The organism is Actinomadura citrea, assembly GCF_013409045.1.
GTDB lineage: Bacteria > Actinomycetota > Actinomycetes > Streptosporangiales > Streptosporangiaceae > Spirillospora > Spirillospora citrea.
This window is the reverse complement of the sequence record NZ_JACCBT010000001.1, coordinates 1,003,145-1,058,407: the sequence shown is the minus strand read 5'-3', so window position 1 is coordinate 1,058,407 and position 55,263 is coordinate 1,003,145. Positions and strand designations below refer to the sequence as shown.

Genomic DNA, 55,263 nt, shown 5'->3' with positions numbered 1-55,263 from the left:
GGCAGCAGCGGTGGAACGAGATCTTCCGCTGACCGGCGCGCCCGCGGGCGGCGTCCCGGCCGCCACCGGGTCCGCCGAGCGCGGGCACGTCGAGATCGAGGGCCTGGCCGCCGGCTACGACGGCCACCGCGTCCTGGACCTGGGCCGGCTGTCGGTGAGGCGCGGCGAGTTCCTGTCGATCCTCGGGCCGAGCGGCTGCGGCAAGACCACGCTCCTGAACGCCATCGCCGGGTTCGTGGCGCCCGAGAGCGGTCGCATCCTCGTCGACGGCGCCGACATCACCGGCCTGCCACCTCACCGGCGAGGACTCGGCATGGTCTTCCAGAACTACGCGCTGTTCCCGCACCTGTCCGTCGCGAGCAACGTCGCCTACGGGCTGCGGGTGCACCGGGTGCCCAAGAGGGAGCGCGCGGAGCGGGTCGCCGAGGCGCTGCGCCTGGTCGGTCTCGAGGAGTTCGCCGACCGGCGCCCACGGGCGCTGTCCGGCGGCCAGCAGCAGCGGGTGGCCATCGCCCGCGCCCTGGCCACCCGCCCGGCGGTGCTGCTCCTGGATGAGCCGTTGTCGAACCTCGACGCCAAGCTGCGCCGGGAGATGCGCGTGGAGCTCCGCAAGATCCAGCGGAGTGTCGGCACGACCATGGTCTTCGTCACCCACGACCAGGAGGAGGCGCTGTCGCTGTCGGACCGCATCGCGGTGCTGAACGGCGGCAGGCTGGAGCAGCTCGACACGCCCGACGAGGTCTACCGGCGCCCCGCGAGCCGTTTCGTGGCGCAGTTCATCGGTGCCGCCAACGTGCTGGAGGGGACGGTCCGCGAGGACCTTGCCCTGGACGTCGGCGGTCTCGCGGTGCCGGTCGGCCTCCCGGATCCGGTCCCCGGGCGCAAGGCCGTCGTGGCCATCCGGCCCGAACGGATCCGCCTGGCGCCCGCCGCCGGGACGGGCGCGGCGACCGGGGTGACCGGGACCGTCGCCTACCGCTCGTTCACGGGCGGCGCCTGGCAGGTCGAGGTGCGGACGGCGGGCGGTCTCGTGCTCACCGTGCACGTCGCCGACAGCGGCGCCGGCAGCGCCGACCCGCCGGGCACCGGGACCGCCGTCACCGCGAGCTGGGACCCCGCCGACCTGATCGTCCTGGATTCTGGGACGGGGCGGTAGCGATGGCCCACACCCCGCGCGCGAGGCGGCGGACGCGGTGGCGCGGCACGGCGTACGTGGTGCCCCTGTCGGTCTTCCTCCTTGCGCTTTTCGTCGCTCCGCTCGTGCGGCTCCTCCAGCTCAGCTTCCGTCCCGTGGACGAGAGCAACGCGGCACTGCCCGGCTACACCGTCCACCAGTACGTTCGCGTGTTCACCGAGCCCTTCTTCTACGAGGCGCTCATCCGCACGCTGCTCACCGCCGTGCTGGTGACGGTGCTGTGCGTCGTGCTCGCCTACCCGGCGGCGTACACGCTCGCGCAGCGGCGGCCCGGTCTGCTCCGCACGCTGCTCTTCGTCACCGTGCTCTCCCCGCTGCTGACGAGCGTCGTGGTGCGCAGCTACGGCTGGGTCGTGCTCCTCGGCGCGAACGGACCGGTGAACCGGGCATTCGTCGCGCTGGGGGTCCTCGACCAGCCCGCGCACCTGCTGACCAGCTACTCGGCGGTCGTGGTGTCGGTGACGCACGTGCTGCTGCCCTTCGCGATCGTCCCGCTGACGACGGCCCTGGGCGGGCTCGACCGCGACGTCCTGCGAGCCTCGCGGGTCCTGGGCGCCGGACCGGTGCGGACGTTCGCGCGGGTCACCGTGCCGCTGAGCCTGCCCGGCGCCCTCAGCGGCGCGCTCGTCGTCTTCGCGCTCGCGATGGGCATCTACATCACTCCACTGCTGGTGGGCGGCGCGAACCAGCCGCTGGCCGGCATCCGCGTCTACGACCAGATCTCCACGGTCTTCGATTATCCGGTGGCCGCCGCGCTGAGCTTCGTGCTGCTGCTGATCACGGTGCTGTGCACGACCGGTCTCGGCGCCGCCTTCCGCACCTGGGAGGGCCGTCTTCATGGCTGACACCCGAAGGACCGCACGCACGCCCGCGTGGAGCACGCTCTTCCCGGACCGGCTGGCGCCCGCGGCCGGGCGCCTGCTCGCCGCACTGGTGTTCCTCTTCCTGCTCGCGCCGCTGGTGGTCCTGGTCGCCAGCTCGTTCAACACGACCGCCTCGGTGGCCTTCCCTCCACAGGGGTTCTCCACGCGGTGGTACCGGGGTGTCCTCAGCTCCCCCGACTGGCTGGTCTCCTTCCAGCTCAGCGGCCTGCTGGTGGTCCTCGTCGTGCCGACCGTCGTGTTGATCGGGACGCTCGCCGCCTACGGGCTGACGCGCGGCTCCTTCCCCGGACGCGGCGCCCTGCACGCGCTCGCGCTCTCACCGCTGATGACACCGGAGATCATCACGGCGCTCGGGCTGCTGTACTACTTCCACGGGATCGGGCTGATCGACACCATCCCCGGACTGTGGCTGGCGCACTCGCTGATCGCACTCCCCTACGCGGTCCGCGCCGTCATGGTCAGCGCCGCCGGGCTCGATCCCACGCTCGAACGCGCGGCGGCGAGCCTCGGCGCGGGCGGCGTACGGGTCTTCCTCACCGTCACGCTGCCGCTGCTGCGGCCCGGCATCGTCGCCGGCGCGCTGCTCGCGGCGGTCACCTCGCTCGGCGAGGTGGCGGTCACCGCCCTGGTGGCCGGCGCCCACACCACCACCGTCCCGCTCCGCGTCTTCTCGTCGGCGCAGTTCGAACTCGACCCGTCGGTGGCGGCGGTGTCGACCGTACTGCTCGCCGCGAGCGTGGTGGTGATGGTGGTGACCGACAAGTTCGCGAAGATATCGGAGGCACTGTGACCGGCGGCCCGGCACCCGGCGCCCGGGTGGGCATCGACGTCGGCGGGACGTTCACCGACCTCGTCCTGACCCTCCCGGCGGACGGGCGCGTCCTGCACCACAAGGAGCCGAGCACCCCGGACGACCCGTCTCGGGCCGTCGCGGACGGGCTGGCCGCGATCCTTCAGGACGCGGGGCTGCCGCCCGGCGCCCTGGCGGGCGTGACACACGGCACCACGATCGGGTTGAACGCGGTGATCCAGCGGCGCGGCGCCCGCATAGCGCTCGTCGTGACCGAGGGCTTCCGCGACGTCCTGGAGATCGGGCGGAGCCGAATGCCGTCCTCGTTCGACCTGTACGCGGGCAAGGAGGAGCCGCTCGTCCCGCGCGAGCGCATCGTCGAGATCCGCGCGCGCCTGGCCCCGGACGGCGCCGCCACCGCGACACCGGACGAGACCGAACTCGACCGGGTGGCCGCCGCACTGGCCGCCACGCGTGCCGAGGCGGCGGCGGTCGTGGTGCTGAACGGATACGCCGACCCGGCCTTCGAGGAGAACGTGACCGACCGGCTGCGCGACCGGCTGCCGGGGATGCGGCTGGCCGCCTCCGCCACCGTCTGGCCCGAGATCCGCGAGTACGAGCGGACACTGGTGGCCTGCCTCAACGCCTACATCCAGCCGCTGATGCGCGACTACTTCGACCGGCTCGTGGAACGCCTGGCCGCGCTCGGTGTCACCGCCCCCGTCTACATCGCCGCGTCCAACGGCGGTTCGCTGGGGCTGGCCGCCGCGGCCGAGCGCCCGCTGGAGACGATCCTGTCGGGACCGGCGTCCGGTGTGGCGGCGGCCGTGCGTCTCGCCGCCGCGGCGGGCCTCGACGACGTCGTCACCTTCGACATGGGAGGGACGAGCAGCGACATCGCCGTGGTGACCGGCGGCCGTCCCGAGTTCGCCACCCACACCACGGTCGGCGGGCTGCCGCTGATCCTCCCGGTGGTGGCCGTCGGCGCCATCGGGGCGGGTGGCGGCTCCGTCGTACGCGTCGACGAACAGGGCGTCCTGAAGGTCGGGCCGCAGAGCGCCGGCGCCGACCCAGGGCCCGTCGCGTACCGGCGCGGCGGCACCCGGCCGACCGTCACCGACTGCTACCTGGTCACCGGCGTCATCGATCCGGCGGCCTTTCTGGGCGGCCGGATGGCGCTGGACGCGGACGCGTCACTGAAGGCGCTCGCCGAGGTCGGCGCGCAGTTCGGCTGGAACGGCGAGGACGCCGCCGGGCGGGCCGCGGCGGCGGCCCTCCAGGTCGCGACCGCCGGGATGGCCGTCGAACTGCGCAAGACGCTCGCGCAGCGCGGGCTCGATCCCGCGCATTTCGCTCTCGTCCCGTACGGCGGGGCCGGCCCCACCCATGCCGCCGTGCTCGCGGAGGAGGTCGGGATCGCGCACATCGTCGTGCCGCCCACGGCGGCGACGTTCTGCGCGCTCGGCGCGGCGGGCGCGGATCTGCGCCGTGACCTCGCGCGCAGCATCCGGCACAGGCTCGATGACGAGGGAGCCGGCCGGTTGCGCGAAATCCTCGCCGGCCTGGCGGAGCAGGCGCACTCGTGGCTCGTCGCGCAGGGCGCCGTCACCGGTGAGCCGGAGTTGCTGTACTCGGCCGACCTGCGCTACATCGGCCAGGCCTACGAGCTGCGCGTTCCGCTCGACGGCGGCGCGCTCGACGCGCCGTCGGTCGCCGAGGCGTTCCACACCGACCACGAGCGGCTCTACGGCTTCCGCGATCCGGAGGCGCCGATCGAACTCGGCACCGCGCGCCTGGCGATCGTCGCCCCGACCGGCGGGCTTCCCCGTCCCGACCTGCAGGCGGCCGGAACCGGGCCCGTCCCGGCGGGCCACCGCTCCGTCCTGCTTCCGGCAGGCCGGTTCGACGCCGCCGTCTACGCCCGCGACGGGCTCCGGCAGGGCGAAGCCCTCGCCGGGCCGTTGATCGTCGAGCAGGACGACACGACCGTCCTCGTTCCGCCCGGCTGGTCACTGGAGGTCGGCTTGACGGGCGACCTGCACCTGCACCGGAGTTCGCGACCATGACCCTCGACCCCGTCACCCTCGAGATCGTCGGCAACAAGCTCACCGCGCTCGCCGAGGAGATGTGCCTGACACTGCAGCGCACCAGCAGGTCCCTCTACGTCAAGGAGACCGCGGACTTCTGCTGCGCGCTCGCCGGCCTCGACGGCGGCTTCGTCGCCTATCCCCGCGGCATCGGCGTCTCCGGGTTCGTCGGCCTGAACGTGCTGACCGCCGTGGAGGCGGCGGGCCCGCTGGACCCCGGCGACGTGATCATCACCAACGACCCGTACACCTCCGGCGGGCTGGCCACCCACCTGACCGACATCCAACTCATCGAGCCGTACTTCCACGAGGGACGGCTCGTCGGCTACGGATGGGCCTTCATCCACTGCTCGGACATCGGCGGGCGCGTGCCGAGCAGCCTGTCCCCGGTGAACGACGAGATCTTCCAGGAAGGGCTGCGGATTCCCCCGGTGAAGCTGGTCCGGGCCGGGGAGCCGAGCCGCGACGTGGAGGCGTTCCTGACCGCGAACACCCGCACGCCGGACGCCAACCTCGGCGACGTCCGCGCGATGCGCGCCGCGCTCGCCACCGGGCGCGATCGGCTTGCGGACGTGATGGCACAGCACGGCGCCGGCACCGTGCTGGCCGCGCAGGAGGACCTCGTCGCCCACACGGCCGAGAAGGCGCGGGCGGCGCTGGCGCGGCTGGGCGACGGCACCCACAGGTTCGTCGACTACCTCGACGACGACGTCGTCTCGCGCGTTCCCGTCCGGGTGTCGGTCACCGCCACGCTCACCGGAGGGCGGCTGCACCTGGACTTCACCGGCACCGATCCGCAGGTCCCCGCCGCGTTCAACATCGCGAGCCTCGGACGGGTCCACGCCTGGATCACCACCCGGGTGCTCGCCCTCATCTGCACGCTGGACCCGGAGATCGCGCTCAACACGGGCCTCATCGCCCCCATCGAGGTCACCGCCCCGGAGGGCTCGGTGGTGAACGCGGTGCACCCGGCCGCGGTCGGGGTCCGGCACGCGGCGGCGTCCCGTGTCAACGACGCGCTCGGCGGTGCCCTCGGGCTGGCGGCCCCCTCCGTCCTTCCGGCGGCGGGCAGCGGCCTCGTCGTCCCGGTCGTGGTCGCCGAGCACGGCCCGGACGGCGAGAACGTCCAGGTGCTCGAGCCCATGGTCGGCGGCACCGGCGCGCGGGACGGCGCGGATGGCGTGGACGGCCGCGACAGCGGTATCTCCAACCTCTCCAACAACCCGGTGGAGACCGTCGAGACAGAGATCGGTGTCGAGATCCTCCGATACGGGCTGCGGCACGACTCGGGCGGCGCGGGGCGGTGGCGCGGCGGCTGCGGGCTCGAACTGAGCTTCCGGGTGCGGGGCACCGGGACCCGGCTGCTCGCCCGCGGCCTCGAACGCATGCGCTTCCGGCCCTGGGGCGTGGCCGGCGGACGGCCCGGCCTTCCCACGCGGCTGGTCCTGAACGCTGGAACCGAGCGCGAGCGCGTCCTCGACAAGATCGACATGCTTCCGCTGGAAGACGGCGACGTGGTGACGCTGCTGACGTCGGGGGCCGGAGGGTACGGCGACCCACTTCTGCGCGCCCCGCAAGCGGTCCTGGCCGACGTTCGGCGCGGCATGGTGTCGGTCGCGGGGGCCGGTCGCGACTACGGCGTCGTGCTGACCGCCGGCGGCCTCGCCATCGACACGGACGCCACGTTGCGTGAACGCGCGTCCCGCGCCGGCGCCGCCGAGTCCGGCGCCGAGTTCGGTCCTGAGCGTGCCGCCTGGGAGTCGGTCTTCCCGACCGATCTCGTGGACCGCCTGGTCGCGGCCCTGTTCCGGCATCCCGCCGTGCACCGCTCCCGGCTCCGCTCGCAGGCGTACGCGAGCGTCCTCGCAGACCTCCCGGCGGACTTCCCGCGCGAACCGGTGGACGCCGAGCAGGCGGAGACGGGCCGAGCGCGGCTGCTCGACCAGATCGAGGGACTGGACCGGAGGGCACCGTGACGGACCTCGCCGCGCTCTACCGCGACCTGCACCGCCACCCCGAACCGCCGTTCCGCGAGGTCCGGACGGCGGGGATCGCCGCCGAGCGGCTGCGCGGCGGCGGCTTCGACGTCGCGACCGGGATCGGCGGCACCGGCGTGGCCGGTGCGCTGCGCAACGGTGACGGACCGGCCGTGCTCCTGCGCGCCGACATGGACGCCCTGCCCCTGCTGGAGAAGACCGGCCTTCCCTACGCCAGCACCGTGACCGTGGACGGCGACCGAGGCGAGCGCGTGCCGTTGATGCACGCCTGCGGCCACGACATGCATGTGGCCTGCCTGATCGGCGCGGCCGAACGGCTCGCGGAGACGCGAGCGGGATGGCGCGGCATGGTGCTCGCGGTGTTCCAGCCCGCCGAGGAGATCGCGGCCGGCGCGCGGGCGATGCTGGCCGACGGGCTCTACGAACGGTTCGGCGCTCCGGACATGGCGATCGCCCAGCACGTCTTCCCGCACCCGGCGGGGACGCTGCTCCTGCGCCCCGGGCAGGTCGTGGGCGCCACCGAGAACCTGGAGGTCACCCTGTTCGGCAGGGGCGCGCACGGCGCGCAACCCGAGCGGAGCGTGGACCCGGTCGTGCTCGCCGCCGCCACGATCATGCGGTTGCAGACGATCGTGGCGCGCGAGACCGCGCCGGCGGAGCAGGCCGTGATCACCGTGGCCCGGGTGCGGGCCGGGCACAAGGAGAACGTCATCCCGGACGAGGCCACGCTCACCCTGAACATCCGGACGCTCTCCAGTGACGTCATGCGCACGCTCCTGTCCGCCGTCGAACGTGTCGTCCAGGCCGAGGCCGCGGCGTCGGGCGCGCCCCGGGCACCGGAGATCCGTCCGATCGGCGCCTACCCCGTCCTGCGCAACGACCCGGACGCCACCGCCCGCCTGGACGAGGCGTTCACCCGGCGCTTCGGCGCCGCACGGGTCGCCGCCCTCGACCCCATGCTCGGCGGCGAGGACTTCGGCCTGTTCGGCGAGGCGGCCGGCGTCCCCTCGGTGTTCTGGGGGCTCGGTGCCGCCGACCCCGGCCGGCTCGCCGAGGGGGGCGTGCCCGGGAACCACTCCCCCGAGTTCGCCCCCGTCATCGAGCCCACGCTGTCAACGGGTGTCGAAGCCCTGACCACGGCGGCGCTCACGTTCCTCCGCACGCCGTGAGCACGTCCATCTGCGTGGTCGGCGCCGGACCGCGCGGCACCGTGCTCGTCGAGCGCATCGCGGCCAACGCCTGGCGACGACGGATCGACGTGCACGTCGTCGATCCGTACCCGCCCGGCGGTGGGCACGTCTGGCAGGCCGACCAGCCCGGCCACCTCCTGATGAACACCGTCGCGGCCGACACGACTCTGTTCACCGACGACAGCGTGCACTGCGCGGGCCCGGTCGTGCCCGGCCCCAACCTGTACGAGTGGGCGTGCTCCACCGCGCGGGAGGGCGATCCCGATCCGGTCATCCGCGACGAGGCCGTCCGGATGCTGCCCTGGTCGCACCCGACCCGCCGGTTCCACGGGCGCTATCTGGCCTGGGTCTACGGGCGCGTCAAGGAGACGGCACCGGAGTGGATCACGATTCACGAGCACCGGACGAGGGCCGTCGCGCTCACCGAGGACGCCGACGGCCGGCAGATCGTCGCGCTGGAGGACGGCACCGGCCCGCTGACCGTCGACGCGGTGATCCTGGCGCTCGGTCACACCGACCTCGAACCCCTCCCGGAGCAGCGGGCGCACGCCCGGTTCGCCGCCGACCACGGCCTTTTCTACGGCCCCCCCGCCAACCCGCTCGACGCGCCTCTGGACGCGATCCCGCCAGGCGCGCCGCTGCTGGTCCGGGGGCTCGGCATGAACTTCTTCGACCACATGTCGCTGCTGACGACGGGACGCGGCGGACGTTTCGACCACGACGGTGAACGGCTGCGCTACCGTCCGTCCGGCCGGGAGCCGGTGCTGTACGCGGGCTCCCGGCGCGGCGTGCCGTACCTTGCCCGAGGCGACTACGGGCGGATGCCGCCCGCGGTCCCGGCGCGGTACTTCGGCGACGACGCCGTGGCCCGGCTGCGGGGGGCCGGACCCGCGGACTTCCGAACCGACGTCTGGCCGCTCATCGCCAAGGAGACCACGGCCGTCTACTACGACGTCCTCCTGCGCGAAAACCCCAGTGCCTGCGCGATGCGCCCGGAACGGTTCCGTGCGAAGTTCGACGCGCTCGCCTGGGAGGACCCGGCGATGGCCGACCTCATCGCTTCGGCGTTCCCGGACCCCGCGGTCCGCCTTGATTTCTCCGCCCTGCACCGTCCGCTGGGAAGCCTCTCGCTCGACCATCACCCCGTCCACGAAACGGTGGAGGCACTGGTCCGCGCCGACCTGGCACGGGCACGCGACGCGCGCCACAGCCCGCTGAAGAACGCCATGACCGCGCTCGGCGCCACCCGGGGCCGGGTCCGTCGGCTGGTGACGCACGGCGGCCTGACCGGCGAGTCACACCGACGGGACCTGGACGGCTGGTTCCAGGGATTCGCCGCCTCGGTGGCCAGCGGCCCGCCCGCGGGCCGCGTAGAGGAACTGCTGGCCCTGGCCGATGCCGGGCTGGTGCGGTTCGTCGGCCCGGACATGACCGTGACCACGGATCCGGCCGCCGGCGCCTTCCTCGGCTCCTCGCCCCGGACCGGTTCAGCCCCGGTCAAGGCGCCCGCCTTCCTGGAGGCCCACCTGCCGCCACCCGACCTCGGCCGTACCGCCGACCCGCTCCTGCGACGGCTCCGGGACGACGGCGCCTGCCGCCCCTATCGCATCCCCACCCCCGGCGGCCCGGCCTACGAGACGCGGGGAATGGACGTCGCCGCCGAAACCTTCCGGATCATCGACGCGCGGGGGCGCGTGCATCCGCGCCGCTTCGCCCTCGGCATCCCGATCGAGTCCGTCGACTGGCTGACGGCGATGGGCGCGAAGCCCGCCTCGAACGCCGCGATGCTCGTCCAGGCCGACGCGGTGGCCAGGGCCGCACTGACCGCGCATTGATGTCGTTGGAAAGCCTCACGATGACGCGGTCATGGAGGCCGGCGCGTCACTTGCTCGGCTGGGGAACCTTGCACTGAGCGGTGGGGTTCAGACCGGTGTAGTTGAGCGGACCGGAGACCATGGTGATCCCGATCGTGGCGATTCTGGCGCAACTGCCGTCGAATTGGGTGTAGTAGTGGCGCTGTCCCGCAGCGAGCGCCCCGATGATCAGCCAGGCGACGAGCACCCACCGTCCGGACCGCATCGCTACCTCCGGTGACCGCGTCGCCGACCCTGGGGTACGACAGTAACGACAAGATCGTCCACAGTTAAGCAAGTCGGGCCAGGCGTGTCATCTCACCCCTCGGAGATCCGACCGGGCCAGAGGGCGTCGAGGTCGATCTCGGCGCAGTCTCCACGTCAAGCTCCGGCCGGCGTGATGGAGGGAGGTCCCGATCTGTTCGGGCGTCCACACCATCACCCGCGAAGGTCGCGGCAGCAACACCCAGACCCCGTTCATGGACGGCGGCCGTCGCCTCAAGGCAGTCAGAGGCGGCAGGAGGTCGGGTAGCAGTGATACAGAGCATCATCTGGGACTGTGGTCCTGCACCGCAGCGAGCGGCGGCCGGGACGTGCGCGCGATCAGCGTCTCGCCGGGCCCCATCCGCACCGGAGTCTGGACCGACCCGGACGGCTTCATCGGAAGGGTCGCGCAGGAACAAGGGGTCTCCCACGAAGACTTCGTGCAGCAGATGATGGGCTCCCTCGGCGCCAGCACCGGCCGCATCAGCACGCCCGAGGAGGTCGCCAGGCTCATCGCATTCGTAGCGTCCCCCAACAACGTCAACGGCGCCGAGTACCTGGTCGACGGCGGCATCACCAAGAACCTCTGACCCCTGCGAACCTGACCGGCGGCGCGGAGCAGGTAACCGGCGGTGCTCTCCGCGGCGGTGGGCACGCCTTCCAGGAGCCTCAGTCCCGCACCTCGGCCGGGGGCGTCACGATAGTCAGGCCTTGGCGCGCTGCTGCTTGAGGCGGAGTTCCTCTTCGCGGACTCTGGCTCGGACGGCTTGCTCGCGTTCCAGCCAGTCGGGGTTCTCGGCCTTCAGGTTCTCGATCTCGGCTGTGGTGAGGGGGCCCGTGATGCCGGCGCGGGCCAGACCTGAGGCGGAGACACGGAGCTTGGCGGCGACGACCTGGCGGGGGTGGGGGCCCTCGCGGCGAAGGTCGGCGAGCCAAGAGGGCGGGTCAGCCTGGAGCGCGTTCAACTCGTCCCGGGAGACAGGGCCTTCCTGGAACTCGGCGGGTGCTGCCGACAGCAGGATCCCCAGCTTCTTGGCCGCGGTCGCGGACTTCATGGTCTGCGGGGTCTTCGCCTTGGACGTGCTCATGAACTCAAGGGTAGCCAGCGGAAGGGGGCCGCCTGGACGTGACTAGGCTGAGGGAGTGACCAATGGTGAGTTTCGGCTGGCCTACGTGCCGGGGGTGACGCCCGGGAAGTGGGCCGGGGTGTGGGCCGAGCGGGTGCGGGATGTGCCGCTTCGGCTGATGCAGTTCCCCGCCGCCGAAGTCGTCCCCCTGCTGTGGAAGGGGGATGTGGACGCGGCGTTCGTGCGCCTGCCCGTCGACCGCGAGGCCCTCCATGTGATCCCGCTGTACCTGGAAACGACCGTCGTGGTGGTGCCCAAGGATCACGCGGTGGCCGCGATGGAGGAGGTGGAGCTTGCCGATCTCGCCGACGAGGACGTGTTCGAGCCGCTCGACGAGGTCTTGACCTGGGGCGACCGCCCCGGGCAGCCCGCCTTCACCCGTCCTGAGGACACCGCTGATGCGATCGGGTTGGTGGCGTCGGGGGCCGGCACCCTCCTGCTCCCGCAGTCTTTGGCCCGCCTCCACCACCGCAGAGACCTCACCTACCGCACCGTGACCGACGCTCCTCAATCCCAGATCGGCCTGGCCTGGCTTGAGGCCGTGACGACCGACCTCATGGAGGAACTGATCGGCATCGTCCGCGGCCGCACCCCCAACAGCTCCCGCGGCCGCAACGCCCAACAACAGCCCACCCGTAAGAAGCCGCCGCGCCAGCGCTCCGCCCCCAAGCCCCGCCGCCAAAAGCGCCGCCGGACGTGAAGAGAGTCATTGTGGGTGCCGGAGATCCTGTCACCAGCACCCGGTGATCCTGAGTTTCGACGCCCACATCGACGCCGACGGGAATATCGAGTTCCTCGAACTCGAAAAGGCTGCCGGCCTTGGCGCGTGCCGCGGCGACCGCATCCAGCGTGCCCGAGCGCGCAGCGCCAGGCACTTCCATCGAGCTGCCTCAAAGTGACGGCCGAACCTCAAAACTCCAGCCTGTGAACCTTGGGCCGTGCCGGGCTGTCCGCGAGCGATCGGTGACGCCGAATGGCGTCCGCTGGTCACTGCCGACACAAAGCATACGAGTGGCGCGCTCCAACGTCTATTGTTATGCCCTCCCCCCTTTTGATGGCGTTCAACCGTCCTGCAGTTGCCGGAAGCCACCACGCTCGTTACAATTTCTATTCAGTGACGCGGTCACCGAAAAATGCCCAACGAAAAGAAGAGGGGAAGAGCGACATGAAGTACGTGCGCTTGTCGGCGGCAGCCGCCCGAGAGGTCGCGGCCGATGCCGACGTCAGTCCGTCCGATGCCGCGGTGCTCGACGGGCTCGACCAGTACAGCCGTGACCCTGCCATCACCGCGATGGCGAGGGGAGCCTCCGGCGTGGAAGCCGTGGACGCTCTCACCCGGGGTGTCGACATGGCCCGGTACAGCGAACAGGTCGGCTACGGTCGACCGCACGAGGAGGCCATCAGCAGGTCGCAGTACTGACCTGAAGGAGATCAAGATGATGGTCGACGCGGTTCCGACCGCAGAAGCGATCATCGTGAGCGCCGCCTTCTGACAACGGGGCGATCGCCCCGACCCGGCCTCCCCATCCTCCGATGCGGAGGCCGGACCTCTTCCCGGACCCGTTCGGCCGGTCCGCGGCGAGCCAACGGCCGCCCGGGGTTTGCAAGCCCTTCCGGCGGGGTGGGCGGTCAGGCCTACACCCGCCGTACAGCGCGTAGCCCGCGGCGCCGGCAACTCCGTGCCTCCAACGGTGCCGGCAGCCGAAGCGACGTTCCGTCCGCCGCGCCGGCCGCGGCCACCGAGAGCACACCGAGTCGATGACCACGATCACCCGGTACGCGGCGGCATCGGGCAGCACGGGAGTGAGGCTTCATGCGGACAGGTCAGCACAGAGTGATACCGAGAGCACTACTCTGACACGACGGCCCCGGACTTTTCATCCGTAGGTTGTGGGTTCGAGTCCCACGCCCCCGCGCAGCTGACCAGGGCAAACACAACAACGTCCAATGCCGCCGCGTGGTTCGCCCCTCCGTCCCCATTTTGCCTACGATTGCGCAGATGCGTGTTCTCAACGCCGTGCGCGTGGCTCCGTCGGCGCCTTTGGCGGACGGAGAAGTCGGGCTGTCGTACACGGCCGGCCCGGAGGGCGTGATCGGTGTTCTCGCGACCAGCGAGCCTGGTCAGGCCCGAGGCTTCGTCCGCGGGCCGAACCACAATTCGATGCCGTTCTACCGGCCGCCGCGATCCTGTCCGGTGGTGCTCTACACCCACGAGGCACATGGGTGGCATCGGCTGGACCTGCCCTACCTTCCCGTGTCCTACCCGATGATCGCCCTGCTGCCGCGCAGTGAACTGCTGGTCGCCTCTCCCTGTCTCCCGTGGATCGACGGCCACTGGGAATCCCGTAACGCGCACGTGTTCGGCTCGGACGGAACACATCGGCGCACCTTCGCACTGGGCGATGACATCGAACGGATCGCCTCGGACGATTCCGGCACCATCTGGACCACGCACGGCGAGCAAGGCTGGCCCGAATCGTTCAGCCTGGTCCGCCGGGACCTCCATGGCACATGGCTGTGGGACTCGGGGATCGCATGTCTTGACGACGCCGTCAACAGCCACGCGGGAGTCACCTGGGCCTACCGGGGCGGCCCGCTGATCCGGATACAGGCCGGCCGCACGGCCGAATACGCATGTCCGGTGGACGACGTTCGCGCCCTCGCCTTTGCCGGCGACCACCTGTTGCTCGCCGGACCCGACGATCGGCTTTCGTGGTGCGCGCTGATCGACGGTGTGATCCGATGGCTGGACGCCGCGGAAATCGTCGGACCGGAGGGGAAGCCTTTGCAGGACTGGCAGGTTCTCGACGCCCACGGCCCTCACCTGTACTTCCACGACCATGGCGATGGATACCTCCGCCTGGACATCGCGGACGCAGCACACGTTCACCCCAATGGGCAGATGCCCGGTCGATGACCGACGCCGGCGGAGCCGCCGCGTGATGAGGCGCGCGCGTAGGTCTCGGTCGAGCGGCCGGGCGCTGGGAGGAGCGCCGGCCCGGTCCTCACACGCCTGCTGCCACCGCGGCGCCCAGGCCCAGCAGGACGACGCCGGTGGTCACGCTGAGTCCCCGCAGGACGGTCGGCCGCGATACCAGGGCGCGCCCGCGGCCGACGGCCCAGGTGAGCAACATGTACCAGGAGGCGCTGACGAGCGCCCACAGGGCTCCCAGGGCGACGGTCGACAGGAACACCGGGCCTTCCGCGGTCACGAACTGGGGCAGCACCGAGATGGCGAACACGCCCGCCTTGGGGTTGCCGAGGTTGGTGATCAGGCCGGTGAGGTATCCGCCCGCGAAGCCGGTGCGCCCGCCCTCGTGGGGCGGGCGGGTGGAGGCCGTGGTGAGCGCGGTCCGCAGCGTCTTCACCCCGAGGATCATCAGCACGACGCCGCCCGCGATCCGGAGCACCGCGTACGCGGTGGGGCTGGCCAGCAGGACGGCGGACAGCCCGGCCGCGGCGGCCGTTGACCACAGCAGGAAGCCGCTGGCATTGCCCGCGAGCGTGCCCCGGAGCGTCCGTTGGCCGCCTTCCAGGACCTGCCGGATCATCAGGGCTTGACTCGCGCCTGGCAGCATCGCCAGCAGCAAGGTGGTGGCGATGAAAACGGGCACATGCGTGGGCATGGGAAAGAGCCCCTTCCGGGGATCGGTGCCGATGGGAGTACCACCAGGCTTCCTGCCTCGTGCTCCTAAGAGAAGTTAAAAGAGAAGGGTGCAGCGTTAGGATTAGTGAATGCTGGTGGATCCGGGGCAGCTGCGGCTTCTCGCGTTGATCGAGCGGCACGGCTCCCTGACGGCGGCGGCTCACGCGCTCCAGCTCACGCCCGCGGCGGTCACCCAGCAGGTGGCCAAGGCCGAGCGCGACTGGCAGGTGCCCCTGGTCATCCGGGGTCCTCGCGGAGCGACGCTCACCGCGGCCGGTGCGCTGCTCGCCTCCCACGGTCGAACCGTGGAGGAGGCATCGGACAGGGCCGAGGCGGAACTGGCCGCACTGCTCGGCCACCTCTCGCTGCGTCTGCGCATCGGTACGTTCCAGGCGGCCGCCCTGCACCTGCTGCCGCCGGCCCTGACGGCTCTGCGACACCGCCATCCGGACGCCGACGTCTCCGTCATGGACGTGGTGTCCGGACGCGGAGCGGACGAGATCAGCGCGGGCCGCCTGGACGTCGCCATCGTCGCGTCCTGGGACGCGCCGCTCGCGCCGCCGCCACACCTACGGGCCCACTCGCTCCTGTTGGACCCGATGGTCGTGGTTCTCCCCGATGACCATCCACTGGCCGCCGGGCAGCCCGCGGACACCGAACTTCACCTGGAACGACTGCGCGGCGAATCGTGGGTCTCCATCCTGGCCGGCCATGCCGCCCGCGAACAGTTCCACGACGCTGCCCGCGAGGCCGGCTTCACTCCCACCGTGCGGTTCGAGACCGAGTCCTACGACGTCGCCCAGGCCCTCGTCGGCACAGGCATCGCAGTGGCGCTGGTCTCGCGCCTGGCCCTGACCCATGCGCCCGGCACCACCCATCGCGAACTGGCCCACCCCAGGCCCTACCGCCACCTCTACGCCGTGACCAGAACCGACGCCAGCCTCACACCACTCGCAGACATGCTCATCGACCTCCTACGTGACGTCGCCCGCGACATCACCGCCACCTGGGAGGCTCCCCTGCAAGAAGAACAACGCTCATCGAACTCACCGCATGGGGCCTGACAGGCCCCCGGTTCTGAATCGGCTGAGTGTCGCACGGTTCGCCTACGGTGATCGGCCATGGACGATCACTTCCCCCCGGCCGAGGACGTCCTGGTCCTCTCCGAGCCCCTGCGCCGAGATCTGCACCCCCGGCGGGGCGGAGCGCTCCCCGCGGAACCGGGCGTCAGCGACCGGGCGCTGGGCGAGGTCGCGCCCGGCGACACCGTCGACCCCGGCGCCGCGGACGTGGCGGCGAAGCTGACCGAGGAGCACCGCGGCCACATCGAGGCGGTGCTGTCGGCGGCTGCGAGCGACCCGGCCCTGGTCGCGCACGCGCGGGCGTACCTCAGCGGGGCCGACGACCCCGCCGGGGCGGCGGCGATCGCGTCGATCGTCGACCGCGCAGAGAACGGGAACGAGACGCCGCGAACCTTCACCGACGGCTGGATCGCCTCCCGCGGGCCGGCCTTCGCCGCCTGCGCGCTCGCCGAACTGAGCGGCATCGCCTCCTCGACGCGAGACCTGCGCCCGCTGGACTCCCTTCGGCAGGTCGACTCGGTGAGCCTGCGCCGGGTCCGGGGCCTGCTGGCCTTCTGCCCCGAGGACGAGTACCGGCGGGCGGTGGAACGGCTGGCCGCGCACCGCGGCACCCGCTCCCGGCGGCTCGTCGTCTCCTACCTGGTGCCCACCCGGCACGACTGGGTGGACGAGTGCTGCGCCGACCCGCCGTCCGCCGAGTGGGGGTCGAACGCCTTCTACCGCGAACGGCTGTGGGCGTCGGTGGGTACGCCGCGGCACCTCGAACTGCTCGGCTGGCGGCTGGAGGAGTCCGACTTCGACGCGTTCACGTTCGGGGTGCGCGCCACGATGGCCGACGGCGTGGGCCCGGAGGTCGCCCCGGTCCTGGTCGACGCCTGGGACCGGATCAGGATCTACAAGCCGTGGCGGGAGCGGTTCGTCGAGCTGATCTCACTGCTGCCGAGCGATGAGGCGTTCGAGCTCCTGCTGGAGCGGTACGAGCGGGAGTTCGCGCGTGAGTACCTGCTCGCAGCGATGGAGCGCTTCCCCGTACGGGCGGTACGGGTGCTGTCCACGGTGGCCGCGAGCGACTCGACGTCGGCGCTCCTCGCCGCCGGACTGCTCCGCATGCACCTCAGGGCGCATCCCGAACTGCCCGGGCCGGACCCGGCGCCGCGGGTCCCGGACGCGCCCGGCGAGGACCTTCCGGCGGTGCTGACCGCGCCGGGCCGGGCGCCCCGGCCGCCCGCGTACGCCGATCCCGATCTCCTGCCGCAGGTGCTGCTCAAGGGCGGCGGCCGGGCACTGCCCGCCGCCGCGACCAGGAGGCTCGTCGCGCTGGCCAGGAAGCCGGACGAGCGGCTGGACGCGGTCCGCGACGCCTGCGACCGGCGCTCGCTGGCCGACCTGGGCTGGGCGCTGTTCCTGCACGGCGACGCCTGGGCGCTGCCCGCGCTGGGATGGCTCGGCGACGGCCGGACGGCCCGCGACCTGGCCGCCCTGATCCCCGGCTGGGTGGCGCGGGGCACCAGGGCCCGCGCGGTCAAGGCGGTCGACGCCATCGCCCGGATCGGCACCGCGGAGGCGCTGGAGGTGCTGGACGAGCTGGCGGAGACGGGCCCGGACCACGCGGTCCGGGACGCCGCGGCGAGGGCACGCCCGTAACCACGCAAGACGTCCTAAAAATGATCAAGATTGGCGTGCCATGGGATGGATCGGGATCGCGACGGGCCACGAGGTCACCGTCGAGGGGACACGGCGGCCGGTGCTCGCCTGCCGGACGGCCGCGGGCGGCGTGCCGGCCAAGGTGCCCGCCGGCGTCAGGAAGGATCCGACCGCGGTACGGCTCGCCGCCCTCTGCGACCGGCTCGGCGAGCACGCGCGGACGGTGCACGACCGGGTCGAGTCCTGGATGGTGCGGTCCTCGCCCGTCCCGGCCGCGGTGTTCGCGGCCGTCTGGGATGACCCGGTGTGGCGCGAGACGCTCACCGACCTGGTCATCGCCCCGATCGTCGGCGGCGCGCCCGACCTCGGGCGCTGCGCGCTGCTGCGCGAGGGTGCGTGGACGGGCGCGGACGCCTTCGCCATCCCGCACCCGCTGCTGCTCGGCGACGAGCTGCCCGTCTGGCGGGGACGGAACCTCACGCAGGTCGTCGAGCAGGTGCGCCGCGAGGTGTGGACGCGTCCCGCGAGCATGGACCGTACGTTCGGCGTGGTCGACACCTTCGGATACCTGGACGCCTGGTACGAGAGCGGGGCCGCGTTCGAGCGCCGCGTGCACAAGCTGGGCGGGCGTATCAAGGGGGGCAGGGCGCGGTTCACCGTGCACGCGCCCGAGCCGCTCGGCGTCGAGATCGACCTGGACTGGAGCGGGCCGATGAGCCCGGCCTACATGGCGTCCCTGAGCTTCACCGCGGGCGGCAGGGAGATCGGCGACATCACCTGGTCCGAGGGCGTCCGCATTCTCATGGCTCTGTACGCGGACCGCACCGTGGACGAGACGGTACCGGTGGTGGAGGCGGCCGAGGCGTACTCCCACTACTGCGACGCCCACCAGGGCGAGCCCGGCACCGTGGTGCCCTCCGGCATCACCGCCCCGACGCGCGAGGTGCTGCTGCGCGCCGGGGCGGTGCTGCCGGGGGCGCCCGCCGGCTCCGACGAGGACACGTGCGTCGCCGTCCGCTACGAGCACTCCGTCCTGGACGAGCCGGTCGTCGAACTCGTTCGGCTCGCGGCCGTCGACGGTGACAAGGCCGAGAAGTCCCTGTACGGCCTGGCCCCGGTGGCGGCGACCGGCGTCGGCACGGTGCTCGCGGGCCCGCTCGGCTTTCTCGCGTCCGCCCTGTACCGGTATCCGGCGCACCGGGCCCGGATCCTGGCCGCGCACACCGACCTGCGGGCCGCCCGCGGCCTGGCCTCCCGCAAGCCCGGCCTCGCGCGCACCGCGCTCACCCGTACCGGCGACGACCTGGAGACGCACGCGCCCGAGCTGCTGCCACCGTTCTACGAGGAGTGCGCGCGGATCCTGGCCGCCGCGGGCAGCGCCCGCTTCGCCGCCGCCTTCTTCGAGAAGGCCCGCGCCGCCGAGGACGCGCACGCGCTGCCGGTCGACGAGGCCGCGCTCGTCGCGGCGCACCTCGCCGCGGGACCGGACGCCGCCGGAACGGCCACGCTCAGGAAGCACGGCAAGCGCCTCGCCGCCCGCCATCCCGCCCTCGGCGCGTACCGCTGGCACCGCAGCCTGCTCACCGAGTGGTGCGAGGAGGTCCCGGACGGCGCGGACGGCGCGCTGGCCCTGGCCGACGGCTGGGCAGCGCTGGCCAAGGCCGGCGGGCCCGCGCTCGGCGGGCCCGAGGACGAACGCGCCGTGCGGGCCTTGCTGGGGAGCGGCTGCATGGAGTCGGCACCGCGAGCCCTCTGGAAGTTCGTCCTTCCGTTGCTCGGCCCGATGGCACGGGCGGACGCGGGAATCGGCCGCGCGCTCCTCGGCATCCTGCCGCTGCCCGCCAAGGACACCCCCAAGGCGAAGAGCGCGGCGGTGTCGCTCCTCCTCGGCAACCTCGCGGGCGCGGGCCTGACCGCCCCGTTCACCACGTCCCCCGGGCTGGCGGGGCCGGCGGCGAAGGACTGGCTCGGCCGCTTCCTGAGGCTGTACGCGGGCCTCGTTCTCCCCGTCTCCGGTCTCGGTGACCTCCTGCACGACGCAGGTGCGCGGCTGCGCGCGGAGGGCCTCACCTGCGACGACCATGAGGCGGTACTGGGAGTGGACGAGGACGAGGTCAACCGCTGGGAGGAGACCGCCGCCGACCTCCCGCTCCTCGATCTCCTCCTGGACCTCGGCGTCCCGCTCGCGCGGCCCCGGCTGCTGCACACGTTCAAGCTTCACGACCGGCTCGCCTCCGGAGCGGGCACCGACCTGGCCGCCGTCGCCGCCGACCTGGACTGGGCTCCGCTGCTGCGCGACGCGATCGTGGGCAACGTGACCAACCAGCTCAACGTCACCGAGCCCGCCGTCCCGAAGCAGACCGCCCCCGAGACCGTCCGGGCCCTGACCACGACACCGGGAACGGCGCGGATCGTCGCCGCCATCCTGGCCGAGCATGCCGAGCGGGTCCCAGACCAAGGGCTTCCGGAGGCCCACGCCGCCCTGTGCGACGCCGAACGGTTCACCATCGCCGGAGTCCCCGGCCCCTTCCTGGACAGCGTCCGGACGATCGCGACCGGGACGGATCCGGCCCGCGCCCTCGCCACCACGCTGAGCGGCGGCGCCCTCGACGAACTGGAGTTGCCCGCCTTCGTCCCCGGCCACGTCAACACCATCAGCGACTACCTGGAAGAGAGCGGCACCGACCTGCTCCTGATCGAGTCAGGCCGGCTCTGGGAGCACAAGTTCCGCGCCTCCGTCGTCACGCCGGATGGTGTCGGCCCGTCCCACGGCTTCGGCACGTACGAGAGCGTCTCCAGCCGGTCCCACGAACGGACCGAGGCGCGCGACCTCGACGACCGCTGCCTGATCGCCGTGAACGGCCGGGTGACCGTGCTGGACCACGGGGGCCCGCACTGCCCGCACGGCGGCGCGCACCCCGCCGCCCGCAGCGTCGTACCGGCCGACGGCGAACGGGTCGCCTTCCCCGGCGGCGCCGAGGCCACCGTGTGGCGTGGCCGGGGCCGGATCATCGAGCTGCGGGACCCGGCCGGGCGGACCATCGGCCGGTACGTCCGCGGCTGGGGCAGGGTGCCCGAGCACGACGGCGCCGAGAACATCAGCACGGTCGAGCACCACCGCTACGCGGCCGGGACCCGCCTGGTCGCGCCTCCCGGCCGGTGGTCGGCGATGCGGCCGCGCGACCCCGAAGGATCCAGGGCGCTGCGCGCCGTCGACGAGAAGAAGGCGCAGGCCCTGATCGACGTCGCCGACGCCGCGCTCGCCGCCGACCTCATGCGGGTGCTGGATCCCGAGGGCGGCTACCCGGAGAAGAACGCCGCCCGCGACGAGCTGGCGGGACGGCTCCGCCCGCTCCTGCCGGAGATCACCGACGAGTCGCTCTGGAAGGGCGTCACGTTCCTGGTGTGGACGGCCGTCGAATGCCGCGAGCGCGGGTTCGCCCTGCTGGAACGGCTGGCGCCGGCCCCGCCGCCCCACCTGCGCCCGGCGCCCGCCTCCGCGGCGCCCGCCGTCCTGTCCGAGAAGTCCCCCGAGCCGGACGATCCGGGGCCCGAGTCCGCGTACGAGAGGATCGCCCACTTCACCCGGGCCGCCGTCGACGTGCCGTACGACAAGAAGATCGCGACATTCAACGCCCCCGCCGTCCAGGGGGTCGAGAACACGCTGGGCCGCCTCGGCGCCGCCGTCCTCAACGCCGCGTGGGACGACGACGGGCGCGCGCGACTTCTGAGACTGGCCGCCGTCCCCGAGCTCCTCCGTACCGACGGCACCTGGCACATCGCCCGGCTGCGCCCGGAGTACGAGCTCGGGGAGATCCGCTCGGGCCGCGGCCCCATCTCGGCCGCCGCCGTCGCCGACCACGAGCAGGTGGAGCATGGGTACGCGGTCACGGCGCTCCTCTACACCCCGGACGGCCCCGACCCGCTGCTGTTCACCCGCAACCGCGCCGTCGAGCTGCGGACCTGCCGCGGCTGGGGCGACCCGGACCGGCTCCGCCGGGCGCTCGACCTGATCGCCGAGAACGGCCCGCCGCCCGTGGGCCGGGAGGCGACCGTACGGGCGTTCGCCGAGGCCACCGGCCTGTCACCGGCCCAGTGCCTGATCCTGCTGTCCACCTCGGCCCGCACGCTCTCCTGGCCGGACGGCTGGGCACGGGGCCGCGTCGCCGCCTTTCGCGGGGGCGACGCCGCCCGCGCCCGCGAACTCGACCTGACCGAGATCGAACTGCGCATCGCCGCGCTCTCCCTGGAGGCGCTCACCACCACCGACGAGGCCGTCGAAGTCGTCGAGCTGCTCATGCCCGACGACCCCGCCGACCTCTGGCGTACGGGCCCCGACCTGGACCGGGCGGTCGCGTACTGGACGGAACGCCACCCGAGGCTCACCCCGCTCACCACCGAGCAGTGGGCCGGCCTCGCCTCCGGCGCCGAGGACGCACTGGAGGCGCTGACCGGCCTGCTCGGCGAGCGTCCGTCCGTACCACCGCTGGGTCACGTCGCCCGCGCCGCGAGGCTCCTGGACGAACGCCTGCCCAACGACCACCCCGCCCGTACGACCGCCGCCGCCCGCCTGCGTGACCTGCACGAACACGTCACCGGCCCGGACACGACCCTGCCCATCGCCGCCGGGATCACCTCGGTCGCCGCCCTGGAACGAGCCGCCGGAGCGACCGCGGCCCACCTCCCGGAGAGCAGGCTCGCCATCGGCGAAGCCCTCACCCTGGAGCCCGCTGGAGACGGCTACCGCGTCCACCTTCGCCCGTCCCGCTGGTCCGACCTGGACGCGCTGGCCCCGGCCCTCCGCCGCGGCGGCGCCACCGATGCCGCCCTGGTCATGGAGGACCTGCGCTACCTCCGTTCGTCCGAGCCGCTGGAGGCCGCGGCCCGGCTGGAGTGACGTTCCCGGAGTGGTGCTGGTCCGGGCGGGCAACCGCCTCCGGGGCTCCTCGTCCGCGCAGCGGGTGGAACTGCTCAGCCAGTGCCGAGGGGCTCCTTGGTGAGGCGGATGGTTCCGTCCTCGCCGGGGAGGGCGGCGGGGTGGTATCCCTCGCTCCGGTAGAGCGCGATGTTGTTCCGGCTGCCTGCTCCAGTGGACAGCACGATGCGGCGGCAGGCCGGGTCGGCGGCGGCCTCCGCCGTATGGAGCAGCCGGCGGCCAAGGCCGCGCCCCCGCAGGTCCGGGACGACGCCGAGCCGTCCCACGTGCCACTCGGCGTCGACGCGGCGGGTCCGCACCATGCCGAGGAGCCGGCCGTCCCGCCACAGCCCGATCGCGTGCCAGGCCGCGAGCCAGTCACGCACCTGTTCCACGGACTCGTGCAGCGCGGGGACGGTCAGGGGATCGTTGGCGAGGGCCTCGTCCACCCAGCAGCACCGCTGCAGGACGGTCACCTCGGGGGCGTCGTCAGGCGTCAATCGCCGCAGGTAGGAGCCCGGTTCGGGGCCGGCCACCGATGCGGGCCGCGCCCGCTCGCGCATCGGCCGGAGCGCGTGCGCGACCCGGACCAGCTCGTCCAGGACATCGATCGCGGCCTCGCCGGCGGCGGCGCCCGGCCGCACTTCCCCGTCGCGCACGGCGTCGGCGATGCGGAGCGCGACCGTGGACCCCAGCGGCACCAGGCGCAGCGTGGTCACCACCTGCTTGGCGTGCTGCACGGCCCTGGTGCCCGCCGAGGTGTTGCCGTAGCTGACGAACCCGACCGGCTTCCACGCCCACTCGCGGGAGAGGTAGTCCAGCGCGTTCTTCAGGGACGCAGGCATCCCGTAGTTGTACTCCGGCGTCACGACGACGATGCCGTCCGCCGCGTCCACGATCGCGCTCCACCTTCGCGTGTGCTCGTTCCGGTACACGCCCGACGACGGATGGTCCTCCTCGTCGAGGAACGGGAGGCCGAGGTCGGCCAGGGCCAGCGGCACCAGTTCGGCGCCGAGTTCGGCGGCACGGGCCGTGATCGTCTCGGTCAGCCATGCGCCCACCGCGGGGCCGAGGGCGCCGGGGCGGGTGCTGCACACCAGCACGAGGACGCGCACCTTTTTCGTTGACATGTAAATGAAACTAGGGGATAGGTTGTTTACATGTCAAAGAAACCGTCGGACGAGCCCGTGCGCTGGCTGGGCGCGGACGAGGAACGGGCGTGGCGGGCCTTCCGCCGCATGGTGGTCGCCGTCCAGACCGGCACCGCGCGCGACCTCTCCCGGGTCGGCCTCTCCGAGCCCGACTACGAGGTGCTCAGCACGCTGTCGGAACGCCCGGACCACGCCGGCACCCTGCACGAGCAGGCCGCGAAGATGGGCTGGTCACGCAGCCGGCTCTCCCGGCACGCCACCCGCATGGAGGCGCGCGGCCTCATCCGGCGCGCCCCCGACCCGGCCGACGGAAGGGGCTGCCTCCTCGTCCTCACCGAACACGGCCTGGACACTCTGGTGGACGCCGCCCCCGCGCACCTGGAATCGGTGCGCCGCCACTTCATCGACCGCCTCGCACCGGAAGACCTCACCACCCTGGAGCACATCGCCTGGAAGGTGGAGGCCCCAGACGAGGCACACCGGCCACCCCGTCCCTGAACCGCCGGCGGCTCCGGCCACTCCGAAACAGCGTGTCAGGTCACCGCCAAGGCCTCCGTGGGTGCCAGGCGGGCTGCGCGGATCGCCGGGTACAGGCCCGCGATCGCACCGATCAGCACGGTCGCGCCGATGCCGCCGGCGAGGACCCACAGCGGCATGACCGTGGGCCACGTCCGCGCCGTGGCGTAGGTCCCGGTCACCAGATAGCCGAGCAGCGCTCCGCCCGCGCCGCCGAGCAGCGACAGGAGTAGCGACTCTGCGAGGAACTGCGTACGGACCTGGCCCTTCGTGGCGCCCAGCGATCTGCGCAGGCCGATCTCCGTGCGTCTTTCCAGCACCGAGATCACCATCGTGTTGGCGACGCCGATCCCGCCCACGAGCAGCGCGACCGCGCCCAATCCGATCAGCAGTGCGGTGAAGGTCGCGTTGGTGGCGCGGCGCGCGGCAAGCGCGTCGGACGGCTTCGACACCTGTACCTCGTTCGGCGCCGACGGATTGGCCGTAGGTGCGAGCACCGCACGCACCGCCTCCACCTGCGATTCCACCGACCGCGTGTAGACCGTCGTCGGGTGCCCGTTGAAGCCCAGGTACGTCGTGGCCGCGGGCCAGCCCATGAGTACCGCCGAGTCGAGTTCCGGTGCGAGCGGCGCCTTCCGCAGCACCCCGACCACGACCCACCACCGGCCGCCGATGTAGACGGCGGGCACGTTCCCGAGCCGCTCGGCCGCCGTCGCACCGAGCACCACCGCCGGATACCGGTCGGTCGCCGCGTTGAGCCAGGAACCGTGGTCGAGTGCGGCGCCGACCGTCGTGAGCAGGTCGAGCCTGGCCGCGAGCACGGACAGGCCGCTGGACTGCGCCGCCGGGACCCGGTCGGTGCGGTAGACGTAGGTCTCACTGAGCACGCCGGTCGTGGTGGCCGACCGCACCGGGCCGATCCGTTTGATCATCGCAACCGACTCGTCGGGCAGCGTGGCCTGCTCGCCGAGCATCGTGTTGCCGGGCGACACGGTCAGCATGTCGGTGCCGAGCTCCGCGAGTCGCCGGTCCAGATCGGCGCCGCTGGAGGCGGAGATGCCGACCACCGCGGTCATCGCCGCGATGCCGATCGCGATGCCCAGCGCCGACAGCACCGCACGCAGCGGGCGCGAGCGCAGGCCGTATCCGCCGAGCCGGGCCAGGTCCGACGGGTGCAGCCGCGCGGGCCGCGGCGACATCTCAGATCACCCGCCCGTCGCGCATCGGCACCTGCCGCGGCAGGCCGCCGGCGACCTCGCGGTCGTGCGTGATGACCAAGATCGTCGTACCCGCCTCGTTCAGCTCGCGCAGCAATGCCACCACCCCGGCTCCGGAGACCGAGTCGAGGTTTCCCGTCGGCTCGTCCGCGAGCAGCAGCGGCGGGTCGCCCGCGACCGCGCGGGCGATGGCCACGCGCTGGCGCTCGCCGCCGGAGAGCTGGTGGGGCCGGTGGGTGAGCCGGTCGCCCAGGCCGACCCGCACCAGCGCGGCCTCGGCGCTCCGCTCGCGTTCCGGTCTGCCGACGCCGGTGTAGAGCAGGCCGTCGGCGACGTTGCCCAACGCGTCCCGCCCCGGCGCGAGGTGGAACTGCTGGAAGACGAAGCCGATACGCCGGGCGCGCAGCGCGGACAGCTGCCGATCGGGCAGCGACGCCACGTCGTGGCCGTCGATCCGCACGGTGCCCCGCGACGCCCGGTCCAGCGTGCCGATCAGGTTCAGCATCGTGGACTTGCCGGACCCCGACGGCCCGACGATCGCCAGCAACTCGCCGTAGTCGACGACCAGGTCGACCGAGCGCAGTGCGAAGACCCCGCCCGGGTAGGTCTTGGTGACGCCGGCGAGCTCGATCACCGGGCGGCCGGCGGAGGCGTCCGGGGTGGTCGCGGCGCTTTCGGGGGGATTCACGACGGCATCGCCACCTTCATGCCGGCCCGCAGCCCGTTCCCCGTGATCTCCACCCTGCCGTCGGCGAAGAGCCCGGTCTCCACCGCCACGATCCGCGTCGCGCCTGCGTCGACGATCTGCACCCCGTAGCCGCCCTCGGCGAGCGCTAGCAGCGCGGCCACCGGAACGGCCAGGACGTTCGGCCGCTCACCCGCGGTGAAGGCGACGGTGACGGCGGCCGTGCCCATGCTCCTGACCACCGACGTGAAACGGATCGTCACCTGGATCTTCGTGGTGTCCGCCTCACCGTTCTCGCCTGGGCTCACGACCGCGACGGCCTTGATGATCTTGCCTGGGGCGACCTTCCCGTCGGGGAGCGTGACCCGCACCCCGGTACCCCGCTTGGCGAGCCGACCCGAATTCGTGTCGAGCCCGACCGTGGCCAGCGGAGAGGTGCCGGTGACCCTCTCCACGGCGGTGCCGGGCCCGACCATGGCCCCCACCTGCGTACTCAGTGCGTCCACACGCACCGCGCCGGCGGCGTACACGATCTGGCCGGGATCGACCGAGCCCGTCTCGGTGAGGTCAAGGTCCTCCTGCCAGTCCCTGACCGCGGCAGCGGTCGAGGAGCCGAAGGTGGTGTCGACGGTGAAGCCCCGGTAGCCGAGCGCCCGGAGGTTCCGCTCGAACTGCTCGACGTCCGCGCCCTTGACGCCCGTTGAGAGCCTGCGATAGGCGGGGAGCGGGCCATAAAGCAGGGTGACCGGCCTGTCGTCGAGGTGGAAGATCGCCTTTCCGCGGGTGACCGTCGCACCTTCGGCGGGCAACCCGGTCACGGTGCCCCTGCCGCGTGAGGAGACCGTTGTGGCGTCGCCGTGGCCGAGCGTGCCGTCGTGGTTCTCCCGGTCGATCAGCGTCTGCCGGGTGATGTCGGCGGTGGACACCGGCGTCCTGTCGACGGGCGTGGGGCCGTCCTCGGCGCCCGCCAGGTTGAAGGCCGTGATCGCGGCGGCCACGGCGCCGACCGCGAGCACGCCGGCGGCCACGCCCGCAGTGCGTCGTGCATCCATCAGGCGGCGCCCTCGCCCTTCCGCGGCGGCAGGTACTTCCGGCATTCCTTCATCGCCTTCTGGAATGCCGGGTCGCCGGGCTCCACACCGAGCGTTCTCTGGTCGACCCGTATGCCGCCCTTCGGGTCGGGGTCGGGGTACTTCGGAAATCCGCGGTCCCGAATGCACTGCGACATCCGCCGAATCTTGTTGAGGTCGTCCGCGCTGATCTTGCCATTCTGGTTCGCGCCGGGAGCGTACGCCTTGCACGCCTCCTGCGCCTTGGCGAGTTTGTTCTCGTCGGTGCCGCTGGGGACGCGTACCCCCAAGCTTCCGTCGGGCCCCGGGTCGGGGAACCACGGGAGACCCTGCTCGCGCATGCACTGCGAGTACTTCAGTTCGGAGTCAGGGCCACCGGCCGTCGCGCCCTCGCCGGCCTTGGGCGCGCCGGAGCCGGCGGTCGCCACCTTCGGGTCGTCATGACCGGCGCAGCCCGCCGTTCCCACGGTGAGCACCAGAGCGATCGCAGAAATGGTCCGCAGCATCGTTTTCATCGACATGCGTCATTTCTACGCTTCGACCGGTCACACGACGGGCACAGAAATCGTCTGACCGCTCTTGCTCGGCATTTCTTCAGCCGGAAAGAGCACCCTGATCGCGAGACCGCCGTCCGGCCGGGCACGCACGGTAAGGTCCGCCGAGTGGACCGCGGCGATCGACTGGACGATGGACAACCCGAGGCCGTGGTGACCGTCGTCGGCCGTTCGGTCGAGCCGCTGGAACGGGCTGAGCAGCCGGTCCACCATCTCCGCCGGGACGGGCGGCCCGGTGTTGGTCACCGACAGGAAGGAGCGCGCGCCCTCCGTGCCCGTCGCCACGTCCACCCGCCCGCCGGGGACGTTGTAACTCATCGCGTTGTCGACCAGATTGGCCACCAGACGCTCGACGAGGATGGGATCGCCGGTGACCCGCACGGGCCGGACCTCCGCCGCGACGACCAGGTCCCGTCGTCGCGCCTCCGGCTCGGCGGCCCGCAGCACGTCGCCGGTCAGCCCGGACAGGTCGACGTTCTCCGGACGGTCCAAACCGCGCTCGCTGGTCGCGAGCACGAGCAGCGACTCCAGGAGCCGGGCCTGCTGCTCGTTGACGACCATCAGTTCCTCGAACTGCGCCCGGAACGACTCCACCGTCGTGTCCGGGTCGATGACGGCCTCTTCCAGCAGGGCATGCTCCAGCGTCAGCGGAGTGCGCAACTCGTGCGCGGCGTTGGCGACGAATCTCTTGTGCGAGTCGAGCGCGGCGTCCAACCGGCCGAGCAGACCGTCGACGGTGTCCGCGAGATTCTTGAGCTCATCGCGCGGTCCGGCGACGGCCAGCCGCTCGTGCAGGTTTCGCGCCGAGATGGATTGGATGCTGTCGGTCATGGTCTGCAGCGGCCGCAGCACCCGCCCGGCCACCAGCCAGCCGAGCGCGGCCGCAATGATCGACATGAGGGCGAGCGCCACGCAGGACTGCACGAGCAGCTGGTGCATGATCGCCTCCTGCTGCTGGACGGCCTGCTCCTGGACCGCCTCCGTGATGCGACGCTCCGCCTCGGGCATCCGGACGTCCGCGGGCAAGGTCTTCCCCAGGAAGACGCTGACGCTCTGCTGCCCACCGAACCGCGACGTGCTGTGCGTCGACATCGCGACGTTCGTCCTGCTGTGCGCCACCAGGAGATAGGTGATGGCCAGCAGGACGGCGCCGGAGAGCAGGAAGAGCACGCCGTACACAAGGGTGAGCCGCAGCCGGACTCGCATGCCGGAGATCTGGGACAGCAGGCCCACGGGAATTCCCCTCTTCGGCTCAGATCCGGTACCCGGTCCGGGGAACGGTCTCGATCACGGGCGGCTCACCGAGCTTCGACCGGAGCCGGTTCATGGTGGCCTTCACCGTCGTCGTGAACGGATCGGTGGCCCGGTCCCAGACCCGTTCCAGGAGCTCCTCGGCGGAGACCACCCGGCCCTGCGCGGCGAGCAGGTATTCCAGGACGGCCAGCTCCTTGGGGTTGAGCACCAGCCGCGTCCCAGCCCGCGTGACGACCCGCTGGGCCGGGTCCAATGCCAGGTCACCGCGCACCAGCACCGGCGGCACGGCGGGTTGGGAACGCCGGCCGAGCGCCCGGATGCGCGCCACCAGCTCCGGATAGGCGAACGGCTTCGGCAGGTAGTCGTCCGCGCCGATGGTGAGACCCTGCACCCGGTCGGCGAGGGTCCCGGCCGCGGTCAACATGAGCACCCGCGTGCGCGTCGGTTCCCGCCTCAGCCGACGGCACACCTCGTCGCCGGGCGCACCCGGCAGATCCCGGTCGAGGACCACGACGTCATAGTCGACCTCGCCGGTCAGATCGAGCGCCGCCGTCCCGTCGTACGCCACGTCGACGGCCATGCCCTCGCGTCGCAGAACCCGCGCCACCGAATCGGCGAGCCGCACCTGATCCTCGACCACCAGGACCCTCATCACTCTCCCGACAGCCTGCGTCCGCCCCCGATCCAGAACGCCAGCGTACGGCGCGACAGGTCACACGGCCGTCACACCATTCCCCCGAGGCGGCGCACGCAATCCCTCGGCGGCAGGCCACCCCGTCACCCCGACCGGCACCAAGATCATGACCGAGGACGACTAGCGGCGGCTCAGTTCGCCGCCGAGGCGGGTGATCTGATGGATGACCTTGTTGCCGTGCCGGCTGCCGGTGATCAGCCCGGCGCGGTGCAGCACCTGGGCGTGTGCGCTGGCGGTCGACATGGAGGTGCCGGTCCGGCGGGCGAGTTCGCTGGTGGTGCAGGCGGCGGCGATGCAGCGCGGGAGCCTGGCCCTGGTGGAGCCGAGCAGGTCGGGCAGTGCGCCGTCCGGGCCGCGGGCAAGGTCGCGGCGGGGCGCGGGGAAGATCAGGACGGCGGCAGCGCGGGGTCGGCCAGCGCGACGGGTGTGGGCCGCCGACGACCTGGCCGGCGTCCCGCCCGAGCGTCATGTAGGGGTCCGGGCCGTAGGGACCCGCGTCGAACCTGCCCTGCGGGCCGGCGGCGCCCGGCTGGGTCAGTCCGTGATGATGTGGTCTGCGTCGGTTGACCTGCTGTTCCGGCTCCTACGGGCCGGATAATGGGACGGATGAACGGTAACGACTGGCTGGCCGACCGGTTCGCCGAACACCGGCCGCATCTGCGCTCAGTGGCCTACCGGATGCTCGGCTCGCTGAGCGAGGCCGATGACGCGCTGCAGGACGCCTGGCTGCGCGCCAGCCGGGCCGATACCAGTGAAGTGCAGAACCTCGCGGGGTGGCTCACCACGGTGGTGGCGCGGGTGTGCCTGAACATGCTGCGCTCCCGTGAGCACCGCAGGGAGGAGCCACTGGACGTCCAGGGGGCCGAGCCGGTGCCGGATTCCGCCTCGGTCGCGGGCCCCGAGCAGGAAGCGGTCATGGCCGACTCGGTCGGGGTCGCGCTGCTGGTGGTGCTGGACACTCTGACACCCGCCGAACGGCTCGCGTTCGTCCTGCACGACATGTTCGCGGTGCCGTTCGAGCAGATCGCCGCCATGCTGGACCGCTCGACGGACGCGACGCGGCAGCTGGCCAGCCGCGCGCGCCGCCGGGTCCGGGGCGCCCCGGCGCCCGGCGCGGATCTGGACCGGCAGCGCCGGATCGTCGAGGCGTTCCTGGCGGCCACCCGGAGCGGAGACTTCGAGGGGCTGGTCACCCTGCTCCACCCCGATGTGGTGCTCCGCGCCGACAAGGCCGTCATCCCCACTCCCGAGCCCGTCACGGTCTCCGGAGCCGAACCCGTGGCCAGGGGCGCGATGGCCGCCGTCCAGCGGGCCCGGTTCACCGGCACCGCCCTCATCGACGGGGCGGTGGGCCTGGCGATGGCCCCAGGCGGCCGCCTGCGCGTGGTGCTGGCCTTCACCATCGTGGACGGCCTCATCACCGCGATCGACGTCATCGCCGAACCCGACCGGCTCGACCGGGTCGACCTGGGCGTCCTCGACTGACGCCTGCCGGGAGCCCGGGCGGCGGACCCCCGTTCCGCCGCCCGGGCGAACGCTTCCTGTGGTCGTGACGCGCGTCACACAGACCTGGCCGTCACATCCGTCTCGTGCGCCGTGTCAGGGCAGTGACCGACCCTCCCGCCGGGCCCCGCGGCCCCGGCACCACAGTAGGAGCGACACCCATGTCCACAGCCCACGTCATCGTCACGGTCCTGGCCGCCGCCTGGGTCGGCTTCTCGGCCTACTCACTCCTCACCCGCGCCTCGTGGGTCGTGGAGCCGCTGACCGAGTACGGCGTCCCCCGCTCGTGGTGGACCCCGCTCGGTGCGGCCAAGGCCGCGGGCGCGGTCGGCCTGCTGATCGGCCTGGCCGTCCCGGTGATCGGCCTCGCCGCCGGCATCGCCCTCGTGCTCTACTTCCTCGGCGCGGTCGTCACCATCGTCCGGGCCCGCTCCTTCTCCCACATCCCGTACCCGCTGCTCTACCTGGTGCCCGTCGCGGCCGCCGTCGCCCTGGCAACGGCCGCCTGACATCGGGCACCCGTTCCCGCCGACCCGTCGGCGGGAACGAGGGAGACGCCGCCGCACGCTCTGACAATCGGAGCGCGCGGCGGCGAGTCGTCATTTCGGGTCGAGCACGAACACCGGGATCTGCCTGTCGGTCTTCTCCTGGTACTCGGCGTAGGGCGGGTAGGCCGCGACGGCCCGCTCCCACCATGCGGCCCGCTCGGCGCCGTCGACCTCGCGCGCGACGTAGGTCTTCGTGACGGTCCCGTCCTGCAGCGAGAACTCGGGGTGCGCCTTGATGTTGTGATACCAGGTGGGATGCTCGGGAGCGCCGCCCTTGGACGCCACCACCGCGTAACTGCCGCCGTGCTCCACCCGCATCACCGGGGTGTAGCGCAGTTTGCCCGTCTTCGCACCGCGCAACGTCAGGAGCACGATCGGCGAGCCGAGGATGTCGATCCCCTCGGTGGTCCCCGTTTCAAGGATCTTCTTCGTCTGGTCCCGCACCCAGTCGGCGGGACTGAACTCAACGTCGTCTGACATGTCCACGACGAACGTCCCCCGAGCCGCTCCCATTCCCGCCCGGCTCAGGGGTCGCCGGCGGATTCGGCCATCCTTTCCACACCGCTCAGGAGCAGGTCGAGCCCGAAGGAGAAGTAGGCCTCCACGTCGGGTTCGTGTTCGAGCGTCCGCGCGTACTCCTCCAGGCGGGGGTACCGGCCGGCCGCCGCGGTCTCGAGCGCCAGGCGCTTGTCCCGCCGGAGGCCGGCCGTGTCGGCGCAGCCGCTCCCGGTGCCGGACGGCTGGGTCGCGATCAGGTTGACGACCCCGCCGAGCAGGTGGGTGGCGATCTGGAAACCTCGATCCACCGGGAACCCCGCCTCGCCCAGCAGCTCCAGGGCGACGTCGGTCGCGCGCAGGAAGTTCTCGGAGGCGTTCTTGTCCGTGGTCTGCGAGATCTCGGAGATCCACGGGTGCCGGCGAAACTCCGCGGTCAGCGCCTCGATCATGATCCGCAGCCGGCGCTGCCACGGCTCGGCCGGATCGATGTCAGCGGTGACCTGGCCGAACACCGCGTCGAGCATGCCGACGAGCAGCTGTTCCTTGTTCTTGAAGTGCCAGTACAGGGCCATCGGGGTGACGCCGAGCTCCTGGGCGAGCCGCCGGATGGTGACGGTGTCGAGCCCGTCGGCGTCGGCGAGCTTGAGCGCCCGGTCCAGCACGGCCGCTCTCGTGAGTTTCTCAGGGGCCACTTGACAACCCTACGCCGTACAAGCTCTCCTGTACAACGTAGATGTACGCCGTACAAGTACACCGTACAAGGACGAGGACCGCCCATGACCGACACACCCGGGTCCCGGCGCTGGACGGCGCTGGCCGCCGTCGCGCTCGCGACCTTCATGACCTATCTGGACAACAACGTCGTCAACGTCGCGCTGCCGTCGATCCAGCGCGACCTGGGGCTCACGATCTCCGGGCTGGAGTGGGTCGTCAGCGGCTACATCCTGGTGTTCGCGGGACTGCTGCTGGTCGGCGGCCGGCTCGCCGACGTCTTCGGTTCCCGCCGCACGTTCTTCACCGGGCTCGGCATCTTCACGGTCGCGTCACTGGCCGCCGGCCTCGCCGGCAGCCAGGAGGCGCTGATCATCGCCCGCGCCGTCCAGGGGGTGGGCGCGGCGCTCCTGACCCCCGCCTCCCTGGCCCTGCTGCCGAAGCTCTTCCCCGACCGCCGGGAGCGCGCCACCGCGATCGGCATCTGGGGCGGCGTCGGCGCGCTCGCGCTGGCGGTCGGCCCGTACACCGGCGGCGTCCTCAGCGAGAACGCGGACTGGGGCTGGATCTTCCTGATCAACGTGCCGTTCGGGATCGTGACGGCGGTGGTCGCGCTGGTGAGCATCCGGACGGCGGACGCTACCGGCGGCTCGCTGCGCCGGCTGGACTTCGGCGGCCTGGCCGCTTCCTCCGCCGCGCTGTTCGCCCTCACCTACGCCCTCATCGAGGGCGAGTCCCGCGGCTGGACCTCGGCGGTGATCCTCGGCACGTTCGGCCTCGCCGCCCTCGCCGCCCTCGCCTTCCTCCTCGTCGAGGCGCGCACCGCCCACCCGATGATCGACCTGTCGCTCTTCCGCGTGCGCGTCTTCAGCGGCGGCCTGGTCGCCATGGGCCTGTGGTCGTTCGGGACCTTCGGCATCTACTTCTTCACCGCCCTCTACCTGCAGAACTCCCTGGGCTTCAGCCCCACCGAGGCGGGTGCGGCGTTCGTCCCTATGGCGCTGTGCATGGCGGTGATGGCCGGCGCCCTGTCCGCGCGCGTCGCGGCGCGGTTCGGGGCCGCCGCCACCGTGGCCACGGGCCTCGGCCTCATGGCCGTCGCGATCGGCTTCATCTCCACGGTCGGCGCGGGCGACGGCTATCTCGACCTGCTCCCCTGGTTCCTGCTGTACGGCATCGGCGGCGGCCTGCTGATCCCGCTCACCGACATGGTCCTCGGCGCGCTGCCGACGAGCCGCTCGGGCATCGCCTCCGGCATGTTCAACGTCTCCCGCGAGATCTTCGGCCTGCTCGGGATCACGGTCCTCGGGGCCGTCCTCAACAGCCGGCAGTCCTCGCACGTGGAGCACGGCACGGCGGCACCGGCCGCCTTCCTCGACGCCTACCAGTTCACCCTGCTCATCGCCGCCGCGGCGACCGCGCTCGGTGTTCCGCTGAGCCTCTATGCCCTGCGCAGGGTACGTCCCACGGCCTCGTCGGCCCCGGTCACCGAGGAGGCCCTGGAGCCGGTCTCCTGAACGCACCCTTCATCGGGCGGCCGAGGGCACCGGCCGCCCGATGTCCGGACGTCTAGCCCTTTCGCAGCGCCGCGAAGAAGGTGCGCAGGTCGGCGGTCACCGCGTCGGGGACCTCCAGGGAGGCGAAGTGGCCCCCGGTGGGGAACTCGCTCCAGTGCACGATGTTGGTGTTGTCGCGTTCGGCGAGGGAGCGGATGGTCTGGAAGTCGTCGGCGAAGACCGCGACGCCGGTCGGCGCGGTGTTGATGGCCGGTTCGGCGCCGGAGTGCGCCTCGGCGTAGTGATAGCGGCCCGCGGTGGCCTGGGTGTTGGTGAGCCAGTACAGCGTGACCTGGGTGAGGATCTGGTCGCGGGTCACCAGGCTCGTGCCGTTGCCGAAGGAGTTGAACAGCTCGCTCCAGGCCAGCTGGCCGACCGGCGAGTCCGCGATGCCGACCGCGACGGTCTGCGGCCGGGAGGCGTTGATCGCGTTGTAGCCGCCGACCGACTGGAACCACTGCATATGCTCCAGCGCCGCGTACTCCTTGGGCCCGAAGCCGGCGAACTCGGCCGGGTCGCCCGAGGGGAAGGAGAACAGCTGCAGCACGTGCATGCCGAGGTATCCGGGCGGCTTGAGCAGTCCCAGCTCCCTGGAGACCATGGTGCCGGCGTCGCTGCCGTGCGAGCCGTAGGTCTCGTAGCCGAGTCGGCGCATGAGGGCGTCGAAGGTGCGGGCGACCCGCGCCATCGTCCAGTCCCCGCCGGACAGCGGGGTGCTGAAGCCGAAGCCGGGGATCGAGGGGACGACCACGGAGAACGCGTCCTCGGCCCGCCCGCCGTGCGCGACGGGATCGGTGAGCGGGCCGATCATGTCGAGGAAGTCCACGAACGAGCCGGGGTAGGTGTGGATGAGCAGCAGGGGGGTGGCGTCCGGCTCGGCGGAGGGCACGTGGACGAAGTGGACGTTCTGGCCGTCGATGTCGGTGAGGTAGTGCGGGAACTCGTTCATCCGCTCCTCCTGCCGCCGCCAGTCGAAGCTGTCGCGCCAGTAGTCGACGGTCTCGCGCAGGTAGCCGTTCGGCGTGCCGAGGTCCCAGTTGTCGACCGCGGCGGGACGGGGCAGCCGGGTGTTGGCCAGTCGCAGGGCGAGGTCGTCGAGCTCGGCCTGCGCGATCTCGACGCGGAAGGGGCGGATCTCGGAAGAAGCGGACTTCGTCGTTGTCATGCCCTCACGGTAGGACCCATATAGGAAGACTTCGTTCCTAATGATGCGGCATCATGCAGATCATGTTGGACACTTCGGCGAGGCTGCTCGCCCTGCTCTCGCTGCTGCAGTCGCGACCGTCCTGGCCGGGCTCCGAACTGGCCGAACGTCTCGGCGTGAGCAGCCGCACGATCCGCAACGACATCGCGCGGCTGCGCGAGCTCGGCTATCCCGTGGACGCCACGCGCGGGACGACCGGTTCCTACAGGCTCGGCGTCGGCACGAAGCTGCCTCCGCTGCTGCTGGACGACGAGGAGGCCGTCGCCATCGCGATCGGGCTGCGCGCCGGAACCGGCATCAGCGGCATCCACGACAGCAGTGCCCGTGCCCTGGCCAAACTGGAACAGGTGCTGCCGCACCGGCTGCGCCGCCAGGTGGCGGCGATCCACCAGTCCACCTCGCAGGGGCCGCAGAACACCGGTTCCAACGTCGAGGACCCCGAGGTCGACCCGGCTGTCCTGGCCCAGATCGCGACGGCCGTCCGCGACCACGAGTGGTTTCGCTTCGACTACACCACCGGGTCCGACGGCCAGGCGGGCGAGCTGCCCTCGGGCACGGCGGCGACGTCCGGGCACAAGCTCGTGGAGCCCTACCGGCTCGTCAGCTGGACGCGCCGCTGGTTCCTGGTCGGGCGCGATCCGCAGGCCGGCACCTGGGCGACGTTCCGGGTCGACTGGATCGCCCCGCGCATGCCCACCCGCCGCGTGTTCACCCCGACCCCGCTGCCCGGGCTCGACTACACGAGCTTCGTCCTGCGCGACGTCGCCTCGACGGGCTGGAAGGTGCACGCCCGGATCACCGTGTTCGCCTCCGCTCAGGAGGTGGTGTCGCGTATCAATGCCGCCGTCGGCGTGGTCGAGTCGGTCAGCGACGAGCAGTGCGTGCTCGTGACGGGCGCCGACAGCCTCGAGACCATCGCGGTGTACATCGGCATGCTCGGACTCGACTTCGAGGTCACGGGACCGCCCGGTCTCGTCGACCATCTCGCGGTCTTGGGCGAACGCTACCTGCGCTCCATCGGCCGGGCGAGCAGGAGTCGCGGCGGCAAAGGCGGCTGCGGTGATGCGAACCCGGCCCAGCGTCAGTGAACGATCCGCATTGGGACGCCCCGGCAACCCACGGCCTGTCCTAGCGGCGCGAGTTCGACATTGCCGTTTCAGGCCAGGGTCACTTCCCCACGACGGCCTGGACGGTCTCGACCTCTTCGCCCGCCTTCATGGTGAGCGTCGTACCGCCGGCGAGCGCCAGGCTCAGCGCCACCGCGGCCCAGCCGAGCGCAGGTCGCCATCGCGGCCTCCGGACCGCCCTCGGCTCGGTCGCGGTGACGCGACCGCCGACCGCGATGCGCTTCCTGACGGCCACCCAGGACGCCGCCTCGTCGTCGTCCAGCCCGCACGCCAGGACGAAGGCGACCAGCAGTTCCTCGCGGGGCAGGCTCTTGCGGCCGAGCGCGGTGGACGCGGTGGAGTAGGGCAGCACTCGACCGGCTTCGGCGGCCCGACGCTCCAGTTGCCGGTAGCTGAGGCCCGACCAGGCCTTGAGCCGGCGCAGCGCGGCGATGAACTCGGCCTCGTCGGTGGCCACGTCCGGTGACGGTGGCGGTGCGGTCACGTTCTCACCCCGATGCTCGTCGATCGCCCCACTATGCCCCACGCTGAACAGGCCGTACAGCGTCTCGCACAAGCTCGAACGGCCTGACCTCTTGATCACCGCGGCCTGCCGCGGACAGCCTCTGGCACATCCCCCGCGAGACACTGCTCTGGAGGTCGCATGCAACGGATCAATCCGCTCTCCTTCGCCATGGCGCTCACGACCGCGCTGACCCTGGCGGGCTGCGGCGGCGACGCCATGGGCGTGCCGAGGGCCGCCCGAAGCGCGGCGGAGCCCGTCGACCGTTCGATCGCCCGTTACCTCGACCGCACGCTGCCCGCGGGACCGGGCGGAACGGTGGTCGCCGCCCGTGACGGCGAGCTCGCGCACTGCAAGGGCTTCGGCCTGGCGGACCGGACGGCCAGGACCCCGGCCACCTGCGACACCGTGTACGACGTCATGTCGATCACCAAGCAGTTCACGGCGGCCGCGATCATGAAGTTGGAGATGATGGGCAGGCTCCGGACGACCGACCGGATCAGCACGATCCTCGGCCCGGTGCCCGCCGACAAACGTGGCATCACCCTGCATCACCTGCTGACGCACACGGCCGGACTGGCCGAAGGGCTCGGTGACGACTACGAGCCCGTCTCCCGCGACGCAATGCTGGACAAGGCACTGAAATCCAAGCTGCTCTCCCGTCCCGGCGCGGAATTCCACTACTCGAACACGGGATTCAGCGTGCTCGCCGCCATCGTCGAAAAGGTGTCAGGGACCAGCTACGAGCGATTCCTGGCGACTCACTTGTTCGCGCCGGCGGGAATGACCCGGACGGGCTATGTGCTGCCGGAATTCTCCCGTGCACAGGTGGCCGTCGAGTACGACGAGAACGGCACGAGCCAGGGCCGTCCGTTCGACCACCCCTGGGCCGCCGACGGCCCGTACTGGTACCTGCGCGGCAACGGCGGCATGCTGTCCACCGGCCGTGACATGTTCAAGTGGCACCGCGCGCTGCTCGGCGACACGATTCTCAACGCCGCCGCCAAGGCCGGGATGTTCGAGCCCCACGCCCGGATCCCCGGTACCGAGGCCGCCTACGGATACGGCTGGGGCGTCCTGAAGACCAAGGATGGCCGGGTCGCCTGGCACAACGGCGGCAACGACTGGTCCTTCGCCAGCTACAGCCGAATCCTGCGCGACGGCACCATGGTCTATTGGGTCAGCAACCAGGCCTCCCAAGCGGGGCGATGGAACCTTGAGGAACGCGAACTGGAAATGAACCAGGCCCTGGCCGACCGCGCCCGCGACAACGACTAGCCTCGGTCTCTCGCGAGGTCGGCCGGGTCGCGGCGCGGCCCAACCGCCGGAGGCGCGCACCGCCACATCGGCGCCGCCCGGCCCCCACGCGATCTCACACCGCGGTCCGCCGACGGGATCGCCTTGGGGAGTTCATGGTCATTCGTTTTCCGAGAGTTGCTCGGCACACTGCGCACCCCGGGTTGTTTTCAGATCTCCAGCCTATTACCGTCCATGTCTGAACGATTACTCTATGTAACCTCATGTCAGAGGATCGGGGAGAGCCATGTCGATCAGGCATTTCATGGGCGGCGCCATGGTGGTGGGCACCGTCGCGGCCGGAACCTTCGGCGTCGCAGGGACGGCGTCCGCCGCGCCCTCGTCCGCCGCCGTCACCGTCCACGGCGGGCACGGCAAGGGACACGGCGGGCATGGCGGGCATGGCGGGCACGGTAAGGCCACGGCGCCGGAGCGGGTCCTGTCCGACAGCGCCCTCGTCCGGGCCTCCAAGGCCCTGGTGCACTCGGCGCGCCGGCACGGCGACCAGCACGTGACGATGGTCATCATGGAACGCTCCGGCACCATCCGGCTCGTGGTGCGCCTTCGCAGGTCAGGCCCGCAGACCTACGAGTCCGCCAAACGCAAGGCCTACACCGCCGTGGCCTTCGGCCAGCCCACCAGCGCCCTGACCGGAAACGAAACGATCAAACAGATCCCCGGCACCCTCGTCCTGCCCGGCGGCGTCCCCGTCAAGTACAAGGGCTTCCCCATCGCCGGCATCGGGGTCGGTGGCGCGCCCGACGGCAGAATCGACGAAGCCATCGCCAACGACGTCCTCGCCGCCATCGGCCGCTGACCACGCCTTCCCAACCGGGGCGGTCTTCCGCCCCGGTTCGACCGCTCATCCCGACACACCGAAGCAATTCGCTCCGAACGCGTTCCGGAGAAGGCGGAAAACGAGATCTTCCCACAACTGTGAATAGTTCTCTCGCGCCAGTCACCGCGCCAACGGAAATAGCAGGAACAGAGCGGCGGGCTGACAACCGGCACCGTTCCCTGTAGTCTGGAAATCGAGCGCGGGAGGGCGCCACCGGGTCCGCGGGCAGGACAGAGTCCACCTCCATCTCTCCACGCAAGGCCACGACGATGACGATCTCTTCGGCCCCGTATGCGGACCACGGGGTGACGAGGGAGACGTCATGCGCGATCTGCCGGCCCGTCCCGACCTGGACCAGCTCCGCCACCAGGCCAAGAGGCTCCTGCGGGACGCCCGGCAAGGCGACTGCGAAGCCACGGCGCGGATCCACACCGTCTCGCACCAGACCATCCTGGCCTCCGCCCAGCTCGCGCTCGCCCGTGAACACGGTTTCACCAGCTGGACGAAAATGAAGCTGGAAGTCGAGCGCCGGGACGTGCTCAACAGCCGGGATCTGTCCCGGCTGACAAAACTGCTCGCCCTGCATCCGGAAATGGCCACCAGCCACCTCGAACGCTGGGCCGACCACGCCCACGAAGAGCCGCTCGGCTACGTCACGATGATGCGCTTCAGCCACGACCGGCTCGGCCTGCCCGACGAACTGCCCGGCACCGGCGCCGTCGCCAGGGTCCTGATCGAGGCGGGTGCGCCGGTCAACGGGCGCCCCGGCGCCCCCGAGACCCCGTTGATCACTGCTGCCAGCTACGGCGACGCCGAGGTCGCCGGCGTGCTCGTCTCCGCCGGAGCCGACCTTGAGGCCGTCTCGGCCCCCGACTCCGGAGGCGTCCCCGGCGCCACCGCCCTGGTTCACGCCGCGGTCTTCGGGATGACCGAGGTCCTGGACGTCCTGGTGGCCGCGGGCGCTCGCGTTCACGACCTGGAGACCGCCGCCGCCGCGGGAGACATCGGCGCCTGGCCGCTGGCGCACTGCACCCCGCAGAGCAGGCTGCGCGCGCTGGCGTTCGCCGCCGACCACCAGCGCCTGGACGTCATCGACGCGCTCGTCGCCGCCGGAACCCCGATCAACGAGGCGGACGCCGAATGGGGACGGCTGCCCCTGCACACCGCCGCGGGCAACGGCAGGCCCGAGGCCGTCCGGCGGCTTCTCCGCCACGGCGCCGACCCCGACCTGCGCGACCCCGTGCACCGGCGCACCGCTCTGCAGGCATGCGAGCCGCCCAACAGGCCCGCCCACAGCCCCGCCCACGACCAGGTCGCCGCCGTGTTGCGGCCGGTCACCGGAGTCGGCCGCCCGCGTCGATCCCGAGGGGAGCCGGCCGGCATCCAGATCCGCGTCGAGGCGTCCGACCTGCCCGGGCGGGAGTGGGCGCCGACCCCCGACATGCCCCCGTACCGCAACATCCATGTCGGCATCCAGCGACGCGGGCACCCTGACGAAGAAATGGAGCTGTACCCCGGCGACGCGGCCACGGCCGCATGGACCTTGGTCGCCACCACCGACTCCGGCCGGATGGGGATCGATATCCAAGGCCCCCAGGTCCAGGGCGCACCGGGGAGCCGGTTCATCCACCTCACCTGGGGTGTGGTGGACGGCGGCGCCTTCACGACGTTCCGTCGGGCGAAACTGATGCTCGACGCCGTCGACTCCGCCACCCTCCAAGCCGCTCGGCGGTACGGGCGCCTCGTCGCCCGGCTCCGGCTCACCGACCCCCACGGCAGTCCGCTGTGCTCCACGGTCCGGCCGCCTCTGGTCGACTGGTCGGCCGGACCGGTCGGCTGACGTCCGAGAGGGTCGGCCGCCGACGCGCGCCGGTCCTGGTCGATGAGCCCAGCATCCGGTAGCAGTGCACGTGCAGTTCTCGTTGGCAGCGCTCGACCAACTCGGCGAACGCCGTCTCGTCGCCTGCCTGCGCCCGAGCGACGGTCCGGCTCTGCTCGCGGAGGCTTTGGGCAGAGCCAGGGCGGTTCACTATCGCTGTTCGGCGAGCCACTGGTCGAAGGTGGTCGGCGTGATGCGGGCGTCCGGGGCGGGCAGCAGCACGTTGCCGGCCGTCTCCGGACCGAACATCGTCGACCACGTGGGCACGAGCTTCACCGTGCGGCCACGCGCCTCGTTGGTGCGCCGGGCCATGTCGACCAGGTCCTGCGGGTCGGGCCCGGCGACATCGGTGTAACGCCCCTGCGGCCGACCCGTCGCGATCTCGGCGAGCACGTCGGCCACGTCCGCGGGCGCGACCGGCTGCACCAGCAGCGGCGCGATCGTGGCGACGCCGTCCTGCTCGGTCCAGCTCGTCACCATCGCGGCGAAGTCGTGGAACTGCGTGGCCGGGACGATCGTCCATGGCACCGCACCGGCGGCCACCAGTCGCTCCTGCTCTCGTTTGCCGACGTAGTGCGCGTTGCCCTCGATGCGGTCGACCCCCGCGATCGACAGCAGCACGTGGTGGCCGACACCGGCCCGCTCCTCGGCGGCGAGCAGGTTCCGCGTGACGGCACCGAAGTAGGCCACCGTCTCGGCCGGGTCGGCCGCGGTGCTGTTGGTGACGTCGATGACCGCCTCGACGCCGGTCAACGCGTCGTCGAGCCCTTCGCCGCTGGTCAGATCCACGCCGAGCGAGCGGCTGATGCGCACGACTTCGTGGCCGTCCCGCTGGAGAGCGGCGACGGTGAGGGTTCCGATGTTGCCGGTCGCACCGGCTACGGCGATCCGCATGGTGGTCTCCCCTTGTCCTGATGATCGATCCGAACTTATCATGGACTAAATAGATCCATGATATCTGCGATAAACTCCGGCTGTGAAGCTGCCTGTAAGCACCGAGTGGGTTCTGCACTGCGCGACCACGCTGGCTCAGCTGGATCCGGGAGTCAGCGCGTCGACGGCACAGCTGGCGCTGTACTACGACCTGCCCGCCCCGTATCTCGCCAAGCAGCTGAAGGCCCTCGTCAAGGCCGGCGTGCTCACCGCGACCGCGGGCCCGCGTGGAGGATTCCGGCTCGCACGACCCGGCTCCGAGATCACCCTCCTGCAGATCGTCGAGGCCGTCGACGGCACGTCCGCACCGTATGAGTGCCGCGAGATCCGCCAGCAGGGCCGGGGGGCACTGCCCCCCGGCGAGTGCCGGAGCACCTGTGTCCTTGCCGCGAAGATGGCCGACGCGCACCGGGCGTGGCGGGACAGCCTCTCCGGCGTCACCCTGGCCGACGTCCTCGGCACTCTCCCGCCGTCGGCGCCCTCCCGCACCCGAGCACGCCTGGCGGAGATCACCTAGCCCGGACCTGCAGCCCGCCCGCTCTCACGGCGGACGCCGACGGCGCGATCAGGAGTCGATGGTGCGGTGCAGGGCGTCGCCGCCGGGCGGCTGGTGGTGGTCGGCGAACAGACTGGCGATGAGCTCCCCGCGGCGGGAGACGCCGACCTTCTTGAAGATCGCCTTGATGTGGTCCCGCACGGTGTGGACGGAGATGAAGAGGGCCTGGGCGATCTCGCCGCTGGTCAGCCCGCGGGCCACCGCAAGGGTGATCTCCAGTTCCCGGTCCGAGAGCCCGCAGGCCTCGGCGGTGAGAAGCGACACCTGCGCGGACGTGGCGGGCTCGATGACCAGCGCGGTGTGGCCGAACGAGCCGTCGGCCTCGCGCAGGCACGAGGCCTGGCAGACCAGCCACCGGCCCGCGCGATCGCGGATCCGGACCTCGGTGCCGCCTTCCGCCGTCGCACGTGCCCCGACGGCCATGCCGTGCATCCAGGCGGGCAACCGGATCCCGAACGGCGTGGGGGACGACGGGCCGGGCGGCAGGTCGTCCAGGTGTCTGCGCGCGTCGGCGTTGACCGAGATCAGATCGCCGGCGGAGTCGAAGAGCAGCAGACCGAGGCCCGAGGGGGTCGTCGTGTCCGGCCCGGCGGCAGGCCGGGCGAAGGAGCGCAGTCGCCGGGCGAGCGGCAGCGACAGGCTGGACACCAGCGCGATCTCGGATGCGGTGAAGGACGGGCGGCCCTCCTCGCGGAACAGGCTGATGTGGCCCCACGGCCGTCCGCCCACCCGCAGGACGGCGCGCAGTTCGTCGGCGAGCCCCCGGGGCCGCAGGTAGCCACGGTAAAGGGGACTTCGCTCGGGCAGGTCCCCGGTGCTCTCGCGGAGCGCCGCCGCGGGGACGGTGGCGCGGGCGAGGTTGCTGAACAGGTTGATGCGTTCGGCGAGCAATTCGTTGTCCCAGTAGGTCGCCGAACCCCCCTCGGAGAGGTTCTCGACCCGGACGGGCGCGGTCATCAGTCCGGTGAACGGATCGGTGGCCCGCCACACCGAGGCGTCGAACGGCACGAGGGCGCGCAGCCTGGTGGACGCCTCCGCGAACATGTCCAGCGCGTCCCGTGCCCCGTCGACACGGGAGATCAGGCCGGCCCGGCCGCGCCGGACGCGGGACGCCGTGGGGTCGTGCATGCGATCCGCCCTCCTGAGGCATCTTCAGGGAAGACGCGGTTCCGCTCGCTCCTATTCCGCGGACGGGCGGCCCTTGCGCGCGCTCTGCCAGGTCACGCTGTCCAGGAAGTGGACGTCGTACCGTTCCTGCACCGGAATCAGGCTCTCGGGGCGGTCCCGCCCTTCGGCGACGCGCTGCAGCATCCGGAAGTAACCGAACCGCTGGACGCCCGGAGTGATCCCCACCAGCAGATCGGCGCCCGAGCCTCGCACCGCTCCGAAGGCATGCGGAAGACCCGGCGGGATCACCAGGAAGTCTCCCTTGCCGAGGGACTGGATCTCGTCGCCGAGAAGGAACTCGGCCGCGCCGTCGAGGACGTAGAAGAACTCTGACGAGAGCAGGTGACGGTGCGGCTGCGCACCGTCCGCGCCGTCGGCGAGGGTGAGACGGCTGGCACTCAGGGCCGCACCGGTCTCCTCGCTGTCGGTCAGAAGCCCGAACCCCCCGCCGGAGGGCAGACCGAGGAGCTCCGCCTCGCCGCCCCGGACGAGGAGCGCGCTTCCGGTCGGCTGGGACGTGCTGGTCATCGAGGTCTCCCTGTGGTGCCCGTGAACGGTCCTCTGATCGTGCCGCCCGCGCCCCCGCGGTCTCCATCCCCCACTTGAGGGATTGGCCCCGCGCGCCGCCGCGGTGATGGTGATCGAGTAACTGACGGGAACTGCAGAAGGATTGATCATGCAAGCCGAATCCGCTCGACGGGCGTCCAAGCCCCTACCGGTTCGGAACGAGCCCGGCGCGGGCTCGAAGGGGCTGCGGCTCGGCATCCTGTTCGGCCCGGCGGTGTTCGGCGTCACCGCGGCAGGCGTCGCGCTGCCGAAGGTGGCCACCTCGCTGGGTGCGGCACCGGAGAGTGTCGCCTGGGTCCTCACCGTGCACGCACTGGCCCTGGGCGTGGGGACGGCGGTGTTCGGACGCCTGGCCGACGCCCGGGGCGTCCGGACCACGCTGCTGTCCGGTTCGCTGGTCCTCGGGCTCGGCGCGGCGGTGATCCTGCTGGCACCGAACCTCGGCGTCCTGGTCGCCGGACGGTTCGTCCTGGCGGCGGGCTCGGGGGCGATGACCTCCGGCGCCCTGGCGCTCGCCGCCGCCGGCGCCCCGGAGCGGCGCGCCGGCGTCCTGGCCGCCTTCGGCGCGACCATGGCGGTCTTCTCGGCGAGCGCGACGCTGGCCGGCGGGGTGGTGACGCAGTGGCTGACCTGGCGGCTCACCCTGGCGCTGCCGGTCCTGTCGCTGGCCGGAGTGCCGCTCTGCCTGCGTCTCGCCGTCCGTCCCGGATCGGGGAGCCGCATGGATCTCATCGGCGCCGGGCTGGTCACCGCGACGGCGGCCACGCTGCTGGTGTTCGTGCAGTCCCCCACACTGTCGCTGCCGGCGGGAGCCGTCGCGTCGGCCGGGGTGGCCTTCCTGCCCGCGGCCGCCTGCCTGGCCTGGTGGGTGCGGACCCGGCCCGAGGGCTTCGTGCTCCGGTCCCTGGTGGCCGATCGCGCCTTCGTCCTGGCGGCGGCCATCGGCGTGGGCGTCTACAGCGGCCTGTTCGCCGTGATGTACGTCATCCCGCAGGTCCTGGTGAAGCAGCAGGGCTGGAGCGTCCTCTCGGTCGGTACGGCACTCCTGCCGGGCGCGGTCGCCGGGGCCGTGCTGTCCCGGATGGCCGGGCGCCTCACCCCGGGACGGGGCGGCAACCGGCTGCTGGCCGGGGCCGCGCTCTCCTCCGCACTGCTGCTGATCTCGGCCGGGGCTTTCGGCGGCGGTCCCTGGGTGCTGCTGGCCGGAGCGTCCCTCGGCTTCGCGGCGTTCGCCGTCACGCAGGTGGTCACGACCGGCCTCCTATCGGCGCACATCGCACCCGCCCTGCGCGGGGGCGCCATGGGCCTCCTCAACCTCACGTTCTTCGCCGGCGGCGGGATCGGCTCGGCAGCCGCGGCGGCCCTGTCCCGGTCGATGTCCCTGACCGGCGCCCTCGCGCTCGTGGCCGCGCTCCCGCTCACGGCGGGCCTTCTGGCCCTCGTCCCGGGAGACCGGGAGCATCCGGTCACGGCCGCGCGGTAGTGCGATCGCTCCGCCCGCCCGCGAGCCCGAGGTGGCCTGGCCGGACGATGAGACCGCGGTCCAGGCCGGTGATGCGCAGCAGTTTGGCGACCTGCGGGCGGAGGCCGGACAGGTACAGGGTGATGCCCAGTCCGGCGGCACGGCGCTGGACGCCGATCAGCACGCTCAACCCGGCCGCGTCGCAGAAGGACACCTCGCCCATGTCGAGGATCAGCAACCGGGCGCTTCGAGGCAGTGCGGCGAGCAGATGTTCGCCGACTGCGGGGGCGGATGCCATGTCGAGCTCGCCCCGCAAGGCGAGGATGGTGATGCCCGCACGTCCGCGCGGGGACGCGGTGGCCCTTGCGGCGGCCCGAGAGCGGCGGACGGCGATGAACCCGGTGTGGCTGGCGTACCAGGTGGATACGGTGGTGGGCGGTTTGCCGATCATGGCGATCTCCGATCGCGGGATGAAGGGATCCGGGCCGTGTCGCTCGTGTCCCGGGTCAGCGCGACCTTGACGGTTCACGCAGTCGTGCGTCCTGCGATCTGGGGGTCTGGGGTCGCCCGGCCGCCGGCCCGTCCCACGGGTCGGCCGGAACGGTCAACGCGGCCAGCAGGTCGGGGGCCGGCAGATGGTCGGCGGGATCGGCGGCTGCTTCCAGGGCGGCCTGGGCCGCTGCGTGGCCGGTGGCGGCCGGGACGGTGAGCAGGTCGATGCGGCGGCCGTCGGCGTAGATCGCGGTGAGCAGCCCGGCGGGCAGGTGGTCGAACCAGCTGAGCCGGACCTCGCGGGTGTCGTCGGGGCCGTTGACGAGCAGTCGGCGGGGATGGTCGTCCCAGTCGGCCTCTCGCAGCATGACGTGGGTGATCGGCCGGTGGTCGTCGGGTGGGCCGTGGGCCTGCAGGGCCAGCAGCAATCCGGGCAGTTCGGCGACCGGGTCGGCCGAGCGGGGCCACCAGCCGCCGTCCAGAAGGGCGCGGCCCCGCCCAGAACCGGGCCGCCCGGCCGGGGCGGATGACCGCAGGGCCAGCCGGGGGGACGAGGGCGGCGGAAGGCCGAAGATCGTTCGTGGATCGGTGGTGGTGAGCATGCGTCTCCCCTTCTCCCTGGAGACCGCGCCGCGCCCAGGGCCGGGCTGTCGACCGGTCCGGTCCGGGCCGACGGGTCTGCAGCGTCCCCGTGGATGCGGGTCGATGCGGCAGAGCACGGCGAGCGAAGCGGTTCCGATCATCGAAACCAGCGACGAAACCGCCGGCCACCGTCGGATCACCCTCAAGGATGGGGATGTCGTCTTTGACGGATATCGTCACTCTAGCCGCCGGCCTTCGACATCGTAAAAACCTGGAGTAATGTCCGCCCAAGTTTTCGATATATCTTCCCCCGTCTTTTACATTCTAGGGTTTGACGGCGGCGAATTGCCAATGGCATTTCCGGCTCGTCCGCGGATGCCGAACCCGGTGCGGAGGGTCGCCGCGGCCCGTCACGCTCGATCGCCTCACCGGTTCCGACGGTCGCCGCTGGTCAGCGTGAGCGCAGCCTGTCGAGGCGATGGGCCGGTACGCCGAGCACGTGCAGAGCGTCGCCCAGTTCCTCGCGCTCGACGGCGCTCACCGGCGCATCCCTCATGTACAAGCCCATGAGCAGCTCGCCCATCGCCTTCTCCCACCGCCCTCGGGCGGCCGAGTCGGTGACGCGCCGCAGCGTCGAGGCGGGCAGCCGATCCTGGAAACGGCCGGGCAGGCTCCGCATGGCGTCGGCCAATTCCCGATGCTGCGCGGCTGCCGGCGGTGCGCCCGATGCCGGGTCGGGCGGGGGCGGGCCGGTGAGACCGAGCAACCGCATCATCTGATCCGTCGCGCCCACGGCGTGCCCTGTCCCTTGCATCGTCTTGCCAGCCCGGAGAGGGCGCCCGGGGTGTGCGCCCATGATTCCGGAGGTGTGGCCGGCTCATACCCCCGAGAGAACGGGCCCACTCATCACTGCTCGGCGCAGGTCATCGCCGGCAGCACCCCGGGGCGGGCCCGGTGGCGTAGTCTCGGTGACACCGGGGGCACTTCGTGCGCGGGCCGCCATGTCGGCGCCGTCTTCGGCGATCACGACCCGGTCCTCGACGACCGAGAACGGGGCCTTCGAGATGGCCCGCACAGTGTTCGACTCGCACGCGTTTCCCGACGGCGGCCCCGACCGGCGACGTGCCGCGGAGATCCTCGTCTCCCGTGAGGTCCGCCCCCCGGCCCCCGTGCCAACGATTCGGTGTCACTCATCGCCTACCTCCCGGGCCCGTACGGCGTTCCGTGATCGGAGATCACCCATGAGCACCATGAGCGCCGCGGCCACCGCCGAGGGCCTGACCGCGGAACCCGCCAGGGTGCGGGCGCCCGCCCGCCGGCGTCCCGGCCACACCATCGTCGCGCTGCACGGCGACCTGGACTCCGCCGCGGCGCCGGCACTGCGCGAGCACCTGCTCGGCGTGCTGCGTCCCAGCGGCCGGCTGCTGATACTCGACCTGGGCGAGGTGGCGTCCTGCGACGAGGCCGGGCTCGCCGTCCTGGTCGGCCTCCAGCAGCGCGCCGAGGCACTCGGGATCATCGTCCGCCTCGATGCCGCGAACCGGCAACTCACCGAACTCCTCCACCTCACGGGCCTGGACCGCGTGCTCGTGGTCCAGACGGCTCCGGGGGCCCAGGCCGTGTCCGCGGCATGACCACCAGAACTCTGGACGCGCCAGGCATGGCGGCCAGAGCGCACCGTGTCCGGCCACGCCGGTCGTACCGGACGGCCCCGATACGGCCGTTCACTGAGCGGGCGGGCACGTGATCCCCCGCGACTCGCTCCGCACACCGGCGACCCCGGCGAGAGGTTCATCGAACCCCGAGGGGGACGAATGACGATGAAAGACGAATACCTCGCGTTGATGAGAGGCCTCGCCGCAGGTATGGCCATCGCGCTGGCCGCCGTCTGCGCGGTCGTCGCCGTCGTCTCTCTGATCGTCTCCTGAACCGGCCGCCCGGAGGCGCCCGCGCAGCGCACCGGTAGCGGGACGCCTTTCGGGAAGCGGGCCGGCGGCAGAGCGCTCCTGTGGGGCCGAGATGCCCCTGTGGGGCCGAGGTGTCCCGGTGGCGGTGAGGGGCAGGGATCCTGATGTCCGACCAGGAGGAACAGATGAGCGGGCAGCCGCACGACCGGGTCGGCGCGGACCACGCGGGCCTGGTCGAGGCGATGAACTCGGCGATCGTGGCGGTCGGCGCGTCCGGCAGGATCACGGCCTGGAACCCCTGGGCCCGGCATCTCCTGGGGTACGCCTCCGAGGAGGCGCTGGGCCGGCCGGTGGACCGGCTCCTGCACCGCGTCGTCGAGGGCGAGCCCCCTCCGCGGCGGGACTGCCGCATCCTGCGGACACTGCGGACCGGTGTTCCCGACCACGCCGACGGCGACTCGTTCACCCATCATGACGGGCACTCGGTGATGCTGGCCTGGTCATCCGCACCGATCTACGCCGATGAGGCGGCCGATGAAGAGCACGGGGCGGGGGCGGTGGCCGGAGTGGTCATCGTGCTCCAGGACGCTGCCGAACGGCTCCGGATCGAGCGGGAACAGCACGACCGGATGGCGCAGGCGCGGCGGGCCAACTCCCGGCTGGCGCTGGTCGCCGAGATCACCACGGTGCTGTCGTCCACCCTGAACGAGGACGAGGTGCTGCGGCGGCTGGTCCGGCTGACGGTGCCCGCGCTCGGTGACTGGGCGGAGGTCGACCTGCTCATGCTCGACGGGTGCGTCGAGCGGGTGGCCGCGACCCACCGCGAGATCTCCCCCGCCGACATCGCTCGCCTGGAGGGGCCGCTGCCGCCGCTCCCCCGGGCCCCGCGCGGGCCGCTCGCGCGGGTCCTGCAGGGGGGCATGACCATGGTCATCAGCGGCGACGACGCCCGGCCGTACTCCGACGAGCCGCTGACCGCCGCCCAGCACGAACTCTTCCAGACCGTGGACGCCCACAGCGTGATCATCACCCCGCTGGCGGCCCGGGGCGAGACCTACGGCGCGCTGACCCTGGGCTACTCCCGCCCCGGACACGGCTACGCTCCTGACGACCGGCTCGTCGTGGAGGACATCGCGCGCCGCACGGGACTGGCCCTGGCCAACGCCCGGCTGTTCACCGCCCAACGGAACACGGCCGAGGCCATGCAACGCAGCCTGCTCACCCCTCTGCCCGAACGGGACGACCTGCAACTCCAGGCCCGGTACCGCCCCGCCGCCCAGGCCAGCTGGGTCGGCGGCGACTGGTACGACGCCTTTCCCCTCGCCACCGGCGCCACGGGGCTGGTCATCGGCGACATCATGGGCCACGACCTGCACGCGGCGTCCCGCATGGCACAGGTCCGCAACATGCTCAGGGCCCTGGCCTGGGATCTCGACGTGCCCCCGAGCACCGTCCTGGAGCGCCTGGACGCGGTGATGGACGCCGTCAGCGACGCCGAACTCGCCACCGCCGTGTTCGGCCGCGTCGAAAGGACCACCGCCGGATCCTGGTACCTGCGCTGGTGCAACGCGGGCCATCCCCCGCCGCTCCTGATCAGCCATGACGGCGCCACGACCTTCCTCGAAGAGCACGGAATGCTGCTCGGCGACCCCGGCCTCACCGATGCCCGCCCCGACGGCATCCGCGAACTGCCGCCGCTGTCCACCCTGCTGCTCTACACCGACGGCCTCGTCGAGACCCGCGGCACGGACCTGACCGACAGCCTCACCGGCCTTCGCCGCCACAGCGCCCACCTGGCCGAGCTCCCCGTGTCCGACCTCTGCGACCAGCTCCTGGAGCGTATGGAGCTCAGCGGCGAGGACGACGTCGCCCTCCTCGCCCTCCGTGTCCCCGAATGAAGGGACCGGTCCGGCGACCCGGCCGAGGGCTCGGGCGCGCGCACGCCCTCACAGGGGCTCGCTGATCCAGCGCCAACCGCCCTCGACGTACCGGGCACTGATCAGCTGCGCGCTACCGGAGTCCGCGACCTCGGCGATCATCCGGACCAGCCGGCGGTGGAAGTCCGCGGGCGGACGGCCGCTGGTCGCCGATCCCTCCAGGAGGGACACGCTGACCTTCGCCTCGTCGCGCAGCTGCACGGTCAACCGGCCGGTCTTGTCCAGACGCAGGATCACGATCGCATCGGCACGGATCAGGTCGCCTTCGGCGGCTGAAATCCATACCTCCGGTGCATTACCGCTCATGAGCCTCACCTTCCATGAGTCCAGGAGCCCGCGAAACGATCTCCCACCTATGCCTACCCACGGTCGCCGGCAGGCCATGGGCCCCTCGCCGGATGGGAGCCCGATCCGCCACCGCGCCGAGACGGCCGTCAGGACCCGCCCGCGCACGCCTCCGGCCGCGCGGCCGCGATCATCGCACGTCTTGTGGCATGGCGGGAGTGGGATGGAGGAGTTCTTGGCATGCCCGGGGTAGGAAGCCGACGTGACCAGCGTGGATTACGCGGCGGCGTTCGACGCGGTTCCCGCCGCGTGTGCGGTGCTGTCGTCCGACCTGGTGTATCTGGGGGTGAACCGGGCGTACGAGCGTGTTCTGGAACGGCCGCGCGGACAGCTTCTCGGGCATCAGATCTTTGAGGTCTTTCCGGGTGGCCCGTCCGGGCAGGGCGTCCAGGAGCTGCGTGCCTCCCTGGAGCGCGTGCTGGCCGAAGGCGACGTCGACGTGATGGCGCTGGTGCGGTACGACGTGCAGGTGGCCGGGGAGCCGGGGAACTACGAGGAACGGTACTGGGCCGCGGTGAACGCGCCCATGCTGGGACCGGACGGCCGAGTCGCCTGCGTGATCAACCGGGTCGAGGAAGTCACCGCCTACATTCAGCAGCTGCGGTCGGCCGGTGCGGCCGAGGAGTGGTCCCCGGCCGACCAGGTGGAGGCGGCCGAAGCCGAGCTCTTCCTCCGCGCGCAGGAACTCCAGGAGGCCAACCGGCGGCTGCGCCGGGCACGGCGGCGCGAGCGGCAGGCCACCGCCGCCGCCCGCGCGGCCCTGCGCCGGCAACAGCAGGTGGTGGCCGACACCTCCCACGACCTGCGCCGCCCGCTCACCGGCCTGCAGACCAGGCTGCAGGTGGCCCTGACCGACCCCCAGGCCGACTCGCGGCAGGTCCTTCACGCGGCACTGCAGGACGCCGAACGGCTCGGCGACATCGTCAGCGACCTGCTGGAACTGGCCCGGCTCGAAGGCAACGCCCCCTTCCCGACCGAACCGGTCGACCTGTCCGCGCTGGTGGCCGCCGAACTCGCACGCTCCGACCTGGCCTGCGCCACCACCGTCGACATCACCGCCGGGATCGTGGTCGAAGGCTCCGCGGTCCGCCTGGCGCGGGTGCTGTCCAACCTGCTGAGCAACGCCGACCGCCACGCCACCAGCCTGGTCCAGGTCAAGGTCTTCCAACGCGACGAGCAGGCGTTCGTCGAGGTCGCCGACGACGGCCCCGGCATACCCGCGAACGAGCGGGAAGCGGTCTTCCAGCGCTTCTACCGCCGCGCCGACGCCCGCAGCAGCGATCCCGAAGGCACCGGCCTCGGCCTGCCCATCGCCCGCCAGATCGCCCGCGCCCACCACGGCGACCTTGACATCGCCGACCGCCCCGGCGGAACCTGCATGATCCTCCGCCTACCCTGCACTCCTCCTTGAAGGGCATCGTCACGAGGGTGCGGGTGTGGTGTCGGCCGCGTGCCGGAGAGCGGTGTTCTCGGTCCTGATGCGGGCTCTCAGGAGGCCCAGGTTCACGAGGGTGAACAGCAGGGCGGTGAGCCAGCAGGTGTGCACCAGCGGCAGGGCGATGCCCTCGGCGACGACCGCGACGTAGTTGGGATGGCGCAGCAGGCGATAGGGGCCTTTGTCCACCAGCGGCAGGTGCGGAACGATGATCACGCGGGTGTTCCACCGCCGGCCGAGTGCGGCGATGCACCACCAGCGCAGCCCCTGGGCCAGGACGGCGACGCTCAGCATCGACCAGCCCAGGACCGGGATGAAGGGGCGGTCGAGCAGCCATGCCTCGAGCAGCGCGCCGCCGAGCAGGCCGACATGGGCGGCGACGATCCCCGGGTAGTGTCCGCGTCCGTACTCGACACCGCCCCTGCTCCTCGCCCAGCGCCGGTGCCGGCGAGCCACGATCAGCTCGGCGATCCGCTCGGCTCCGACGAGCGCTATGAGCAGCGTGAACCCGAGCACGAGTTCACCAGCGCAGCAGGAGCATCTCGGCGGAGAACCCGGGGCCCAATGCCATCAGCAGCCCGGGTTCGCCCTCCGGCGGGCGGCGTCGTTCGATCGTCTCCTGCAGAACGTTGAGCACCGAGACCGAGGACAGATTGCCGAGCTTTTGGAGGGAGTCCCATGTCAGGTCGAGCTCACCGTGCCCGAGGGCGAAGGCCTCGGCGATCGTGTCGATCACCTTGGGCCCCCCGGGGTGGCAGACCCACGAGGACACCTCGCCGGGAGACAGACCGTGCTCACCCAGGAAGGCGGCGACGTCATCGGCCAGCGTCGCCTCCACGTGCTCCACCAGGTCGGCGGCCAGGACGATCCGGAAGCCGTGCTCACCGACGTCCCATCCCATGAGCCTCTGGGTGCCGGGATAGAGCTTGCTGCGGGTCGCGACGACCTGGGGCCCCCAGCGGACCGGGCCCCCGGTAGCGGCCTTCCGGTCGCCTCCGACCGCCACGGCCGCCGCGGCACCATCCCCGAACAGCCCACTGGCCACCAGGTTGGCCAGCGAGTCGTCGTCGCGCTGCGCCGTCAGCGAGCACAACTCGACGCAGACCAGCACCGCCACCTGGTCGGGCCACGCGCGCAGATAGTCGTACAGCCGCGACAGGCCCGCGGCGCCGGCCGCGCAGCCCAGGCCGAAGATCGGTACCCGCTTGACGTCGTCCCGCAGGCCCAGGCGCTGGGCCAGGGACGCGTCCAGCGAGGGGGTGGCGACTCCGGTCGAGGAACAGAAGACCAGATGGTCGACCTGCGACGCGTCGACCCCGGACGCCTCCATCGCGCCCCGGACGGCCCGCTCCCCGAGGGACAGCGCGGTATCGACATAGGCGCCGTTCGCCGTGGTGAAACCGTCGAGATTCGCGTACTTGTCGATCGGCATGGCCAGGTACCGGCCCGTCACCCGGGTGGCGGAATGGAAACGCTCCACCACCCGCCGATCGGCCCCGGTCGCCCCGACGACCGCCTCGGTGATCTCACGCTGGTCGTAGTGATGTTCCGGCAGGACGGTCTGAACGGCTCCTACGCGCACATCTCCCCCTAAGTCCCCTCCCGGCTCCTTCCCCACCAGCGCGGCTTGTACCAGCGGGCGAGGATCGGTGCGGCGGCGAGGGCCACGGTGACCCTGCGACGGTCACCGTGGCCCGGGGGAGATGCTCACGCAGCGGGCAGCACGTTCAGCCGCTGCAGCAACTCACGGGAGACCGTGGCGCGCTTGGCGGCGTCGCCGTCCTTGGCGACGTCGATGTTCAGCGCGAAGGTGTACACACGTCCGCCGCGCTCGACCCAACCGGCCCACCAGCCGGTGCCGGGGCCGGGGGCGTTCTGCCAACCCGACTTGGCGTACAGCGTGTACCCGTCCTTCTCCTCCTGCTTGATCAGATCCCGGACGGTGCGCTGGTGCTCACGCGAGGCGGGCAGGCGCTCGAACGCCAGCCGCTCCATGAACCGGGTCTGCTCCACCGCCGAGATCTTCAGCGGGCCGTCCAGCCAGAACCGGTCCACCACCGGACCCGTCTGGCGGTTGCCGTAGCCGAGCCGGTGCAGCCACTGCCGTTCGCGCTGCAGACCGATGCGGCGGGCGATCACCTGGAACGCCGCGGCGTTGGAGATGCGGACGGCCTCCCGCATCGTCATGTCCTGCTCCCACTCGGGGAACGGCTGCGGCGTCCCGTCCCAGGGGATCACCTCGTCGGGGCTCTTGACCACCCCGGTCTCCAGGGCGACCAGCGCGTGCGGGACCTTGAAGGTGGAAGCGGGCACCAGCGGGGTCTCGGCACGCCGCCGGTCCACCACGGTCGTGCTCCGGGTCTTCACGTCCAGCATCGCGAACGAGCCGCGCACGCCCGCCGC

At 71.9% G+C, this 55,263-nt stretch carries 54 protein-coding genes and 1 pseudogene (3 of these 55 cut by a window edge); 29 read left to right on the top strand and 26 right to left on the bottom strand.

The features are described from left to right. On the top strand, positions 1 to 32 hold the 3' end of the coding sequence (locus tag BJ999_RS05190) for an ABC transporter substrate-binding protein (protein WP_229810229.1). Its footprint begins 1,057 nt before the window's first position; only the last 32 of its 1,089 coding nucleotides appear in the window; its start codon lies beyond the left edge, outside the window; it ends in the stop codon at positions 30 to 32. Then, a protein-coding gene (locus tag BJ999_RS05185; protein ID WP_179832222.1) for an ABC transporter ATP-binding protein crosses the window boundary here: on the top strand, positions 1 to 1,156 show its 3' portion. The gene continues 2 nt to the left of window position 1, outside the view; only the last 1,156 of its 1,158 coding nucleotides appear in the window; its start codon straddles the left edge of the window (only 1 of its three bases is visible, at position 1); it ends in the stop codon at positions 1,154 to 1,156. Before BJ999_RS05190 ends, BJ999_RS05185 begins: the two co-directional genes overlap by 34 nt. 2 nt (positions 1,157 to 1,158) lie before the next feature. Further along, a complete protein-coding gene (locus tag BJ999_RS05180) occupies positions 1,159 to 2,040 on the top strand; it encodes an ABC transporter permease (RefSeq protein WP_179832221.1) in 882 nt (293 codons plus the stop codon). Next, complete coding sequence (locus BJ999_RS05175) at positions 2,033 to 2,869, top strand: ABC transporter permease (RefSeq protein ID WP_179832220.1); 837 nt, start codon at positions 2,033 to 2,035, stop codon at positions 2,867 to 2,869. The genes BJ999_RS05180 and BJ999_RS05175 overlap by 8 nt, the downstream gene beginning before the upstream one ends. Further along, on the top strand, positions 2,866 to 4,935 hold the full coding sequence (locus BJ999_RS05170; protein WP_179832219.1) for a hydantoinase/oxoprolinase family protein: 2,070 nt from the start codon (positions 2,866 to 2,868) through the stop codon (positions 4,933 to 4,935). The genes BJ999_RS05175 and BJ999_RS05170 overlap by 4 nt, the downstream gene beginning before the upstream one ends. Then, on the top strand, positions 4,932 to 6,932 hold the full coding sequence (locus BJ999_RS05165) for a hydantoinase B/oxoprolinase family protein (protein ID WP_179832218.1): 2,001 nt from the start codon (positions 4,932 to 4,934) through the stop codon (positions 6,930 to 6,932). The genes BJ999_RS05170 and BJ999_RS05165 overlap by 4 nt, the downstream gene beginning before the upstream one ends. Continuing rightward, positions 6,929 to 8,122 carry an amidohydrolase gene (locus BJ999_RS05160; RefSeq protein WP_179832217.1) on the top strand — a complete coding sequence of 398 codons (1,194 nt, stop codon included), beginning with the start codon at positions 6,929 to 6,931 and terminating at the stop codon, positions 8,120 to 8,122. Before BJ999_RS05165 ends, BJ999_RS05160 begins: the two co-directional genes overlap by 4 nt. Continuing rightward, on the top strand, positions 8,119 to 9,978 hold the full coding sequence (locus BJ999_RS05155) for an FAD/NAD(P)-binding protein (RefSeq protein ID WP_179832216.1): 1,860 nt from the start codon (positions 8,119 to 8,121) through the stop codon (positions 9,976 to 9,978). The genes BJ999_RS05160 and BJ999_RS05155 overlap by 4 nt, the downstream gene beginning before the upstream one ends. A gap of 46 nt (positions 9,979 to 10,024) precedes the next feature. Here BJ999_RS05155 and BJ999_RS05150 read toward each other — a convergent pair whose 3' ends face one another. Next, positions 10,025 to 10,222, bottom strand: a complete 198-nt coding sequence (locus BJ999_RS05150; protein ID WP_179832215.1) for a hypothetical protein — start codon at positions 10,220 to 10,222, stop codon at positions 10,025 to 10,027. A 253-nt stretch (positions 10,223 to 10,475) separates the two neighbouring features. Here BJ999_RS05150 and BJ999_RS05145 point away from each other — a divergent pair, with 253 nt between their 5' ends. Then, positions 10,476 to 10,850 (top strand): SDR family oxidoreductase, encoded by a 375-nt coding sequence (locus tag BJ999_RS05145; protein WP_179832214.1) that lies wholly within the window; start codon positions 10,476 to 10,478, stop codon positions 10,848 to 10,850. A gap of 114 nt (positions 10,851 to 10,964) precedes the next feature. Here the strand turns inward: BJ999_RS05145 and BJ999_RS05140 are convergent, their stop codons facing one another. Continuing rightward, entirely contained in the window at positions 10,965 to 11,348 is a 384-nt protein-coding gene (locus tag BJ999_RS05140; protein ID WP_179832213.1) for a DUF5997 family protein, read from the bottom strand. Positions 11,349 to 11,403: 55 nt separating this feature from the next. Here BJ999_RS05140 and BJ999_RS05135 point away from each other — a divergent pair, with 55 nt between their 5' ends. From BJ999_RS05135 to BJ999_RS05120, 4 genes are all read left to right on the top strand, one after another. After that, positions 11,404 to 12,087 (top strand): LysR family transcriptional regulator substrate-binding protein, encoded by a 684-nt coding sequence (locus BJ999_RS05135; RefSeq protein WP_229810230.1) that lies wholly within the window; start codon positions 11,404 to 11,406, stop codon positions 12,085 to 12,087. A gap of 43 nt (positions 12,088 to 12,130) precedes the next feature. Next, the gene (locus BJ999_RS05130) at positions 12,131 to 12,286 is read left to right on the top strand and encodes a hypothetical protein (RefSeq protein WP_179832212.1); all 156 of its coding nucleotides are present in this window, start codon (positions 12,131 to 12,133) and stop codon (positions 12,284 to 12,286) included. 266 nt (positions 12,287 to 12,552) lie between these two features. Then, the gene (locus BJ999_RS05125; protein WP_179832211.1) at positions 12,553 to 12,807 is read left to right on the top strand and encodes a hypothetical protein; all 255 of its coding nucleotides are present in this window, start codon (positions 12,553 to 12,555) and stop codon (positions 12,805 to 12,807) included. A 579-nt stretch (positions 12,808 to 13,386) separates the two neighbouring features. Next, positions 13,387 to 14,304, top strand: coding sequence for a hypothetical protein (locus tag BJ999_RS05120; protein ID WP_179832210.1), 918 nt, complete (start codon positions 13,387 to 13,389; stop codon positions 14,302 to 14,304). A gap of 88 nt (positions 14,305 to 14,392) precedes the next feature. Here the strand turns inward: BJ999_RS05120 and BJ999_RS05115 are convergent, their stop codons facing one another. Further along, positions 14,393 to 15,013, bottom strand: a complete 621-nt coding sequence (locus BJ999_RS05115) for a LysE family translocator (protein ID WP_179832209.1) — start codon at positions 15,011 to 15,013, stop codon at positions 14,393 to 14,395. Between the two features lie 109 nt (positions 15,014 to 15,122). Between BJ999_RS05115 and BJ999_RS05110 the strand changes: the two genes are divergently transcribed. From BJ999_RS05110 to BJ999_RS05100, 3 genes are read left to right on the top strand one after another with little or no spacing between them, the layout of a single operon-like run. Continuing rightward, on the top strand, positions 15,123 to 16,097 hold the full coding sequence (locus BJ999_RS05110; RefSeq protein WP_179832208.1) for a LysR family transcriptional regulator: 975 nt from the start codon (positions 15,123 to 15,125) through the stop codon (positions 16,095 to 16,097). 57 nt (positions 16,098 to 16,154) lie between these two features. Then, positions 16,155 to 17,759, top strand: a complete 1,605-nt coding sequence (locus tag BJ999_RS05105; protein ID WP_179832207.1) for a hypothetical protein — start codon at positions 16,155 to 16,157, stop codon at positions 17,757 to 17,759. A gap of 40 nt (positions 17,760 to 17,799) precedes the next feature. Then, positions 17,800 to 22,656, top strand: coding sequence for a DUF4132 domain-containing protein (locus tag BJ999_RS05100; RefSeq protein ID WP_179832206.1), 4,857 nt, complete (start codon positions 17,800 to 17,802; stop codon positions 22,654 to 22,656). Positions 22,657 to 22,730: 74 nt separating this feature from the next. On the opposite strand, the gene BJ999_RS05095 is transcribed toward BJ999_RS05100, so the two are convergent. Then, entirely contained in the window at positions 22,731 to 23,804 is a 1,074-nt protein-coding gene (locus tag BJ999_RS05095; protein WP_218934943.1) for an NAD(P)H-dependent oxidoreductase, read from the bottom strand. Positions 23,805 to 23,834: 30 nt separating this feature from the next. Here BJ999_RS05095 and BJ999_RS05090 point away from each other — a divergent pair, with 30 nt between their 5' ends. Continuing rightward, a complete protein-coding gene (locus tag BJ999_RS05090) occupies positions 23,835 to 24,323 on the top strand; it encodes a MarR family winged helix-turn-helix transcriptional regulator (RefSeq protein ID WP_179832205.1) in 489 nt (162 codons plus the stop codon). Between the two features lie 35 nt (positions 24,324 to 24,358). Here the strand turns inward: BJ999_RS05090 and BJ999_RS05085 are convergent, their stop codons facing one another. The 8 genes and pseudogenes from BJ999_RS05085 to BJ999_RS43415 all read right to left on the bottom strand — a co-directional run. Further along, positions 24,359 to 25,540, bottom strand: a complete 1,182-nt coding sequence (locus BJ999_RS05085; protein ID WP_179832204.1) for an ABC transporter permease — start codon at positions 25,538 to 25,540, stop codon at positions 24,359 to 24,361. A 1-nt stretch (position 25,541) separates the two neighbouring features. Further along, complete coding sequence (locus BJ999_RS05080) at positions 25,542 to 26,246, bottom strand: ABC transporter ATP-binding protein (protein ID WP_276530292.1); 705 nt, start codon at positions 26,244 to 26,246, stop codon at positions 25,542 to 25,544. Beyond that, on the bottom strand, positions 26,243 to 27,295 hold the full coding sequence (locus BJ999_RS05075) for a peptidoglycan-binding protein (protein WP_179832203.1): 1,053 nt from the start codon (positions 27,293 to 27,295) through the stop codon (positions 26,243 to 26,245). The genes BJ999_RS05080 and BJ999_RS05075 overlap by 4 nt, the downstream gene beginning before the upstream one ends. Beyond that, entirely contained in the window at positions 27,295 to 27,834 is a 540-nt protein-coding gene (locus BJ999_RS05070) for a hypothetical protein (RefSeq protein WP_179832202.1), read from the bottom strand. Before BJ999_RS05070 ends, BJ999_RS05075 begins: the two co-directional genes overlap by 1 nt. 24 nt (positions 27,835 to 27,858) lie before the next feature. Then, positions 27,859 to 29,100 (bottom strand): sensor histidine kinase, encoded by a 1,242-nt coding sequence (locus tag BJ999_RS05065; protein WP_218934942.1) that lies wholly within the window; start codon positions 29,098 to 29,100, stop codon positions 27,859 to 27,861. Positions 29,101 to 29,119: 19 nt separating this feature from the next. Further along, positions 29,120 to 29,773, bottom strand: a complete 654-nt coding sequence (locus BJ999_RS05060) for a response regulator transcription factor (RefSeq protein ID WP_179832201.1) — start codon at positions 29,771 to 29,773, stop codon at positions 29,120 to 29,122. Between the two features lie 162 nt (positions 29,774 to 29,935). After that, positions 29,936 to 30,058, bottom strand: coding sequence for a hypothetical protein (locus BJ999_RS43420; protein ID WP_338070761.1), 123 nt, complete (start codon positions 30,056 to 30,058; stop codon positions 29,936 to 29,938). Positions 30,059 to 30,064: 6 nt separating this feature from the next. Then, positions 30,065 to 30,109 (bottom strand): annotated as a pseudogene (locus BJ999_RS43415) (hypothetical protein); the annotation flags it as partial. 312 nt (positions 30,110 to 30,421) lie between these two features. On the opposite strand from BJ999_RS43415, the gene BJ999_RS05050 reads away from it, so the two are divergent. Both BJ999_RS05050 and BJ999_RS05045 read left to right on the top strand, forming a co-directional pair. Beyond that, a complete protein-coding gene (locus tag BJ999_RS05050) occupies positions 30,422 to 31,300 on the top strand; it encodes a sigma-70 family RNA polymerase sigma factor (protein ID WP_179832200.1) in 879 nt (292 codons plus the stop codon). 179 nt (positions 31,301 to 31,479) lie between these two features. Continuing rightward, positions 31,480 to 31,827 (top strand): DoxX family protein, encoded by a 348-nt coding sequence (locus BJ999_RS05045; RefSeq protein ID WP_179832199.1) that lies wholly within the window; start codon positions 31,480 to 31,482, stop codon positions 31,825 to 31,827. Positions 31,828 to 31,917: 90 nt separating this feature from the next. On the opposite strand, the gene BJ999_RS05040 is transcribed toward BJ999_RS05045, so the two are convergent. Next, a complete protein-coding gene (locus tag BJ999_RS05040) occupies positions 31,918 to 32,346 on the bottom strand; it encodes a nitroreductase family deazaflavin-dependent oxidoreductase (protein ID WP_179832198.1) in 429 nt (142 codons plus the stop codon). A 44-nt stretch (positions 32,347 to 32,390) separates the two neighbouring features. After that, complete coding sequence (locus tag BJ999_RS05035) at positions 32,391 to 33,056, bottom strand: TetR/AcrR family transcriptional regulator (protein WP_179832197.1); 666 nt, start codon at positions 33,054 to 33,056, stop codon at positions 32,391 to 32,393. A gap of 84 nt (positions 33,057 to 33,140) precedes the next feature. Here BJ999_RS05035 and BJ999_RS05030 point away from each other — a divergent pair, with 84 nt between their 5' ends. Next, entirely contained in the window at positions 33,141 to 34,592 is a 1,452-nt protein-coding gene (locus BJ999_RS05030; RefSeq protein WP_179832196.1) for an MFS transporter, read from the top strand. 52 nt (positions 34,593 to 34,644) lie between these two features. Here the strand turns inward: BJ999_RS05030 and BJ999_RS05025 are convergent, their stop codons facing one another. Continuing rightward, on the bottom strand, positions 34,645 to 35,796 hold the full coding sequence (locus tag BJ999_RS05025; RefSeq protein ID WP_179832195.1) for an epoxide hydrolase family protein: 1,152 nt from the start codon (positions 35,794 to 35,796) through the stop codon (positions 34,645 to 34,647). Positions 35,797 to 35,858: 62 nt separating this feature from the next. On the opposite strand from BJ999_RS05025, the gene BJ999_RS05020 reads away from it, so the two are divergent. After that, positions 35,859 to 36,923, top strand: coding sequence for a helix-turn-helix transcriptional regulator (locus BJ999_RS05020; protein ID WP_179832194.1), 1,065 nt, complete (start codon positions 35,859 to 35,861; stop codon positions 36,921 to 36,923). 79 nt (positions 36,924 to 37,002) lie between these two features. Here BJ999_RS05020 and BJ999_RS05015 read toward each other — a convergent pair whose 3' ends face one another. Beyond that, positions 37,003 to 37,446, bottom strand: coding sequence for a hypothetical protein (locus tag BJ999_RS05015; RefSeq protein ID WP_179832193.1), 444 nt, complete (start codon positions 37,444 to 37,446; stop codon positions 37,003 to 37,005). A 159-nt stretch (positions 37,447 to 37,605) separates the two neighbouring features. Between BJ999_RS05015 and BJ999_RS05010 the strand changes: the two genes are divergently transcribed. The 3 genes from BJ999_RS05010 (at position 37,606) to BJ999_RS05000 (ending at position 41,438) form a co-directional block, all read left to right on the top strand. Continuing rightward, entirely contained in the window at positions 37,606 to 38,742 is a 1,137-nt protein-coding gene (locus BJ999_RS05010) for a serine hydrolase domain-containing protein (RefSeq protein ID WP_218934941.1), read from the top strand. A 265-nt stretch (positions 38,743 to 39,007) separates the two neighbouring features. Then, positions 39,008 to 39,577, top strand: coding sequence for a GlcG/HbpS family heme-binding protein (locus tag BJ999_RS05005; protein ID WP_229810231.1), 570 nt, complete (start codon positions 39,008 to 39,010; stop codon positions 39,575 to 39,577). Between the two features lie 343 nt (positions 39,578 to 39,920). Then, positions 39,921 to 41,438: a DUF5990 family protein gene (locus BJ999_RS05000; protein WP_179832192.1), complete on the top strand. Its 1,518-nt coding sequence runs from the start codon at positions 39,921 to 39,923 to the stop codon at positions 41,436 to 41,438. Between the two features lie 189 nt (positions 41,439 to 41,627). On the opposite strand, the gene BJ999_RS04995 is transcribed toward BJ999_RS05000, so the two are convergent. After that, positions 41,628 to 42,371: an SDR family oxidoreductase gene (locus BJ999_RS04995; RefSeq protein WP_179832191.1), complete on the bottom strand. Its 744-nt coding sequence runs from the start codon at positions 42,369 to 42,371 to the stop codon at positions 41,628 to 41,630. Positions 42,372 to 42,453: 82 nt separating this feature from the next. On the opposite strand from BJ999_RS04995, the gene BJ999_RS04990 reads away from it, so the two are divergent. Further along, on the top strand, positions 42,454 to 42,927 hold the full coding sequence (locus BJ999_RS04990; RefSeq protein WP_179832190.1) for an RrF2 family transcriptional regulator: 474 nt from the start codon (positions 42,454 to 42,456) through the stop codon (positions 42,925 to 42,927). Between the two features lie 48 nt (positions 42,928 to 42,975). Here BJ999_RS04990 and BJ999_RS04985 read toward each other — a convergent pair whose 3' ends face one another. Both BJ999_RS04985 and BJ999_RS04980 read right to left on the bottom strand, forming a co-directional pair. After that, positions 42,976 to 44,094, bottom strand: coding sequence for a helix-turn-helix transcriptional regulator (locus BJ999_RS04985; protein WP_179832189.1), 1,119 nt, complete (start codon positions 44,092 to 44,094; stop codon positions 42,976 to 42,978). Positions 44,095 to 44,145: 51 nt separating this feature from the next. Beyond that, positions 44,146 to 44,661, bottom strand: a complete 516-nt coding sequence (locus BJ999_RS04980; protein WP_179832188.1) for a cupin domain-containing protein — start codon at positions 44,659 to 44,661, stop codon at positions 44,146 to 44,148. A gap of 148 nt (positions 44,662 to 44,809) precedes the next feature. On the opposite strand from BJ999_RS04980, the gene BJ999_RS04975 reads away from it, so the two are divergent. Further along, entirely contained in the window at positions 44,810 to 46,183 is a 1,374-nt protein-coding gene (locus tag BJ999_RS04975) for an MFS transporter (protein WP_179832187.1), read from the top strand. On the opposite strand, the gene BJ999_RS04970 is transcribed toward BJ999_RS04975, so the two are convergent. The 3 genes from BJ999_RS04970 to BJ999_RS04960 form a co-directional block, all read right to left on the bottom strand. Then, positions 46,167 to 46,613: an STAS domain-containing protein gene (locus BJ999_RS04970; protein WP_179832186.1), complete on the bottom strand. Its 447-nt coding sequence runs from the start codon at positions 46,611 to 46,613 to the stop codon at positions 46,167 to 46,169. The two genes, BJ999_RS04975 and BJ999_RS04970, sit on opposite strands and share 17 nt — an antisense overlap. 55 nt (positions 46,614 to 46,668) lie before the next feature. After that, complete coding sequence (locus BJ999_RS04965) at positions 46,669 to 47,256, bottom strand: DUF5994 family protein (protein WP_179832185.1); 588 nt, start codon at positions 47,254 to 47,256, stop codon at positions 46,669 to 46,671. A gap of 431 nt (positions 47,257 to 47,687) precedes the next feature. Then, positions 47,688 to 47,927: a hypothetical protein gene (locus BJ999_RS04960; protein ID WP_179832184.1), complete on the bottom strand. Its 240-nt coding sequence runs from the start codon at positions 47,925 to 47,927 to the stop codon at positions 47,688 to 47,690. Positions 47,928 to 48,477: 550 nt separating this feature from the next. Between BJ999_RS04960 and BJ999_RS04955 the strand changes: the two genes are divergently transcribed. Both BJ999_RS04955 and BJ999_RS04950 read left to right on the top strand, forming a co-directional pair. Further along, positions 48,478 to 48,870 carry an STAS domain-containing protein gene (locus BJ999_RS04955; protein WP_179832183.1) on the top strand — a complete coding sequence of 131 codons (393 nt, stop codon included), beginning with the start codon at positions 48,478 to 48,480 and terminating at the stop codon, positions 48,868 to 48,870. 437 nt (positions 48,871 to 49,307) lie between these two features. After that, entirely contained in the window at positions 49,308 to 51,041 is a 1,734-nt protein-coding gene (locus tag BJ999_RS04950; protein ID WP_179832182.1) for a SpoIIE family protein phosphatase, read from the top strand. A gap of 48 nt (positions 51,042 to 51,089) precedes the next feature. On the opposite strand, the gene BJ999_RS04945 is transcribed toward BJ999_RS04950, so the two are convergent. Beyond that, a complete protein-coding gene (locus BJ999_RS04945; protein WP_179832181.1) occupies positions 51,090 to 51,386 on the bottom strand; it encodes a hypothetical protein in 297 nt (98 codons plus the stop codon). A 241-nt stretch (positions 51,387 to 51,627) separates the two neighbouring features. Between BJ999_RS04945 and BJ999_RS04940 the strand changes: the two genes are divergently transcribed. Continuing rightward, on the top strand, positions 51,628 to 52,836 hold the full coding sequence (locus BJ999_RS04940) for a PAS domain-containing sensor histidine kinase (protein WP_179832180.1): 1,209 nt from the start codon (positions 51,628 to 51,630) through the stop codon (positions 52,834 to 52,836). A gap of 9 nt (positions 52,837 to 52,845) precedes the next feature. Here the strand turns inward: BJ999_RS04940 and BJ999_RS04935 are convergent, their stop codons facing one another. From BJ999_RS04935 to blaOXA, 3 genes are all read right to left on the bottom strand, one after another. Continuing rightward, positions 52,846 to 53,376, bottom strand: a complete 531-nt coding sequence (locus BJ999_RS04935; RefSeq protein WP_179832179.1) for an isoprenylcysteine carboxyl methyltransferase family protein — start codon at positions 53,374 to 53,376, stop codon at positions 52,846 to 52,848. Positions 53,377 to 53,380: 4 nt separating this feature from the next. Beyond that, complete coding sequence (locus BJ999_RS04930; RefSeq protein WP_179832178.1) at positions 53,381 to 54,442, bottom strand: type III polyketide synthase; 1,062 nt, start codon at positions 54,440 to 54,442, stop codon at positions 53,381 to 53,383. Positions 54,443 to 54,567: 125 nt separating this feature from the next. Beyond that, positions 54,568 to 55,263: the 3' portion of a class D beta-lactamase gene (gene blaOXA, locus BJ999_RS04925; protein ID WP_179832177.1), read on the bottom strand. 192 nt of this gene lie beyond the right edge of the window; only the last 696 of its 888 coding nucleotides appear in the window; its start codon lies beyond the right edge, outside the window; the stop codon is at positions 54,568 to 54,570.

What these genes read in the sequence shown, in the direction of transcription:
- BJ999_RS05180 (WP_179832221.1), top strand. Translation starts at nt 1,159, where the DNA reads ATGGCCCACACCCCGCGCGCGAGGCGGCGGACGCGGTGGCGCGGCACG.
- BJ999_RS04995 (WP_179832191.1), bottom strand. Translation starts at nt 42,371, where the DNA reads ATGCGGATCGCCGTAGCCGGTGCGACCGGCAACATCGGAACCCTCACC.
- BJ999_RS05105 (WP_179832207.1), top strand. Translation starts at nt 16,155, where the DNA reads ATGGACGATCACTTCCCCCCGGCCGAGGACGTCCTGGTCCTCTCCGAG.
- BJ999_RS05030 (WP_179832196.1), top strand. Translation starts at nt 33,141, where the DNA reads ATGACCGACACACCCGGGTCCCGGCGCTGGACGGCGCTGGCCGCCGTC.
- BJ999_RS04950 (WP_179832182.1), top strand. Translation starts at nt 49,308, where the DNA reads ATGTCCGACCAGGAGGAACAGATGAGCGGGCAGCCGCACGACCGGGTC.
- BJ999_RS05060 (WP_179832201.1), bottom strand. Translation starts at nt 29,773, where the DNA reads ATGAGGGTCCTGGTGGTCGAGGATCAGGTGCGGCTCGCCGATTCGGTG.
- BJ999_RS05045 (WP_179832199.1), top strand. Translation starts at nt 31,480, where the DNA reads ATGTCCACAGCCCACGTCATCGTCACGGTCCTGGCCGCCGCCTGGGTC.
- BJ999_RS05120 (WP_179832210.1), top strand. Translation starts at nt 13,387, where the DNA reads ATGCGTGTTCTCAACGCCGTGCGCGTGGCTCCGTCGGCGCCTTTGGCG.
- BJ999_RS05145 (WP_179832214.1), top strand. Translation starts at nt 10,476, where the DNA reads ATGGACGGCGGCCGTCGCCTCAAGGCAGTCAGAGGCGGCAGGAGGTCG.
- BJ999_RS05075 (WP_179832203.1), bottom strand. Translation starts at nt 27,295, where the DNA reads ATGGATGCACGACGCACTGCGGGCGTGGCCGCCGGCGTGCTCGCGGTC.
- BJ999_RS05100 (WP_179832206.1), top strand. Translation starts at nt 17,800, where the DNA reads ATGGGATGGATCGGGATCGCGACGGGCCACGAGGTCACCGTCGAGGGG.
- BJ999_RS43420 (WP_338070761.1), bottom strand. Translation starts at nt 30,058, where the DNA reads ATGTCGACCGCCAGCGCACACGCCCAGGTGCTGCACCGCGCCGGGCTG.
- BJ999_RS04955 (WP_179832183.1), top strand. Translation starts at nt 48,478, where the DNA reads ATGAGCACCATGAGCGCCGCGGCCACCGCCGAGGGCCTGACCGCGGAA.
- BJ999_RS04975 (WP_179832187.1), top strand. Translation starts at nt 44,810, where the DNA reads ATGCAAGCCGAATCCGCTCGACGGGCGTCCAAGCCCCTACCGGTTCGG.
- BJ999_RS05070 (WP_179832202.1), bottom strand. Translation starts at nt 27,834, where the DNA reads ATGTCGATGAAAACGATGCTGCGGACCATTTCTGCGATCGCTCTGGTG.
- BJ999_RS05020 (WP_179832194.1), top strand. Translation starts at nt 35,859, where the DNA reads ATGTTGGACACTTCGGCGAGGCTGCTCGCCCTGCTCTCGCTGCTGCAG.
- BJ999_RS05175 (WP_179832220.1), top strand. Translation starts at nt 2,033, where the DNA reads ATGGCTGACACCCGAAGGACCGCACGCACGCCCGCGTGGAGCACGCTC.
- BJ999_RS05165 (WP_179832218.1), top strand. Translation starts at nt 4,932, where the DNA reads ATGACCCTCGACCCCGTCACCCTCGAGATCGTCGGCAACAAGCTCACC.
- BJ999_RS05140 (WP_179832213.1), bottom strand. Translation starts at nt 11,348, where the DNA reads ATGAGCACGTCCAAGGCGAAGACCCCGCAGACCATGAAGTCCGCGACC.
- BJ999_RS04985 (WP_179832189.1), bottom strand. Translation starts at nt 44,094, where the DNA reads ATGCACGACCCCACGGCGTCCCGCGTCCGGCGCGGCCGGGCCGGCCTG.
- BJ999_RS05000 (WP_179832192.1), top strand. Translation starts at nt 39,921, where the DNA reads ATGCGCGATCTGCCGGCCCGTCCCGACCTGGACCAGCTCCGCCACCAG.
- BJ999_RS04965 (WP_179832185.1), bottom strand. Translation starts at nt 47,256, where the DNA reads ATGCTCACCACCACCGATCCACGAACGATCTTCGGCCTTCCGCCGCCC.
- BJ999_RS05110 (WP_179832208.1), top strand. Translation starts at nt 15,123, where the DNA reads ATGCTGGTGGATCCGGGGCAGCTGCGGCTTCTCGCGTTGATCGAGCGG.
- BJ999_RS04980 (WP_179832188.1), bottom strand. Translation starts at nt 44,661, where the DNA reads ATGACCAGCACGTCCCAGCCGACCGGAAGCGCGCTCCTCGTCCGGGGC.
- BJ999_RS05125 (WP_179832211.1), top strand. Translation starts at nt 12,553, where the DNA reads ATGAAGTACGTGCGCTTGTCGGCGGCAGCCGCCCGAGAGGTCGCGGCC.
- BJ999_RS05010 (WP_218934941.1), top strand. Translation starts at nt 37,606, where the DNA reads ATGCAACGGATCAATCCGCTCTCCTTCGCCATGGCGCTCACGACCGCG.
- BJ999_RS05025 (WP_179832195.1), bottom strand. Translation starts at nt 35,796, where the DNA reads ATGACAACGACGAAGTCCGCTTCTTCCGAGATCCGCCCCTTCCGCGTC.
- BJ999_RS05085 (WP_179832204.1), bottom strand. Translation starts at nt 25,540, where the DNA reads ATGTCGCCGCGGCCCGCGCGGCTGCACCCGTCGGACCTGGCCCGGCTC.
- BJ999_RS04970 (WP_179832186.1), bottom strand. Translation starts at nt 46,613, where the DNA reads ATGATCGGCAAACCGCCCACCACCGTATCCACCTGGTACGCCAGCCAC.
- BJ999_RS05090 (WP_179832205.1), top strand. Translation starts at nt 23,835, where the DNA reads ATGTCAAAGAAACCGTCGGACGAGCCCGTGCGCTGGCTGGGCGCGGAC.
- BJ999_RS05095 (WP_218934943.1), bottom strand. Translation starts at nt 23,804, where the DNA reads ATGTCAACGAAAAAGGTGCGCGTCCTCGTGCTGGTGTGCAGCACCCGC.
- BJ999_RS05150 (WP_179832215.1), bottom strand. Translation starts at nt 10,222, where the DNA reads ATGCGGTCCGGACGGTGGGTGCTCGTCGCCTGGCTGATCATCGGGGCG.
- BJ999_RS05050 (WP_179832200.1), top strand. Translation starts at nt 30,422, where the DNA reads ATGAACGGTAACGACTGGCTGGCCGACCGGTTCGCCGAACACCGGCCG.
- BJ999_RS04945 (WP_179832181.1), bottom strand. Translation starts at nt 51,386, where the DNA reads ATGAGCGGTAATGCACCGGAGGTATGGATTTCAGCCGCCGAAGGCGAC.
- BJ999_RS05005 (WP_229810231.1), top strand. Translation starts at nt 39,008, where the DNA reads ATGTCGATCAGGCATTTCATGGGCGGCGCCATGGTGGTGGGCACCGTC.
- BJ999_RS05040 (WP_179832198.1), bottom strand. Translation starts at nt 32,346, where the DNA reads ATGTCAGACGACGTTGAGTTCAGTCCCGCCGACTGGGTGCGGGACCAG.
- BJ999_RS05115 (WP_179832209.1), bottom strand. Translation starts at nt 15,013, where the DNA reads ATGCCCACGCATGTGCCCGTTTTCATCGCCACCACCTTGCTGCTGGCG.